At 53.4% G+C, this 57,671-nt stretch carries 55 protein-coding genes and 2 riboswitches (2 of these 57 running past the window's edge); of the genes, 7 read left to right on the forward strand and 48 right to left on the reverse strand.

Annotated features, from left to right (window positions below):
- The 35 genes from ACR9FF_RS28320 to ACR9FF_RS28490 form a co-directional block, all read right to left on the reverse strand.
- On the reverse strand, window positions 1–1,442 hold the 5' portion of the coding sequence (locus ACR9FF_RS28320) for a methyl-accepting chemotaxis protein (RefSeq protein WP_435167209.1). The gene continues 781 nt to the left of window position 1, outside the view; only the first 1,442 of its 2,223 coding nucleotides appear in the window; it begins with the start codon at window positions 1,440–1,442; its stop codon lies off the left edge, out of view.
- A 206-nt stretch (window positions 1,443–1,648) separates the two neighbouring features.
- Window positions 1,649–3,700 carry a Fe(3+)-hydroxamate ABC transporter permease FhuB gene (fhuB, locus tag ACR9FF_RS28325; RefSeq protein ID WP_435167212.1) on the reverse strand — a complete coding sequence of 684 codons (2,052 nt, stop codon included), beginning with the start codon at window positions 3,698–3,700 and terminating at the stop codon, window positions 1,649–1,651.
- Window positions 3,700–4,740, reverse strand: coding sequence for an ABC transporter substrate-binding protein (locus ACR9FF_RS28330; protein ID WP_435167215.1), 1,041 nt, complete (start codon window positions 4,738–4,740; stop codon window positions 3,700–3,702). Before ACR9FF_RS28330 ends, fhuB begins: the two co-directional genes overlap by 1 nt.
- A gap of 174 nt (window positions 4,741–4,914) precedes the next feature.
- Complete coding sequence (locus ACR9FF_RS28335; RefSeq protein ID WP_435167218.1) at window positions 4,915–5,703, reverse strand: tyrosine-protein phosphatase; 789 nt, start codon at window positions 5,701–5,703, stop codon at window positions 4,915–4,917.
- Between the two features lie 170 nt (window positions 5,704–5,873).
- Window positions 5,874–6,272 (reverse strand): F0F1 ATP synthase subunit epsilon, encoded by a 399-nt coding sequence (locus ACR9FF_RS28340; protein WP_127497889.1) that lies wholly within the window; start codon window positions 6,270–6,272, stop codon window positions 5,874–5,876.
- A 24-nt stretch (window positions 6,273–6,296) separates the two neighbouring features.
- Window positions 6,297–7,700 carry a F0F1 ATP synthase subunit beta gene (gene atpD / locus ACR9FF_RS28345; protein ID WP_127497891.1) on the reverse strand — a complete coding sequence of 468 codons (1,404 nt, stop codon included), beginning with the start codon at window positions 7,698–7,700 and terminating at the stop codon, window positions 6,297–6,299.
- A gap of 39 nt (window positions 7,701–7,739) precedes the next feature.
- Window positions 7,740–8,600, reverse strand: a complete 861-nt coding sequence (gene atpG, locus ACR9FF_RS28350) for an ATP synthase F1 subunit gamma (RefSeq protein ID WP_127497894.1) — start codon at window positions 8,598–8,600, stop codon at window positions 7,740–7,742.
- 295 nt (window positions 8,601–8,895) lie between these two features.
- The gene (atpA, locus tag ACR9FF_RS28355) at window positions 8,896–10,410 is read right to left on the reverse strand and encodes a F0F1 ATP synthase subunit alpha (RefSeq protein ID WP_127497896.1); all 1,515 of its coding nucleotides are present in this window, start codon (window positions 10,408–10,410) and stop codon (window positions 8,896–8,898) included.
- Between the two features lie 24 nt (window positions 10,411–10,434).
- Complete coding sequence (locus ACR9FF_RS28360) at window positions 10,435–10,974, reverse strand: F0F1 ATP synthase subunit delta (RefSeq protein ID WP_127497898.1); 540 nt, start codon at window positions 10,972–10,974, stop codon at window positions 10,435–10,437.
- Complete coding sequence (atpF, locus tag ACR9FF_RS28365) at window positions 10,971–11,453, reverse strand: F0F1 ATP synthase subunit B (RefSeq protein WP_015847363.1); 483 nt, start codon at window positions 11,451–11,453, stop codon at window positions 10,971–10,973. The genes ACR9FF_RS28360 and atpF overlap by 4 nt, the downstream gene beginning before the upstream one ends.
- 127 nt (window positions 11,454–11,580) lie before the next feature.
- Window positions 11,581–11,805: a F0F1 ATP synthase subunit C gene (atpE, locus tag ACR9FF_RS28370; protein ID WP_015847364.1), complete on the reverse strand. Its 225-nt coding sequence runs from the start codon at window positions 11,803–11,805 to the stop codon at window positions 11,581–11,583.
- A 74-nt stretch (window positions 11,806–11,879) separates the two neighbouring features.
- Window positions 11,880–12,644: a F0F1 ATP synthase subunit A gene (atpB, locus tag ACR9FF_RS28375; protein ID WP_127497900.1), complete on the reverse strand. Its 765-nt coding sequence runs from the start codon at window positions 12,642–12,644 to the stop codon at window positions 11,880–11,882.
- Window positions 12,644–13,054 (reverse strand): ATP synthase subunit I, encoded by a 411-nt coding sequence (locus ACR9FF_RS28380; protein WP_127497902.1) that lies wholly within the window; start codon window positions 13,052–13,054, stop codon window positions 12,644–12,646. The genes atpB and ACR9FF_RS28380 overlap by 1 nt, the downstream gene beginning before the upstream one ends.
- Window positions 13,054–13,329, reverse strand: coding sequence for an AtpZ/AtpI family protein (locus tag ACR9FF_RS28385; RefSeq protein WP_127497904.1), 276 nt, complete (start codon window positions 13,327–13,329; stop codon window positions 13,054–13,056). The genes ACR9FF_RS28380 and ACR9FF_RS28385 overlap by 1 nt, the downstream gene beginning before the upstream one ends.
- A 188-nt stretch (window positions 13,330–13,517) precedes the next feature.
- Window positions 13,518–14,666 (reverse strand): non-hydrolyzing UDP-N-acetylglucosamine 2-epimerase, encoded by a 1,149-nt coding sequence (gene wecB / locus ACR9FF_RS28390; protein WP_283094410.1) that lies wholly within the window; start codon window positions 14,664–14,666, stop codon window positions 13,518–13,520.
- A gap of 206 nt (window positions 14,667–14,872) precedes the next feature.
- Window positions 14,873–15,502, reverse strand: coding sequence for a uracil phosphoribosyltransferase (gene upp, locus ACR9FF_RS28395; protein WP_127497908.1), 630 nt, complete (start codon window positions 15,500–15,502; stop codon window positions 14,873–14,875).
- Between the two features lie 170 nt (window positions 15,503–15,672).
- Entirely contained in the window at window positions 15,673–16,635 is a 963-nt protein-coding gene (locus ACR9FF_RS28400; protein ID WP_127497911.1) for an ABC transporter ATP-binding protein, read from the reverse strand.
- A complete protein-coding gene (locus tag ACR9FF_RS28405; RefSeq protein WP_127497913.1) occupies window positions 16,632–17,639 on the reverse strand; it encodes an ABC transporter ATP-binding protein in 1,008 nt (335 codons plus the stop codon). Before ACR9FF_RS28405 ends, ACR9FF_RS28400 begins: the two co-directional genes overlap by 4 nt.
- Before the next feature lie 11 nt (window positions 17,640–17,650).
- Entirely contained in the window at window positions 17,651–18,589 is a 939-nt protein-coding gene (locus tag ACR9FF_RS28410) for an ABC transporter permease (RefSeq protein ID WP_435167230.1), read from the reverse strand.
- 3 nt (window positions 18,590–18,592) lie between these two features.
- Window positions 18,593–19,525 carry an ABC transporter permease gene (locus ACR9FF_RS28415; protein ID WP_201002468.1) on the reverse strand — a complete coding sequence of 311 codons (933 nt, stop codon included), beginning with the start codon at window positions 19,523–19,525 and terminating at the stop codon, window positions 18,593–18,595.
- A gap of 262 nt (window positions 19,526–19,787) precedes the next feature.
- Window positions 19,788–21,434, reverse strand: a complete 1,647-nt coding sequence (locus ACR9FF_RS28420; RefSeq protein ID WP_127497919.1) for a peptide ABC transporter substrate-binding protein — start codon at window positions 21,432–21,434, stop codon at window positions 19,788–19,790.
- Between the two features lie 508 nt (window positions 21,435–21,942).
- On the reverse strand, window positions 21,943–23,190 hold the full coding sequence (gene glyA, locus ACR9FF_RS28425; protein ID WP_127497921.1) for a serine hydroxymethyltransferase: 1,248 nt from the start codon (window positions 23,188–23,190) through the stop codon (window positions 21,943–21,945).
- Window positions 23,191–23,213: 23 nt separating this feature from the next.
- The gene (locus ACR9FF_RS28430; protein WP_127497923.1) at window positions 23,214–23,816 is read right to left on the reverse strand and encodes a TIGR01440 family protein; all 603 of its coding nucleotides are present in this window, start codon (window positions 23,814–23,816) and stop codon (window positions 23,214–23,216) included.
- Between the two features lie 115 nt (window positions 23,817–23,931).
- Complete coding sequence (rpiB, locus tag ACR9FF_RS28435) at window positions 23,932–24,390, reverse strand: ribose 5-phosphate isomerase B (protein WP_127497925.1); 459 nt, start codon at window positions 24,388–24,390, stop codon at window positions 23,932–23,934.
- Window positions 24,391–24,490: 100 nt separating this feature from the next.
- A riboswitch (ZMP/ZTP riboswitch) is annotated at window positions 24,491–24,571 on the reverse strand.
- 86 nt (window positions 24,572–24,657) lie between these two features.
- Window positions 24,658–25,236 (reverse strand): low molecular weight protein arginine phosphatase, encoded by a 579-nt coding sequence (locus ACR9FF_RS28440; protein WP_127497927.1) that lies wholly within the window; start codon window positions 25,234–25,236, stop codon window positions 24,658–24,660.
- 41 nt (window positions 25,237–25,277) lie between these two features.
- Window positions 25,278–25,790 carry a manganese efflux pump MntP gene (locus ACR9FF_RS28445; RefSeq protein WP_283094428.1) on the reverse strand — a complete coding sequence of 171 codons (513 nt, stop codon included), beginning with the start codon at window positions 25,788–25,790 and terminating at the stop codon, window positions 25,278–25,280.
- Window positions 25,791–25,905: 115 nt separating this feature from the next.
- Window positions 25,906–26,976 carry an L-threonylcarbamoyladenylate synthase gene (locus ACR9FF_RS28450; protein WP_435167237.1) on the reverse strand — a complete coding sequence of 357 codons (1,071 nt, stop codon included), beginning with the start codon at window positions 26,974–26,976 and terminating at the stop codon, window positions 25,906–25,908.
- Between the two features lie 144 nt (window positions 26,977–27,120).
- On the reverse strand, window positions 27,121–27,870 hold the full coding sequence (gene spoIIR, locus ACR9FF_RS28455; protein WP_435167240.1) for a stage II sporulation protein R: 750 nt from the start codon (window positions 27,868–27,870) through the stop codon (window positions 27,121–27,123).
- Between the two features lie 496 nt (window positions 27,871–28,366).
- Window positions 28,367–29,314, reverse strand: coding sequence for a peptide chain release factor N(5)-glutamine methyltransferase (gene prmC / locus ACR9FF_RS28460; protein ID WP_435167243.1), 948 nt, complete (start codon window positions 29,312–29,314; stop codon window positions 28,367–28,369).
- Window positions 29,315–29,357: 43 nt separating this feature from the next.
- Window positions 29,358–30,428, reverse strand: coding sequence for a peptide chain release factor 1 (prfA, locus tag ACR9FF_RS28465; protein WP_435167246.1), 1,071 nt, complete (start codon window positions 30,426–30,428; stop codon window positions 29,358–29,360).
- 142 nt (window positions 30,429–30,570) lie between these two features.
- On the reverse strand, window positions 30,571–31,221 hold the full coding sequence (locus ACR9FF_RS28470) for a YcnI family copper-binding membrane protein (RefSeq protein ID WP_435167249.1): 651 nt from the start codon (window positions 31,219–31,221) through the stop codon (window positions 30,571–30,573).
- A 118-nt stretch (window positions 31,222–31,339) separates the two neighbouring features.
- Window positions 31,340–32,959, reverse strand: a complete 1,620-nt coding sequence (locus tag ACR9FF_RS28475; protein WP_435167252.1) for a copper resistance CopC/CopD family protein — start codon at window positions 32,957–32,959, stop codon at window positions 31,340–31,342.
- A gap of 165 nt (window positions 32,960–33,124) precedes the next feature.
- Window positions 33,125–34,225: a redox-regulated ATPase YchF gene (gene ychF, locus ACR9FF_RS28480; RefSeq protein ID WP_127497942.1), complete on the reverse strand. Its 1,101-nt coding sequence runs from the start codon at window positions 34,223–34,225 to the stop codon at window positions 33,125–33,127.
- A 133-nt stretch (window positions 34,226–34,358) separates the two neighbouring features.
- Window positions 34,359–36,629 (reverse strand): methyltransferase domain-containing protein, encoded by a 2,271-nt coding sequence (locus ACR9FF_RS28485; protein WP_435167256.1) that lies wholly within the window; start codon window positions 36,627–36,629, stop codon window positions 34,359–34,361.
- Window positions 36,630–36,722: 93 nt separating this feature from the next.
- Window positions 36,723–37,133 carry a hypothetical protein gene (locus ACR9FF_RS28490; protein WP_435167259.1) on the reverse strand — a complete coding sequence of 137 codons (411 nt, stop codon included), beginning with the start codon at window positions 37,131–37,133 and terminating at the stop codon, window positions 36,723–36,725.
- A gap of 90 nt (window positions 37,134–37,223) precedes the next feature.
- Here ACR9FF_RS28490 and ACR9FF_RS28495 point away from each other — a divergent pair, with 90 nt between their 5' ends.
- Window positions 37,224–37,367 carry a hypothetical protein gene (locus tag ACR9FF_RS28495; RefSeq protein WP_201002494.1) on the forward strand — a complete coding sequence of 48 codons (144 nt, stop codon included), beginning with the start codon at window positions 37,224–37,226 and terminating at the stop codon, window positions 37,365–37,367.
- A 73-nt stretch (window positions 37,368–37,440) separates the two neighbouring features.
- Here the strand turns inward: ACR9FF_RS28495 and ACR9FF_RS28500 are convergent, their stop codons facing one another.
- From ACR9FF_RS28500 to ACR9FF_RS28515, 4 genes are all read right to left on the reverse strand, one after another.
- Window positions 37,441–39,801, reverse strand: a complete 2,361-nt coding sequence (locus ACR9FF_RS28500) for an S-layer homology domain-containing protein (protein WP_435167262.1) — start codon at window positions 39,799–39,801, stop codon at window positions 37,441–37,443.
- 205 nt (window positions 39,802–40,006) lie between these two features.
- Window positions 40,007–40,318 (reverse strand): thioredoxin, encoded by a 312-nt coding sequence (trxA, locus tag ACR9FF_RS28505; RefSeq protein WP_015847398.1) that lies wholly within the window; start codon window positions 40,316–40,318, stop codon window positions 40,007–40,009.
- A gap of 64 nt (window positions 40,319–40,382) precedes the next feature.
- Window positions 40,383–40,808 carry an RrF2 family transcriptional regulator gene (locus ACR9FF_RS28510; protein WP_015847399.1) on the reverse strand — a complete coding sequence of 142 codons (426 nt, stop codon included), beginning with the start codon at window positions 40,806–40,808 and terminating at the stop codon, window positions 40,383–40,385.
- A 132-nt stretch (window positions 40,809–40,940) separates the two neighbouring features.
- The gene (locus ACR9FF_RS28515) at window positions 40,941–41,720 is read right to left on the reverse strand and encodes an aldo/keto reductase (RefSeq protein ID WP_435172236.1); all 780 of its coding nucleotides are present in this window, start codon (window positions 41,718–41,720) and stop codon (window positions 40,941–40,943) included.
- A gap of 247 nt (window positions 41,721–41,967) precedes the next feature.
- Here ACR9FF_RS28515 and ACR9FF_RS28520 point away from each other — a divergent pair, with 247 nt between their 5' ends.
- From ACR9FF_RS28520 to ACR9FF_RS28530, 3 genes are all read left to right on the forward strand, one after another.
- On the forward strand, window positions 41,968–42,177 hold the full coding sequence (locus ACR9FF_RS28520; protein WP_127497951.1) for a hypothetical protein: 210 nt from the start codon (window positions 41,968–41,970) through the stop codon (window positions 42,175–42,177).
- Window positions 42,178–42,339: 162 nt separating this feature from the next.
- Window positions 42,340–42,442, forward strand: a riboswitch (guanidine-I (ykkC/yxkD leader).
- Window positions 42,443–42,521: 79 nt separating this feature from the next.
- Window positions 42,522–42,878 (forward strand): DMT family transporter, encoded by a 357-nt coding sequence (locus tag ACR9FF_RS28525; RefSeq protein WP_435167267.1) that lies wholly within the window; start codon window positions 42,522–42,524, stop codon window positions 42,876–42,878.
- The gene (locus ACR9FF_RS28530; protein ID WP_435167270.1) at window positions 42,875–43,189 is read left to right on the forward strand and encodes a DMT family transporter; all 315 of its coding nucleotides are present in this window, start codon (window positions 42,875–42,877) and stop codon (window positions 43,187–43,189) included. The genes ACR9FF_RS28525 and ACR9FF_RS28530 overlap by 4 nt, the downstream gene beginning before the upstream one ends.
- A 116-nt stretch (window positions 43,190–43,305) precedes the next feature.
- Here the strand turns inward: ACR9FF_RS28530 and ACR9FF_RS28535 are convergent, their stop codons facing one another.
- From ACR9FF_RS28535 to ACR9FF_RS28565, 7 genes are all read right to left on the reverse strand, one after another.
- The gene (locus ACR9FF_RS28535) at window positions 43,306–44,985 is read right to left on the reverse strand and encodes a ribonuclease J (protein ID WP_127497957.1); all 1,680 of its coding nucleotides are present in this window, start codon (window positions 44,983–44,985) and stop codon (window positions 43,306–43,308) included.
- Window positions 44,986–45,103: 118 nt separating this feature from the next.
- A complete protein-coding gene (locus ACR9FF_RS28540) occupies window positions 45,104–45,535 on the reverse strand; it encodes a hypothetical protein (RefSeq protein ID WP_435167273.1) in 432 nt (143 codons plus the stop codon).
- On the reverse strand, window positions 45,535–46,599 hold the full coding sequence (gene hisC, locus ACR9FF_RS28545) for a histidinol-phosphate transaminase (RefSeq protein ID WP_317978719.1): 1,065 nt from the start codon (window positions 46,597–46,599) through the stop codon (window positions 45,535–45,537). Before hisC ends, ACR9FF_RS28540 begins: the two co-directional genes overlap by 1 nt.
- Window positions 46,600–46,679: 80 nt before the next feature.
- Window positions 46,680–47,180: a GNAT family N-acetyltransferase gene (locus tag ACR9FF_RS28550; RefSeq protein WP_127497963.1), complete on the reverse strand. Its 501-nt coding sequence runs from the start codon at window positions 47,178–47,180 to the stop codon at window positions 46,680–46,682.
- A 307-nt stretch (window positions 47,181–47,487) separates the two neighbouring features.
- Window positions 47,488–47,895: an RDD family protein gene (locus ACR9FF_RS28555; RefSeq protein WP_201002504.1), complete on the reverse strand. Its 408-nt coding sequence runs from the start codon at window positions 47,893–47,895 to the stop codon at window positions 47,488–47,490.
- A 220-nt stretch (window positions 47,896–48,115) separates the two neighbouring features.
- A complete protein-coding gene (locus tag ACR9FF_RS28560) occupies window positions 48,116–49,777 on the reverse strand; it encodes a glutamine--tRNA ligase/YqeY domain fusion protein (protein ID WP_127497981.1) in 1,662 nt (553 codons plus the stop codon).
- Window positions 49,778–49,875: 98 nt separating this feature from the next.
- Window positions 49,876–51,249 carry a sodium-dependent transporter gene (locus ACR9FF_RS28565; RefSeq protein WP_435167278.1) on the reverse strand — a complete coding sequence of 458 codons (1,374 nt, stop codon included), beginning with the start codon at window positions 51,247–51,249 and terminating at the stop codon, window positions 49,876–49,878.
- A 152-nt stretch (window positions 51,250–51,401) separates the two neighbouring features.
- Between ACR9FF_RS28565 and ACR9FF_RS28570 the strand changes: the two genes are divergently transcribed.
- Genes ACR9FF_RS28570 through ACR9FF_RS28580 form a run of 3 tightly spaced genes read left to right on the forward strand, consistent with a single transcriptional unit; the run spans window position 51,402 to window position 54,522 of the window.
- The gene (locus ACR9FF_RS28570) at window positions 51,402–52,607 is read left to right on the forward strand and encodes a tetratricopeptide repeat protein (protein WP_201002508.1); all 1,206 of its coding nucleotides are present in this window, start codon (window positions 51,402–51,404) and stop codon (window positions 52,605–52,607) included.
- Between the two features lie 3 nt (window positions 52,608–52,610).
- Window positions 52,611–53,363: a glycosyltransferase gene (locus tag ACR9FF_RS28575; RefSeq protein ID WP_127497972.1), complete on the forward strand. Its 753-nt coding sequence runs from the start codon at window positions 52,611–52,613 to the stop codon at window positions 53,361–53,363.
- Complete coding sequence (locus ACR9FF_RS28580) at window positions 53,356–54,522, forward strand: glycosyltransferase family 4 protein (protein WP_435167282.1); 1,167 nt, start codon at window positions 53,356–53,358, stop codon at window positions 54,520–54,522. The genes ACR9FF_RS28575 and ACR9FF_RS28580 overlap by 8 nt, the downstream gene beginning before the upstream one ends.
- A 217-nt stretch (window positions 54,523–54,739) precedes the next feature.
- On the opposite strand, the gene ACR9FF_RS28585 is transcribed toward ACR9FF_RS28580, so the two are convergent.
- Window positions 54,740–56,602 carry a tetratricopeptide repeat-containing glycosyltransferase family 2 protein gene (locus tag ACR9FF_RS28585; protein ID WP_435167285.1) on the reverse strand — a complete coding sequence of 621 codons (1,863 nt, stop codon included), beginning with the start codon at window positions 56,600–56,602 and terminating at the stop codon, window positions 54,740–54,742.
- A gap of 12 nt (window positions 56,603–56,614) precedes the next feature.
- Window positions 56,615–57,671: the 3' portion of a tetratricopeptide repeat-containing glycosyltransferase family 2 protein gene (locus tag ACR9FF_RS28590; RefSeq protein ID WP_435167288.1), read on the reverse strand. The gene runs 452 nt beyond the window's last position; 1,057 of the gene's 1,509 nt are visible here — the last part of the coding sequence; its start codon lies off the right edge, out of view — the gene reads right to left on this strand; it ends in the stop codon at window positions 56,615–56,617.

Consider the following 57,671-nt stretch of genomic DNA (forward strand, 5'->3'; position numbering starts at 1 on the left):
TCCGTCGACTTCGCGGTAACGGCCGCCGATTCATTCATGACATTTTGGCTGGATAATACGTCCGATGCGGCCAGCTTCACCTTCAGCATGATCCCCTCAAGGGAATCAATCATGTTGTTAATCCACTTAGCAAGCTCTCTCGTCTCATCGTTGTCGAACTTGGCAGGCTCAAGACGCTGCGTCAAATCCCCTTTACCCTCCGCGTTAATACGGATGAACCGGTTGATTCGCCGCAAATTGCGGACAACCCGGCGGGATTCCTTCCGCTGCACGGCACCGGCGACAAATTGCCCGAATACCAAAGTCCATACGCCTGCAGCTGCCGCAGTTACCCATACCGGAGCTGCCGAGGCAAGAACCGCTACCAGCCCCGCTACCAACACGGCCTGAATGAGCGTCTGCAACAGCTGAAGCTTGCTGAAGCGCCAGCGGATACTGCGAATCCGGTACACCTCTTCCAGGTCGCCTTCGCACATCATCCCCCATACATCCGGGCAATGCGGCATCTGAAGCGTTACGCCCTTCCCGATAACCGGGATATGGCGGTAATCCGAATAACCGGGGAATTCCACAAACAGGTTGCTGCCGTTATCAATCGTGTTGCGGACGCCGGGATGAAGCTGGCCCGTAGCCGGATCGGTGAAAATAATCTCCAGCTCCGTATGCTCCTTGATCGAGACCATTCCCCAGTCCGTCGTAACTCCATCCTTCAAATTCTCGCCAAACGTAAACGTCCGGTCCTCGAAGCGGCTTCGCGACAATGCGGTTCCAAGCGCGATATGCTGATTCAGGTGCGGTTTTGCCATAAAAATATAGTTGTCGCCCGAGTCCGGATAGACGTGGCCGGATTCCCGCTGGATCAGATCCCCCAGCACATCGTTCGGAACCCGTCCGCATAACGTCCCTGCATATTCTCCATTCACAGTAAGGGGAAAGATGAAGAGCAGGGTCATTTTATCGTGAAAAGAGGAGGATCTTGCTCCAAGGCTTAACGTAACCGGATCGCCGTAAGGTCCATACAAGCACGGCCGCGGCTTGCCGCCGGCTCTAGCGTAGTTAAGACCCGGTTCAATCACGCTCCCGCTGCCGTAAAGCGTCCCTCTATGTTTCTCGTAGGTGGAGATGAGAACCTGTCCTTCCCGGTCAAGTAGGAACAGCTCTGTCCAGTCATTCCCTCTGGCATATGTACGTTCGAGCAGACGGGAAACGGCCAGCTTTTGTTCTTCCTGATGCAACGATTTGCCATCTATGGATACAGCCGCTACCTGCTCCGCCAGCCGCTCGATGTACCCCCAATATTCATGCGCCCAAGAAGTAAGCAGCTCTTTGCGCGTTTCCGCAATGCCTTCAAAGATCTGTTCAACGTCTTTCTTCATCCCATGATTCAAACGCCATGAGACCCAAAGCGGCAGTCCTTTTTTTGTACCCAGCCAGTCGAACATGTGCATCCCCCATATCCTGGTCATCTAGTATTTATGTCATATATACTAACATATGAATTGATAAATTTAGATAGATATGTAAGGTATTTTTCGTCATTTTGTATAATTTTTTAAACTTTTTTGTTACATAAGCACTAAATGCGTCGAAAAAGACCGCCCTTAGACTCATATGGCGAGCCTTAGGACAGCCTTTCTTCCATAACCTTCTATTTTTTGCCAGAACGATACATCAGATACATAAAATACGGCGCTCCGATAACTGCCGCTACCAGTCCGGACGGCAGCTCTTTGGGAGCAAGCAGCGATCGTCCCACCGTGTCGGCGAGGACCAGCAGCAAAGCCCCGAGCAAAGCCGTTAAAGGAACAAGCTTGCGGTATTTCGGTCCAACCAGCATGCGCGTCATATGAGGGGCGATGAGTCCGATAAAACCAATCGAGCCTACCGTCGCAACGGCTGCCGCGGCCATGGCAACGCCAACCCCGCCAATGACCAGACGTGTACGGTCAACGCGAAGGCCCAGATTCGTGACGGTCGCATCCGAGAATTGAAGAACATCCACTTTGCGTGCCAGGTACCAAGCAACCGGCAGCAGGATAATCGGCCAGAACACGAGCTGCCAGAAATCATCCCAGTTGCGCGCGTAAGTCGTTCCGGATAACCATACAAGCGCAGATGCCAGCGTCAGCTTCATACGGATAACGAGCACCTGAACGATTGCGCTGGCCATCGATGAGACGGCAAGACCAATCAGGGCGACGACCGAAGGATTAAAGGAGCTTTTTCGCCCGAGCAGGAACACGATTACCGCAGCGCCTACAGCGCCGATAAAAGCACCCGCAGGCAGCCATTGCACCGATACCTGCGTAAATACGGCGAGCATCAGCATAGCCCCAACGCTAGCCCCGCCTGTTACGCCGATAATGGACGGATCCGCCAGCGGGTTCCGGACAACTCCTTGCAGCAGCAAGCCGCTTACGGCTAGTGTTGCGCCAGCAAGCGCGGCCACCAGTGTACGAGGAATCCTCATCTCGACAATACGCTGCGTACTGTCCGCCCCGTGGCCGAACAAAGCGTTAACGACATCCGCTACCGGAATGCGCAAGCTTCCGAATGCAAGACTGACAATAAGACTTGCAACGAGCAGCAGCGAGAATATCGGCACCCACCAGCCAAACGGTACTTTCGTAGCCGAACGTCCAGGCGAAGTCCCTGTCTGCGGCGCCCCTTCCTTGCGGGCCTTTACCGTACGCAGGACAAGCCAAGCAAGCCATGGGCCTCCGATAAGCGCCGTTACGGCACCGGCAGGCAAAGGTCCAAGCGAATATTTGAAATGCATCGCGATCGCATCCGAGCCAATAACGATAATAGCTCCCCATAGGAAAGACAGCGGAAGCAGCACAGCATGCCGCTTAGCTCCTAACATCCGCATGAGATGCGGCGCTATCAGGCCCACGAAGCCGATTGGACCAACGACGCTGACGGCAGCTGCGGCGAGCAATACGGCGATGCCAAGACCCGTAAGGCGGATCCGTCCGACCTTTTGCCCCAGCGAGGTAACCGTATCCTCATCGAGCTCCATTAGATCCCATTTGCCCGCGAGCAGAAAAGCAAGCAGAAAGCAGCCGATAATCCAAGGCCATGCGTGCTGAACGCCGCCCCAGTCATTTTGCACAAGCGAACCGGAGCCCCACATGAACAACCCTTGCGTCTTTTGTTCATGAAATAATTGAAGCACGCCTGTAAAAGCAGCCGCGGTCATCGTAACGATCATCCCGGACAAAGCAAGCCGCACAGGAGACGCCTTTGTACCTCCCGCCATGACAAAAGCCGCCGCGGCAGCAGCAATTGCACCGATGAACGTAAGCAGCAGGGGGAAGCCCATTGCAAGCCCCGGGAACATAATCGTTCCTACCGTTAGGGCGAGAAAAGCCCCCGCGTTAATTCCCAGCGTGCCGGCGGACGCGAGCGGATTGCGGGTCACATTTTGAAATAACGCGCCGGCCACGGCCAACGCCCCGCCTGTCAGAATGCCGATCACCATGCGGGGCAGCCGGACTGTCCACAATATTTGATGCTCCAATACGGGAGTGGACTCAAAAATAGCCCGCCATACGGTCTTCACCGGTATAGCGGCTTCCCCAAGTGTCAGGTGATAAGAAGCTAAAGCAAGGAGCAGCAGAAGACCCGCCGCTGATAACAGCAGCGGGCTCCAGATGCCCTTACTTGTTTCCTTTGTAATTTGAAGGTTCGTATTCATTAGCCGAGCGCTTCAAGCGTGCGTTCTACAAGAAGCTTTGCAGACAATGGACCGCCAAACGGCCAGATGCCTTTCATGTCGTACACGCGATTTTCTTTTGCAAAGTTCAGGTTCTTGTATACTTCATTCTTGGGAAGCAGTTCGCTAAAGACGGTATCCGTCGCGCTTGTCGTGTACAATACGCTTGCGTCCGGCGTCTTGGTCAAGCCTTCGATATCCGTTTCCGAATAGCCGTATTGCTGGAACGTGCTGTCCTGATGCGCATTCTTCAAACCGATCTTCGCGAGAATCGCCATAGCCATCGAGTTGTCTGTGAACAGACGGAAGGTTGCTACGCCTTCATTGGTCCAAGCTTGCGTGAATACAACCTCTTGCCCCTCTTTGCCTGCGCTAGCCAGCTTCGCTTTGGACTCATCGTAGTAGCTATGCAGATCGGCCAGTACTTTCTCGCCTTCCGCTTTTTTGCCCAAAGCATCCGCAATGGCCGAGAAGGTTTGTTCCATTTCGCTGTATTGGTCAAGTCCGCCCTCTTCCGGATACGGGTTAAAAATAAGCGTTGGCGCAATCGCCGACAATTGATCGTAAATCGCTTCGTGGCGGAAGTTTACGCCGATAATCAAGTCCGGCTCAAGGCTGGTGATCGTCTCGATGCTTGGCTCTTGGCGCGTGCCTACATCAACAACCGTTGCATCCAGCTTTGGATCAATAGCTCCGTACCACTCCCCGTAGCCCTTCACATCCGCTACGCCGGCAGGCTGTACGCCAAGCGCGATCAGATCCTCCGCATAGGTCCACTCCAGAACAACGACCTTCTTAGGCGTTCCGGTAATTTTCGTTTCGCCAAGCGCATGCTTGATGGTGCGTTCCGCCGTCTCGTCAGCTGTTGTATTTGTGCTTGCATTTGCATTCGCGTTTGAGCTTGCTTGCTCGGACTCTTGCTTGTTATTCCCTGCATTGCCTGCGTTGTTGCCGCCTCCGCATGCAGCGAGGAATACCATCATTGCCGCAAGAATGAGACCTGTCCATTTCATTTGTTTCATTGCTAGACCCCCATAAAATGATTATCATTCTCAACAATTACTTTCTCAATGATAAGGATTATCATTATCTAAGTCAATAGAAATGAACCATCTTTTGGACAGAAAAAATAACCTGTCACCACATGATCATAAATTGTTCATGTCTGACAGGTCATTTATTTATCGCTAAGTCTTTTATTTGCCGAACAAGGATTTAATCTTGCCCCAGCCTCCCGATTTCGCGGCCTGCTGCACAAGATTCGGTTGATCGGATAACTCTCTGGCATTCCAGATCGCCTGCGCATTACGTTCGAAATACCTTCTCCATACCGGCCCAAGCTCGGATTCGATCCGTTCATAGGCCTCCTTCATCTTAAAGCTCCGCCACTCCAGATGATGAGCATCGGAAGATACCAAATGAATAAGACCACGCCTGCAGAGCGTCCAAGCCGATTTCTCAATCCCTCTTCCGAAGCCTCCCAGCAAGGAATGAGTCGTTACCTGCGCATAAGCGCCAAGCTCTACCAGCTCAGCCAGACGGTCCGGATTCTGAACCACCTCCGCATTCCGCTCCGGATGGGCTATGACGGCACGGACGCCTAGCAGGCGCAGTTCGTATACGACCTGCTCCATCGATTTGGGAATCTGGGAGGAGGGCATTTCTATGAGTACATAAGGAGATTCGCCCATCGTCAGCAGCTTTCCGCTTTGCCAGTTAGACAAAAACTCAGAATGGATCCGTATCTCCTGCCCCGACTGAATCTTCAGGGGGATAGCGAGCTCGCTTAATCTACTGTTCAATTCGGCAACCAGCTCTATTACCGTTTCTTTGTCATTGCTATATTTGCCGTCGTAATGATGGGGAGTCGCTATAATCCCCGTAATTCCTTCAGCAGCCGCTGCACGGGCCATCTGAATCGAGTGATCCCAATCCGCCGCACCATCGTCGATGCCAGGCAAAATATGTGTATGTATATCAATCATGCCAGTGCCCCCTGCTCTACCGTTCATCTTATTTCCTCCATTGTGAGAGATTCTTATATTGAAGTCAATGAGACGCAAGTCGGCATTATGACAAAATCGCGAGAAAACAATTGTCGAAATGAAAAAGCCGTTCAAATCTCTTTAGATGAGATTTGAACGGCTTTAAGTTCTTAACGTTCTGTAACGTTGATCCGGTTCGTTGCACGCTGCAGAGCAAGCTCTGCGCGCTTGAAGTCGACTTCGTCGCGCTTAGCAGCCAGGCGCTCTTCAGCGCGCTGTTTGGCAGCTTGTGCACGGTTAACGTCGATTTCGGAAGCCAGCTCAGCGCTTTCGGCCAGGATGACCACCTTGTCCTTACGGACTTCGATGAAACCTCCGCCTACAGCAAGAACATCAACTTTACCGTCGCGCTTAATGCTGACCGGCGCAATACGCAGCGGCGTTACCAGCGGAATGTGGTTCGGCAAAATGCCGAGCTCGCCCGCGATCCCTTTAACGCTGACCATATTAGCCGTCTCCGCATAAACCTTGCGCTCCGGAGTTACGATTTCAACCAGAAAAGTACTCATGTGGATTCCTCCCGCCTTTCGCTATTACAGCGTTTTGGCTTTCTCCACGGCCTCTTCAATCACACCTACATACCGGAAAGCTTCTTCCGGAAGGTCGTCATGTTTGCCCTCGAGAATTTCTTTGAAGCTGCGAACGGATTCTTTAACAGGTACGTATTTACCTTTGATACCTGTGAACGGCTCGGCAACGTGGAACGGTTGGGACAGGAACAATTGAATGCGGCGCGCGCGCGATACAGTCAGCTTGTCTTCCTCAGTCAACTCGTCCATACCAAGGATTGCGATGATATCTTGAAGCTCTTTATAGCGCTGAAGAATTTTCTTAACGCCTTGAGCTACGTTGTAATGCTCTTCGCCCAGAATGTCCGGGTTCAGGATACGGGACGACGAAGCAAGTGGATCTACCGCTGGGAAGATACCCATCTCGGAGATTTTACGCTCAAGGTTAGTTGTAGCGTCCAAGTGAGCAAACGTCGTTGCAGGAGCCGGGTCAGTATAGTCATCGGCAGGTACGTAGATCGCTTGGATCGAAGTAACCGAACCTTTTTTCGTCGATGTGATACGCTCTTGCAATTGACCCATTTCAGTTGCCAGCGTTGGCTGGTAACCTACCGCGGAAGGCATACGGCCGAGAAGGGCCGAAACCTCGGAACCTGCTTGCGTGAAGCGGAAGATGTTGTCGACGAACAGAAGTACGTCTTTGCCTTCAGCGTCACGGAAGTATTCAGCCATTGTCAGACCCGTCAGGGCTACACGTTGACGTGCGCCTGGCGGTTCGTTCATTTGTCCGAATACCATCGCTGTTTTTGGAAGTACGCCGGAATCTTTCATCTCGTGGTAAAGGTCATTACCTTCACGAGTACGCTCGCCTACGCCGGCGAATACGGAGATACCGCCATGCTCTTGCGCGATGTTGTTGATAAGTTCCTGGATTGTTACCGTCTTACCTACGCCGGCGCCGCCGAACAGACCGATTTTACCGCCCTTTGCGTACGGAGCAAGCAAGTCGATAACCTTGATGCCTGTTTCGAGAATTTCCGATTGCGTGGACAATTCGTCGAATGCAGGAGCTTGACGGTGAATCGGAAGGTTAATTTCCGAAGTTGCGTCGCCAGCTTGGTCGATTGGCTCGCCCAGTACGTTAAATACGCGGCCGAGTGTTGGCGCACCAACTGGAATTGTGATTGGCGCGCCTGTGTCTACAGCTTCCATGCCGCGGACCAGACCGTCAGTTGTGCTCATCGCAACAGCACGAACCAGGTTATCACCCAGGTGAACTGCTACTTCAAGCGTCAGATTAATATCGATGCCGCCTGCTGGGGCTTTTTGAACGATTTTGACGGCGTTCAAAATTTCCGGCAGGTTACCGCGTTCGAACTCCAAGTCAACGACTGGACCCATGACGGATACAACGCGTCCTTTTTTCATGGTTTTCCCTCCTGGTACTTTCTTTTACTTCTATATGCCTTATGCCTGCGCGTTCGCACCGGCAACGATCTCAGAGATCTCTTGCGTAATCGCCGCTTGACGAGCCCGGTTGTAGGTCAGCGTCAATTGGTTGATCATTTTGTTAGCATTCTTCGTCGCACTGCCCATGGCTGTCATGCGAGCGCCCTGCTCACTGGCTTTCCCGTCAAGCACCGCGCTGTAAATAAGCGTCTCCGCGTATTTAGGCAGCAGTACCTCCAGAACACCTTCCGGGGACGGCTCGTACTCGTACGAAGTTACCGGACCGTTGCCGCTTACTTCCTGCAGCGGAAGCAAACGAGTTTCTGTTGGGATCTGAGTAATGGCGTTTACGAATTGGTTGTAGCAGATGTACAGCTCATCGTATTTGCCCTCAGAGAACATTTTGACTGCGTTATAAGCGATCGATTTGATGTCTGCGAACGTTGGCGAATCGGAAAGACCGATAACCTCGTCGATGATCGGCATATTGCGGCGGCGGAAGTAATCCCGGCCTTTACGCCCGATTACGAACAATACGTACTCATCATTCGATTTGTGCTTCTCGCGAATCGTTTGCGTTACTTTACGAAGGACGTTCGCATTGTAGCCGCCTGCCAGACCACGGTCGGAGGTGATAACGAGGTAACCCGTTTTTTGCACCGGACGCGTCTCGAGCATCGGGTGTTTCACGCCTTTCGTGCCTGCTGCGATGCTTGCTACTACTTCCTTCAGCTTATCCGAATATGGACGGGCTTTCGTCGATGCCTCTTGCGCTCTTCTGAGCTTGGAAGCCGCAACCATCTCCATCGCTTTCGTGATTTGCTTCATGTTTTGTTTACTTTTGATTTCGCGCTTAATATCGCGCATGCCTTTTGCCATTGCATTGTCACCCGCCTTTGTTGCTTTGCAGATGCAGTGGGGAGAGGGCAAGCTGTAGTTTGTATTCCAGGAGTCTGCATTTCACCTTGTCCGCCATTGAACCTGTATCCTTTGAACAGTCCACCTCGCGGTGAGGATACAGGTTCAAAAGCGGCACGTAAACTCTGCGGCTTATGCAGCCCCTTCCATACAAACGGCTTGCCATACCTCAATGCATAAACAAAGCCTGGTGTTAAGCGCCTGCGCCCGTACGAAGACGGGCGCGAGACATTTATTTAGAGGCTTTTATAGGCGATTAAGCCGTTACAGAAAAGCCTTTTTTGAACTTCGCAATCGCGTCAACAAGAGCTTTCTCGTTGTCGGCAACGAGGTCTTTCGTTGTACGGATGGACTCGCCGATTTCCGGATGGTTGGAATCCAGGAATGCCAGGAATTCTTTCTCGAAGCGCAGAATGTCCGCAACCGGAATTTCGTCCAGGTGGCCTTTAACCGCGGAGTAGATCGAGATAACTTGCTTCTCAACCGGCATCGGCTGGTTAACGCCTTGCTTCAGGATTTCCATCGTACGAGCACCGCGGTTCAGACGGGCGAGTGTCGATTTATCGAGATCGGAGCCGAACTGCGAGAACGCTTGAAGCTCGCGGTAAGCCGCAAGGTCCAGACGGAGTGTGCCGGCAACCTTTTTCATTGCTTTGATTTGAGCGGAACCGCCTACGCGGGATACGGAGATACCTACGTTAACCGCCGGACGTTGGCCGGAGTAGAACAGGTCGGATTCCAGGAAGATTTGTCCGTCCGTGATCGAGATTACGTTCGTAGGAATGTAAGCCGATACGTCGGACGCTTGAGTCTCGATGAACGGAAGTGCCGTCAGCGAGCCGCCGCCAAGTGCGTCGCTAAGTTTAGCAGCGCGCTCGAGCAAACGGGAGTGCAGGTAGAATACGTCGCCTGGGTAAGCTTCCCGACCTGGCGGACGGCGGAGCAACAGGGACAATTCGCGGTATGCAGCCGCTTGTTTCGACAAGTCATCGTAGATAACGAGAACGTGCTCGCCTTTGTACATGAAGTACTCACCCATCGAGCAGCCTGCATAAGGAGCCAGGAAGAGCAATGGAGCTGGTTCGGATGCGCCAGCCGTTACGATGATTGTGTAATCAAGAGCACCGTGCTTGCGAAGGGTTTCAACAACGCCCGCAACAGTGGATTGTTTTTGACCTACGGCAACGTAGATACATTTCACGCCGTTGCCTTTTTGGTTGATGATTGCGTCAATCGCAATCGCCGTTTTACCTGTTTGACGGTCACCGATGATCAGCTCGCGTTGACCGCGGCCAACCGGTACCATCGCGTCGATTGCTTTAATGCCCGTTTGCATTGGCTCATGTACCGATTTACGGTCGATTACGCCAGGAGCCGGGGATTCAATCGCACGGAATTGAGTTGTGTTGATTGGGCCTTTGCCGTCAAGCGGCTGACCCAACGGGTTAACAACGCGGCCCAGAAGCTCTTCGCCTACCGGCACTTCCATGATGCGGCCCGTGCGTTTTACTTGGTCGCCTTCACGGATATCCGTGTAAGGACCGAGGATAACGACACCGACGTTGCTTTCTTCCAAGTTGAGCGCCATGCCTACAACGCCGTTGGAGAATTCGAGCAGTTCGCCCTGCATCGCATTTTCCAAACCGTGTACGCGGGCAATACCGTCACCGACATTGATTACGGTGCCGACGTCAACGACTTGAATTTCGGATTTATATTGTTCGATCTGTTGTTTAATCAGCGTGCTGATTTCATCAGGTCTGATACTCAATTCGTTCACCCCTATCTACCTGCATTAGATTTTAAACGATTTTTGTAAACGTTCCAGCTTGCCGGACAGGCTGCCGTCATACAGACGGTCGCCGATGCGTACTTGCACGCCGCCGAGCAAATCCGGTTTAACGATTTGTTCTGCAACAATTTTCTTACCGCTGAGCTTGCCGAAGCTAACTTCTACCTCAGCCAGTTCCGAAGCCGACAAGCTATGGGCTGTATACACAACCGCATGCGCTTGGCCAAGCGCTTCGCCGGCGATCTTTGTATACGCATCGTATACATCCGAGATCAGCTCTTGGCGCCCGCGAACAAGAATAAGTTCAAGCGTATGAAGGACAAGCGCGGATACATGATCGCCGAATGCGCCTTTCAGCACAGCGATTTTTTTCTCCGGCTCGATGCTAGGAAGCTCCAGGAATTTGCGCGCTTCGGCATCATTTTTCAGGCCTTGAACAATCAGTTTAAGCTGATCTTCCGTTTCCGACACGATGCCTTGCTCGTTAGCAAGCTCAAACAGTGCTTTAGCGTAGCGCTTCGCTACGACAGTATCCCGGCTCATTTGCTTCCAACTTCTTTCAGGTATTGGTTAACCAATTGCTCCTGGGATTTCTCGTCCACTTGCTTCTCGATAATTTTCGACGCGATTTTGACGGAAATACCGCCAACCTCTTCGCGAAGTGCAGCAACCGCTTTGTTTTTCTCGCTCTCGATATCTTTAACCGCTTCGTCCTTCAGACGAGTGGATTCGGATTTCGCAACTTGAATAATGTCATCGGCTTGTTTCGTGCTTGTAGCCTTAGCTTGCTCAATAATGTCATAAGCTTCTTTACGAGCTTCCTGAAGTGCTTGTTTTTGTTGCTCCAGCTGCTGTTCAGCTTCTTTCTTGCTTGTTTCCGCATTAGCGATTTGCTCTGCAACATACTGTCTGCGTTGTTCCATTACGCTCAGCAATGGGCCAAATGCGTAGCGTTTCAGCAAGTACAGAAGGATCAGGAACGCAACTAGCTGGATGACAAGACTCGACCATACGATATGCAAAAAACGTCACTCCCTTCTATAGCTTAAAACAATTTCATTCGGAATTGCCGCCCCGCTGTGCGGGGCTGAACAAAAAGGAAGGCGTGGAGGCAAAGCCACACTCCCCGCCATGTTTATGCTTGCGATATTAGGATTTACCCAAGAAGATGAACGCGAGTACCAGTGTGATAACTGGAAGTGCTTCGACGAGTGCGACACCGATAAACATTGTTGTTTGAAGAGTACCGCGAAGTTCTGGTTGACGGGAAATACCCTCAACTGTGCGACCTACGATCAGACCGTTACCAATACCTGCGCCAAGTGCGCCCAAACCGAATACAATTGCTGCTGCAACTAATGCCAATGCTCCCATTAGAAAAATCCTCCTCAATTTTCGTGAAAATAGTTTTTTATATTTACCGCCGGTATTCCGCCGGTTTGAAGCCTTTAATGCTGCTCGCCATGCTCTTCATGCACAATCGCTTGCGACATGTAAACCATCGTAAGCATACAGAATACGAATGCTTGTATTGCACCTACGAATACGCTGAAACCTTGCCACACGACAAGCGCCGGGATACCCCAAACACCCATTCCGAGGATTACGGCAATCATGACCTCGCCCGCGAAGATGTTACCGTATAGACGCAAAGCAAGCGACAACGGCTTCGATACTTCTTTGATCAGGGACAGAGGCAGGAAGAGCCAATGCGGTTCAACATAGTGCTTCAGGTAATGCTTCGTGTTGAGACGAAGACCCTCGATATGCGTCAGCAGGATAACGATCAGCGTCAGAGCGCCTGTTACTGCAACGTCAGCAGTCGGTGATTTCCACCAAGCGATATGCGCTTCTTCTTCCCCGCCCAAATCAAGGTTCATACCGAAGATTGACGCACCGTGATGCACTTCAGTAACGATACCCAGCGGCAGACCAAGCATGTCGCCGACAAAAATATACATAATCAGGGTGAGACCGAGGATAAGATATGGACGGCCTTTCTTGAGGTCCATAGACGTACCGATAATGTTCTGCACGAATTCGATAACCCACTCCAGGAAGTTCTGAAGCTTCGTCGGATTCGTAACCGAAATGTTTCTCACTGAGAGCTTCGCAAGTACAAAGACAATGATGCTAGTGATCAAAATCATCGCGATTACGGCCAAATCAAATTCGATTCCAGCTACATGAACGATAGGAGAAATATGATCCATTAGTTATTTTCACCCCTTTCATCGGTAGGATTCGACGCCATCAGCTTTCTTCTGGACAAAAATCCCAGTATGAGTGTTGCCAATTGTGCGACAAATAATCCGGCAACAGTCGCTGAAAGCTGAAACGTGTATGTTTGTGTCGCAATCACAACTGCCAACAACGCGACGCACGCCCGGGTGAAAAAGCCGATATTCATCCTTTTCGTACCTTGCGCGGCGGCATTCGCTCCGATCTTCGTAACCTTCCAGCCAAGTATTCTTGCGTTTACTAGACTGGCTGCTCCCCCGATCATCAGACCGCCCCACCAGCTCTCGTACTCGGGCAGCACTGCCCAAGCGATGCAGCATAGGGACATGAATAAGAAAGTAACTCTTGTAACGGCTTTCAAGTGGGCCGACAAATCGTCCATTATTTCGCTTTGCCTCCCGCAAACGTCCGAATCAGGAATATAACCGTAATGATGCCTATTGCAAGGCCCGCTACCAATCCGATGATGGAATAGTATTCGGTACCGTTTGCAAGATCGGCTTTATGACCGAGCCAGTAGCCAAGCCCCAGACATGCGGCTAGATCGGCCCCAATAGTGCCGACCAATCCCATTGCTCTCCAAGGGTCGTCTCCGAAACTGCCATGATCCGACTTATTCTGATTATCTTTGGACGGTTGTTCTTTGGATGGATCCATGCGGAATCACTCCAAAACTCTCATTTATTTTATCGAAGCTGTTAAACTTTTGTCAATTCATTTAAATTCAAACATTTAGTGAACAGCGGCCCGAAAATCCTTATAAATAAAGGATTTCCCGAGCTTCAAACCGTACAGTACCACTGTATGCTGTACATTGCTTATCTAGCAGCTGTCCGCTTCAAAAACTATGAACGTTGTGTGAACGGTTCTGGCCGCTCGCCAGTTCTTCCAAAATGATGCAAAATCGCCTGAACAATACGCGCGGAAGCTTGTCCGTCGCCGTAAGGATTGGCAGATTTGCTCATTTTTTCGTACAAGGCCGCGTCGTTCAGAAGAGCTCGCGCACGGTTGTATACCGTGTCTTCATCCGTTCCGACCAGTTCAAGCGTTCCGGCTTCGATTCCTTCCGGACGTTCCGTAGTGTCCCGCAGCACCAGAGTAGGCACGCCGAACGACGGCGCTTCTTCCTGCAGGCCGCCGGAATCGGTCATAATCATATAAGCATGAGGATAGAAATTATGGAATTCGAAAACATCAAGCGGTTCGATTAATTGAATACGCGGATGATTGCCAAGAATTTCGTTAGCCGGCTCTCTTACCGCCGGGTTTGGGTGAACGGCATAAACGATTGCCACGTCTTCATGCTCGTCTGCAATCCGTTTAACCGCGCGGAAAATGTTGCGGTGCGGCTCGCCAAGCGCTTCGCGGCGGTGCGCCGTCATCAGAATCATGCGCTTGCCCTTCGCCCACTCGATGACCGGATGGGAGAACGACGGGTCAACCGTATATTGGAAGACATCCGTTGCGGTATTGCCCGTTACGTAAATCGACGCTTCCGACTTGTTCTCCTTGCGCAGGTTGCCTGCCGACCATTCCGTAGGCGCGAAATGCACATCCGACAGAACGCCCGCCAGCTGGCGGTTCATTTCTTCCGGATACGGGGACAGCTTGTTCCACGTACGAAGACCGGCTTCGACGTGGCCGACCTGAATTTGCTTCAGGAAGGACGCATAGCTCGCGAGGAACGTCGTCTGCGTATCGCCATGCACAAGCACGATATCCGGCTTCGCTTCCGCGAGAATAGGGTCCAGGCCCTCCAGAACGCGTACGGTTGTCTCGGTCAGCGTCTGGCGGTCCTTCATGACATTCAGGTCGTAGTTCGGCTGAATCTCGAAGAAATCAAGCACCTGGTCGAGCATTTGGCGGTGCTGCGCCGTAACGCAGACGATCGATTCGATCTGATCGGCATGCTTGTTCAATTCCAGTACAAGCGGAGCCATCTTTACGGCTTCCGGACGGGTACCAAAAATCGTCATTACTTTCAGTTTAGACAAAACGACTCACTCCTAAAATGAATGGTGACTTAAAGAGCTCAATTAGAGCGATTTGCGACATTCATTCTTCGTAAGCATACGCTTTAAATGAATGGTGACTTAAAGAGCTCAATTAGAGCGATTTGCGACATTCATCCTTCGTAAGCATACGCTTTAAATGAATGGTGACTTAAAGAGCTCAATTAGAGCGATTTGCGACATTCTTATTAATTCGTACCGAACAGACGGTCGCCGGCATCGCCGAGACCCGGCACGATGTAGCCCTTCTCGTTCAAAGCATCGTCGAGGGCGGCAAGGTAAATATCGATTTCCGGATGCGCATCCTGTACCGCCTTGACTCCTTCAGGAGCAGCGATCAGGCACATCAGCTTGATCTGGTCGCAGCCGCGCTTCTTCAGCGAGTTGATCGCCGCAATCGCCGAACCGCCTGTAGCCAACATCGGATCGATAACGATCAGCTGACGGTTAGCCGCATCCGTAGGCAGGTTAATGTAGTATTCGGTTGGCTGGAGTGTTTCGTGGTCGCGGACAAGTCCGATATGACCAACTTTTGCGGCCGGAATCAGCTTAAGCATCCCTTCAACCATACCAAGTCCCGCACGCAGAATCGGGATAAGCCCTAGCATGCGTCCGGACACCACTTTCGCTTCCGTCGTTGCGACTGGCGTCTCCACCGTAATGGTATCAAGAGGTACGTCTCTTGTAATTTCGTAAGCCATCAGAGTGGCTACCTCGTCAACCAGTTCTCGAAAGTCCTTCGTATTGGTATCTTTGTTTCTAATAAAGGTCAGCTTATGCTGAATCAATGGATGGTCGCATATAACCACTTTGCTCATGGAGCGTAATTCCTCCTGTGTGAATAAGTTATCCCTATAGTCTTGGACACAATCCCGTTTATTATATCATTCCGCCCCCTGCGATGCATCCAGAGTTTTATGGCTATATAACGACGGTTTGTCTACAAAAAAGGACGAAACAGATGTAATCTCTGCTTCGTCCTGTAAAATTATACCGATGCGTAGTGACAAGAAGCAAAATGCCCCTTTTTCACTTCGACTAGCTTAGGTTCAACGGTTTTGCATTTATCCGTCGCCATCGGGCAGCGAGTGTGGAACTGGCAGCCTGCAGGCGGATTAATCGGGCTCGGCAGATCGCCGGCGAGTACGATACGCTCGCGGGTAGCTTCAATTTCCGGATCCGGAATCGGATTGGCGGACAGAAGAGCACGCGTGTACGGATGCGCAGGGCTGCTATACAGCTCGCTGCTTTCCGCAAGCTCGACGATTTTGCCGAGATACATAACCGCAACGCGGTCGCTGATATGCTTAACCATCGACAGATCATGGGCAATAAACAGATAAGTCAGGCCCATTTTCCGCTGCAAATCCTGCATCAGGTTCACGACCTGTGCCTGGATCGACACGTCGAGCGCGGAGATTGGCTCGTCCGCGATAATAAACTTCGGATCCACCGCAAGAGCGCGGGCGATACCGATCCGCTGGCGTTGGCCGCCGGAGAACTCGTGCGGGTAACGGGTAGCATGGTCCGGATTCAGACCAACCAGATCCAGCAGATCCTCAACCTTCCGCTTGCGCTCGGCGCGGCTTCCCGCCAGCCCGTGGATATCAAGCGCTTCGCCGATAACGTCGGTAATGGTCATCCGCGGATTCAGCGACGCATAAGGATCCTGGAAGATCATCTGCATATCGCGGCGCATTTGCTTCAGCTTGGCGCCTTTCATCTTGTAGATGTCCTCGCCGTTAAACGTAACGTTGCCGCTCGTAGGCTCGTACAGACGCAGAATCGTGCGGCCGGCCGTGGACTTGCCGCAGCCGGATTCGCCAACGACGCCAACGGTCTCGCCTTTGGCAATGGAGAAGTCGATTTCGTTGACCGCCTTCAGAATATTCCCTCCGCCCAAGTTGAAGAACTTGCGCAGATTGCTAACTTTTACTAACGGCTCACTCATACGGACACCTCCCGTTTAGCAGGCTTCGCGTAAGGATGCGCCATCCAGCATGCCGATTTATGCGATTCATTGCCGTCAACCGGCAGAAGCTCCGGATCATTGTCGACGCAGACGCGCATCGCTTCGTCGCAGCGCGCGCAGAAGCTGCAGCCTACCGGCGGCTTGATGAGATCCGGCGGAGTACCGAAGATCGGAATCAGCGGCTCGTCTTTTTTCTGGTCCAGACGAGGCACGGAACGAAGCAGGCCTTTAGTATAAGGATGCTTCGGATTTTTGAAAATCTCCCACTTTGTTCCGGTTTCTACCACTTTACCTGCATACATAACGATAACGCGGTCGCAAATATCCGCAACGACGCCAAGGTCATGCGTAATCAGGATAATGGAAGTCCCCATGCGCTCCTGAAGGTCCTTCATCACGCGCAGAATCTGCGCCTGGATCGTTACGTCGAGCGCCGTAGTCGGCTCGTCGGCAATAAGAAGCGAAGGATTGCAAGCGAGCGCGATAGCGATCATCGCACGCTGGCGCATACCGCCGGAGAACTCGTGCGGGTATTGGTTAAACCGTGCCGCCGGGTTCGGAATGCCTACGAGACTCAGCATCTCTACCGCACGGGCGCGGGCAGCCGAAGAACTCATGCCCTGGTGCTTGATCAGACCTTCCGTAATTTGACGGCCGATGGTCAGCGTCGGGTTAAGCGAGGTCATCGGATCCTGGAAGATCATGCCCATCTCTTTGCCGCGGATGCTTTCCATTTCTTTCGGTGTCTTGGACAAGATCTCTTGTCCTTTGAACATAATCGAACCGCTGGTCATCGCAGGCGGGCTTGGAATAAGGCGCATCAGCGTTTGCGCCGTTACGGACTTACCGCAGCCGGACTCACCAACGATCGCCACGGCTTCGCCTTTATTTATATGAAAGTTAACGCCTCGTACCGCTTGTACGGTACCACCGCGAACTTTGAAATTAACACGAAGATCATTCACTTCGAGCAAACGTTCCATAGTTGCACCTCCTACTTTTTCATCTTCGGATCAAGTGCGTCACGCAGACCATCACCGAAAATATTAAAGCAAAGCATGGTCAAGCTGAGCAAAATTGCCGGGTACAGCATACGCCATGGATATACAGTCATCGCCTTGATGGCGTCATTAATCAAAGTACCGAGTGACGCGGCCGGCGATTGAACGCCAAGACCAAGGAAGCTGAGGAATGCTTCTGCGAAGATCGCATTCGGAACCGTCATCGTGATGGTAACGATAATCGGGCCCATCGCATTCGGGATAAGATGTTTGAACATGATTCGAACAGGGTTTGCACCGAGTGCACGCGCGGCAAGAACATACTCTTGATTTTTGAGCTGCATGATTTGACCGCGAACGATCCAGGCCATGTTGATCCAGCCCGTAATACTTAAAGCGACGATAATGGTGAACATGCTTGGTTCCATAACGACAATAAGCAGGATAACGACAAGCAAGCTCGGGATCGAATATAAAATTTCGCAAATACGGTTAAGAATTTCGTCGACTTTGCCGCCGAAGTAACCCATGATACTGCCCATAATAACGCCAACGATCAAATCGACAATCGCTGCGTAAATACCTACCTGAAGCGAAATGCCCGCACCCATCCATGTTCTTGCGAACATATCGCGGCCAAGGCCGTCCGTACCGAACCAGTGATCGCCGGATGGCGCCTGGTTGGTTGCCTTCAGATCGTTTGTAGAGAAATCATTACCTGTAAACTGATGAGTAATAGCTTGACCGAAAATCGCCATCAGGACGATAAGGGCTAATATCCAAAGGCTGATCATTGCCATACGGTTAGATTTCAGACGAAACCAGGCGTCTTTCCAAGCGGAAATGCTTTCGCGGACAACCGTCTCCGGCTGCTTCTCGTCATGGCTCAGCTTTTCGAAATCGTTAGGCTGCAGCACAGCTTGTTCCTTCATCGATTAGCCCCCCTTCCTGCTGGTCATTTTAATACGCGGATCCACGAATCCGTAAGCAATATCGGTAAGGAAACGCGCCAGCATCAGAATGACGGCATAGAACAGCGTGAGTCCCATAATAAGCGTATAGTCACGGTTGGTAATACTGTTGACGAAGAACTTGCCAAGACCGCCGATACCGAAAATTTGTTCAATGACAACGGAACCGGTAATGATGTTTGCCGTCATTGGACCGATGTAGGTAACAACCGGCAAAATGGCATTGCGCAGAGCGTGGCGAACGAGAATCACGCGGCCGGACAAGCCTTTGGCGCGTGCGGTTTTCATATAGTCGGCGCTAAGCACTTCCAGCATGCTGGAGCGAACAAGTCGCGCAATAAACGCGGCCGGCAGGAAAGACAAAGCAATGACAGGCATAATAAAGTCCGTCGGGTCATTCAATCCGGCTACGTCGAACCAGCGCAATTTGACGCCAAATACATACTGCAAGAATGGAGCGACAACGAAACTCGGTATCGATACACCAAGTACTGCCAGCAAAATCGTAAAACCGTCAAGAAACTTGCGGTGGTTAAGCGCAGCAATCAGACCGAACAAAACGCCGGCTGCAATCGCCAAAATAATGGCGAAGATACCGATTTGGAGCGAGTAGATAAAACCAGTCTTAATAATATCAACTACAGTAACGTACTGTTGTTTCATGGACATCCCGAGATTAAAGTGAACCAGGTTGTTCAAATAATGCAAATATTGAACACCCAGAGGATCATTAAGTCCATACGCTTCATTCAAACGCTCTTGAATGGCGGGAGGAATGTTCTTCTCACTTTGGAACGGGTTGCCTGGAATGGCCTTCATCAGAAAAAAAGTGGCCGAGGCCAGTACAAAGATCGATACGATCATGAACAACAGCTTCTGAAGCACATAGCGGACCAAACGTCATGGCACCTCCTGAAAAGAATGATCACACAAAATGCCATTACCATGGTTATTTGTGATGATTCTTACATCGTAAGCATGGACTTTAAATGAACGATCACCCGAATAGCCATTATCAGAGCCATTATGATGATTCATTACTTAGAAAGCATAAGCTTTCGAAAATTAAAAGGTTTAAACTTCCGAAAGTTAAAAGTGAAAGGGGATATATGCAGCTATCATAGGCCGCATATATCCCTCAATCCGTGCCGAGCTTTAATTACTTCGCTTCGTAGTATCCGCGGTTGTAATCAATGTCGCCTTTGTAGTCGATAAAGATGCCTTTGAATCCAGGCTTAATCATATAAACTGTGCTGTAGTAGTAGATCGGCATAATCGCGCGAGTACCAACTACAAGCGATTCAGCTTTGGACATTGCTTCCATACGTTTAGCTTGATCGTCAGTGCTGTAAGCTTCTTTGATCAGAGCATCGTACTCTTTGTTAGCAAAGCCAGTGTTGTTGTTGCCGGATTTCGACGAGAACAGGTCGATAAACGTCATTGGATCATCGTAGTCAGCACCCCAACCGCCGCGCGCCACATCGTAGTTCAGGTGGTTACGGTTGTCGAGGAATACGCCCCATTCTTGCTTGCTAACTTCGGTTTTGATGCCGAGGTTTTTGCTCCACATTTCAGCAATTGCTTCAGCAACCGCTTGGTGCAGTTCGTTTGTGTTGTAAGTCACTTTAACCGTAGGCATCGCCGTCAGGCCTTCTTCTTTCAGACCTTCAGCAAGCAGTTTTTTCGCTTCTTCAACGTCTTCTTTGAAGTAGTTGTCCGGATGCTCCGTACGGTAGTCTTCTTTCTCGCCTTTGATACCTGGAGGAACGATACCGTAAGCAGGCTTTTGCTCACCTTTTGTTACGTTGTCAACGATATCTTGACGGCTGATTGCCATCGAGAGCGCTTGACGGATTTTTTCGTTATCGTAAGGCTTTTGCGTTGTATTGAACAGGTAGTAGTAGATCGATGCGCTGCCTTGGATTTTGAACTCATCCGGATTGTTTTGCTTCAATGTCGGGAATTGTTCGTTAGGGATCAAGCCAGTAGGCATACCCGCATAATCCAGTTCGCCTGTTTGGTACATGCTCAGCTCTGTATTCGAGTCGTTAACTTCAGAGAAGACAACCTTGGAGAGCTTGATATCGTCTTTTGCATAGTAGTTGTCGTTCTTAGCGATCGTAATGGAGTTGTTCTTTTTCCACTCGCTCATTTTGAACGGACCGTTGGATACCAGAGTCGAAACGTCAGTTGCCCATTGCTCGTTTTCTTTAACCGATTTGTGAACCGGATAGAAAACAGTGAAGGACATCAGACCAAGGAAATAAGGAGTTGGCGAGTTCAGCTCTACTTGCAGCGTGTGGTCGTCAACCGCTTTAACACCTACATCGTCAGCCGTTACGCCGTCAGCGGCAGTGTTGTAAGCTTCCGCATTCTTAATGTAGTACAGCTGGTAAGCATAAGCAGATGCTGCTGGCTTCAGGTTAGGATCGAGGGCACGCTTCCATGCGTATTCGAAGTCACCTGCAGTTACCGGGTCACCGTTGCTCCATTTCGCGTCATCGCGAATGGTGAACGTGTAAGTCTTGCCGTCGTCGGAGATTTTCCACTCTTTAGCGACAGCTGGTTCAACTTCGCCCTTCTCGTTCTTACGAGTCAGACCTTCAAACAAACCGTTTACAACAGTTGCGGACACTTGGTCTTGTACCTGAGCCGGGTCAAGGGACGGCGGTTCAGTTGCAAGGTTCATGCGGAACACAGAGCCTTCGCTGCTTCCGGACTCTTGCTTAGGTGTACAGCCGACAGCTACGAGAGCCAGTGCAAGCAGTACGGAAATCATGGTAAAGCCATACTTCTTCTTCGACATTTTACTTCCTCCCCTGGATCTTCTCCTCTTGCTTGCTATTGTAATAATTTGACATTACATAATTAAACAATGCGAGAAATAATACGAAACATTGAATAATTATCAATGAACATATGTTCAATCGCCCTGTTTTACAAATGTTCAGACCAAATTAGTACAAAAGTAATGTTAATTAATATACCATAAACAAATATACATAATTTATATTGATTTGTCACGCCCCAGAAATTACATTTCTGAAATTGTCGAATTTTGACGAGATATGTAGTTTCGTGGAACCCGCTTATATATCATGCTGCATTCGCTTTAACTTAATTCATAACACCAAGGCGAAACGGCTATCGCGCTCCGAATGCTCCCCTTTCAAATCATAGAGAACGATTAAACAACGAACAATTCCATTACTTCTATATCTGAGTAGCGAATTGACTATATCTAAATAAAAAAGAGGCCGTTCCCAAGCGGTCGATTGGACCTTTGGGAACAGCCTCTTTTGCAAAGATAGCTATTAGTATTTCATGTTCGGGTAAAGCGGGAATTGAGCAGTCAGGTCGCGGACCATGCCGGTTGCTTTCGCCAATACCGCTTCGTCTTTCGGGCTCTTCAGCGTCATTGCGATAATTTCGCCGATTGTTTTCATGGCTTTCTCGTCCATGCCGCGGGAAGTGGCAGCCGGAGTGCCAAGACGGATACCGCTTGTTACAAACGGGCTTGTTGGATCGAATGGAATCGCATTTTTATTCGCCGTAATGCCGATCGAGTCAAGAACGTGCTCAGCGTCGCGGCCCGTGATGTTCAGGCTGCGCGTGTCAATCAGCATCAAGTGGTTGTCAGTACCGCCGGAAACGATGTTGATGCCTTCCGCAATCAGCGTCTCGGACAATACTTTTGCGTTGTTGACTACTTTTTGCGCGTATTCTTTGAAGGATGGTTGAAGCGCTTCGCCGAATGCTACCGCTTTTGCTGCGATAATGTGCATCAGAGGACCGCCTTGCGAACCAGGGAATACCGCTTTATCGATTGCCGCTGCCCAAGGTTGACGGCAAAGAATCATGCCGCCGCGAGGACCGCGGAGCGTTTTGTGAGTTGTTGTTGTAACAAAGTGCGCATGAGGCACTGGGTTCGGATGCAGACCTGCCGCAACAAGACCCGCGATATGAGCCATATCCACCATGAACAATGCGCCTACGTCTTGAGCGATTTGGCCAAGCTTCTCGAAATCGATGGTGCGCGGGTATGCGCTCGCGCCGGCAACGATCAGACGAGGACGGTGTTTGAAGGCCGCTTTGCGAACTTCTTCATAGTTGATTGTAAACGTATCTTCTTCTACGCCGTAAGCAACGAAGTTGTACAGAAGACCGGATGCGTTAACCGGGCTGCCGTGCGTCAAGTGACCGCCGTGTGCCAGGTTCATGCCAAGAACCGTGTCGCCTGGTTTGAGGACGGCAAGGTATACCGCCATGTTCGCTTGCGCGCCGGAGTGAGGCTGAACGTTCGCATGCTCGGCGCCAAAAATTTCTTTCGCGCGTTCGCGTGCGATGTCTTCCACAATGTCCACATGCTCGCAGCCGCCGTAGAAACGTTTGCCAGGGTAGCCTTCTGCATATTTATTCGTCAGGACCGAACCCATAGCTTCCAGAACCGCTTCGCTTACGATGTTCTCGGATGCGATCAGTTCGATGTTGTCGCGTTGGCGCTGCAGCTCAAGGCCCATTGCCTTTAATACTTCAGGATCTTGGTTACGTAAGTTTTCCATTGTGAAAAGCCTCCTAAATATAATTAGTCGCAAGTTCCTGACGTCTGCTCTGACGCCAGGCCGCTGTCTTCCAAGGTGTATACCGCGCGTGCTCCGCCAATCAGCTTAGGCCGCGAAAAAGCCATCGTAACATGGGCTGCGCCAATCGACCGGATGGACGGTCTGACCGGAACGGCAACCCGGCGCAGGTGCATGCCGATAAAGGTATCGCCGATATCGATGCCCGCATGCGCCTGAACCGTCTCAACCAGACAAGCGTTAGGCAGATGCCGGAAAGCGTAAGCGGCCATTGAACCGCCTGCCTTCGGAACGGGTACGGCCGCAACCTCGTCCAGCCCGTATTTGTCCGCCGCCTCGCGGGGGAGGACAAGCGCCCGGTTCAAATGCTCGCAGCATTGATATACCGGATAAAAGCCCACGTCCTTCCGGACCGCTTCAATGCCTGCATAGATCTGGGCGGCCGTCTCGACCGTTCCCGAAGTTCCGATCTTATGGCCAAGCACCTCGCTTGTGCTGGTGCCGACAACCAGCAGCTGGCCGGCTCTCAGTCCTCCTGCTACAACAAGTTCCCTTACAATAGTCTCCACATCGGCTGCAATAGTAATGGTTTCCTTTTGATTGTTCATTGTACATACCTCCTATGAATACAAAGAATGATCACACGAATCGCTTAAGGATTAATTACACCGATGGCCAGTTAATTAAGCGGTTAATGATAATTCTTGCTTCGAAAGCATGGACCTAAGGATGAACCGTATACTGCTGCTCGATTTCCTTCACTTTCCGGACACGCCCAACGTGGCGATCGCCGCCAGAGAACGGCGTTTCCAACCAGATGCGGACAATTTCCTGCGCAAGACCAGGGCCGATAATACGCTCGCCCATCGCAAGCACGTTTGTATCGTTATGCTCGCGGGTGGCTTGTGCCGAAAACATATCATGCACCAGCGCGCAGCGGATACCCGGAACTTTGTTCGCCGCGATTGACATGCCGATACCCGTGCCGCAAATCAGAATGCCGCGGTCAGCCTGACCGCCGGCCACTCTGTCTGCCACAGGCAGCGCATAATCGGGATAATCCACCGACTGGCTGCAGTCGCAGCCCAAGTCTTCAATTTCATGACCAAGCGATAAAAGAAACGGAACAATTTCATCTTTCAGACGGTAACCCGCATGATCTGCACCAATTGCAATTTTCAACGCAAAACCCTCCTGCTAGTTGTCGAATCATACGGACTTATTATACCTAAAATCCTCAAAAAGACGAAAAAAGAGCATGACATGCTATCACTAGCATGCTGCTCTTTGCCCAGGCGACCGGCCGTATGTTCCGATGCTCCACCGTGGTTACCCACTTCCGTCGCCAGTTACATCGGAAACCGTCTTTGTTACCTTCATGATAGCTTATTCAACCGTGAAAATCAATCAAATATACGCATAAATCGGGCCTAATTCCGGCATGGAATATCATCCCTTTTGAAGCATTTGAAGGAGGGACTTCAGGCTCTCTTCGATTTCCTTGGCGCAGCTTTCGTACATGCCAAGCGTTCCGCCGAACGGATCGGCAATATCGAAGCTTGGGATCCGGCGCTCCAGCTCCAGAAGACGGGAACGTTCCGCAGTCGACAGCTGCTGGCCCAGCGCCTGCTTCATATGCATCTCCGTATACAGGCGTTCGAGCTCTTCAATGTCTGCCTGAACGGCCGTATCCTGGTTAACGTATTCCTTGAGCGTATAAGCTTTATCCACGGCTTCAGGGAAATAGTTGAGCAAGCCGCGTTTGTGTCCGGCTGTCATCGTCAGAATGAGATCCGCCCATGCAACGGCTTCTCCGCTTAACGCGCGCGACGAGCCGCGGTGCTCGACCGATTTGCCCCGCAGCGTTGTTGCCGCATGCGACGAGATCGGCAGTCCGTCAATGGTAGATACTCCGGCGGAACGAACCTCCAGCGATATCCCCTTCTGCTCCGCCATCGTCCTCAGCATGGCTTCCGCCATCGGCGAGCGGCAGGTATTGCCGGTACAAACAAACAAGATGCGCGTCATGCTGCATTCCCCTTTCTGGTATGGCTGATTCCATTGATGTATTAAAATATAAATAAAAGACCGAAAATGAGCAAGATCGTCCCGCCAAGCGCCTCCCCGTAGCCGCCCAGATTTTCGCTGACCCGGCGCCCAAGCAGCAGTCCCAGTACGGACATTAACCCGCCGAAAAACCCAAACAATAACACCGTCAGCAAAATATCGGCCTCGAACATGCCGAGTGTCACGCCAACGGAGAAGGAGTCGATACTGACGCTGAACGCAAACAAAAACGTTCCGATCGAGGAACGGTAGTCCATCGTCTGGACCGATTCCCCTTTGAGCGAGCTGTAAATCATGTGCCCGCCAAGCAAAAGCAGCAGCACGCCCGCAGCCATCGTGGCAACATGGCCAAGCAGTCCGCTGACAAAATGTCCGGCATATATGCCGCCAAGAGGCATCAGCACATGGAATAACGCGATAATGCTGCTTAACCGGAGCACGTCGCGCAGGCGAATCCCCTTCAGCCCGATTCCGATTCCTAACGAAAAAGCATCCATGCCAAGCGCAACCGCCATAATGATCAGTGTCGCGAATTGTCCGGCATGCAAAGTTGCATCAGTCACGCTATCGCCCCCATGTCCACATCCATTCTTAACCAAGATATGCGGACAAGGGGACAAACATACTACTCTATACGCGGACGATTTGATGCCCCGCCGCTTTCGCCAGACGATTCATCAGAGCAAGTCCGATCCCTTCCTCGGAGCAGCCTTCCGCCCATATGCGCTGCACGCCTTCCGAGTCGAATTGGCGGAGTGCCGCATACAGGTTATGCGCCGCCTGCTCCGGATGCAGCTCGCTGCCGTAACTGAGGATCAGGTCGGCATCATACGCGGCTGCTCTTTCGTCGAAAGTGAGAACACCGGTCTTCACGGGCGTTGTTTTGGCATGATTGAGTTGCTCCTGAATATAACGGACCGCATTCGCCGGTTCGCCCAACACGATCCGAAGATCGCCTTTCGGCGCATAATGCGTATATTTCATGCCCGGCGAGCGCGGCGCCTCCGTCACATCCGGATTCGCTGCCGCTGGAGCATCGATTACCGCCTCCGGAACAGCGCTCTGCAGCTGCTCGGCCGTAATCCCTCCGGGACGGAGAATACGGATGGTATTCGAATCCGGCAGCTCAATAACGGTTGATTCCAGTCCGACGCCCGTCGCGCCTCCGTCTACGATGCCGCTGATTTTTCCTTCCAGATCCTCCAGCACATGCGCTGCAAGCGTTGGGCTGGGCCGGCCGGAGCGGTTCGCGCTGGGAGCGGCTACCGGACAGCCGGATTGCCGAATGAGGGCCAGCGCGGCCGGATGATCCGGCATCCGGATGCCGACGGTCGCGAGCCCTGCCGTAACAAGCGGAGATACCGCGCCTGTGCGTACCGGCAGCACGATCGTAAGCGGGCCAGGCCAGAACTCTTTCATTAGCCGGGTCGCAAGCTCCGGATAAGGAAGCGCAAGCTCCGCCAGCTGATTTTCATCCGCGATATGCACGATAAGAGGATTATCCGACGGTCGGCCTTTTGCCTTGAATATGCCTTCAACCGCCTTTGTGTTCCGGGCATCCGCACCTAGGCCGTATACCGTTTCGGTCGGAAAGGCAACCAGCTCTCCTTCCCGCAGCAGCGCCGCCGCTTCCTCCAATTGTCCGGCCATCGCATCGGCAGGAGCAGCCTCCGCAACCCGCCAAACCTTCGTTGTTGTCATCTCTATCCTTCAATCCCTGCTATTCGAAAGTAATCGTTCGTCGTCTAACTGCCCCCATTATAGCATATACGACCTGAATTGCGGAGCGGCGGCCCTTTGCCGGGCGACTATGCGCCTTGAAAGAACCGCCGCGGGCAGCTTGCATTAGAACAGGCTTTTCAGCCAGTTGATGAATTGCTCAATGATTTCCAGCAGGAAAAACTTCGCTTTTGGCGCTTCGCCTTGCTTGTTCTCGTCTTGCGATTTTTGAACGGAAGCTTCGGATTTGCCTTCTTTGCCGTCAGAAGCTTTTTCGACTTTATCTTTATGATCGGCGGAAGCCGTTTTTACCGTCTCCGCTTTCGCGGCGTCAGCATCCGGGTCGGCTGCGGCGGCTTCGCCGGTTGCCGCATCGATGAAGCACAGCGGCGGGAACAGCACGCACCACCAGTTTTGGCCTTTGCCTTCGCCAAGCGTAATCAGGAGAGCTTCATAGTTGCCTGCGGGATACACTTCGTTGCTGTACATTTTTGTCGGGAACGGAACCTGGCCCAGCTCTGCATGATAGCTGTAATCGAACCCGCGGCTTGTCAGCACGTCAGCTACGATACCATTGATTTCGTCCATATGATCAAGCACCGTTTGGCGCGCTTCTTCAATCGTTTGCGGACCCGTTACCCAAGTATCCATGGCTTTCACCACTGCATCGCGGACAACACGCTTTACGGCCTGGTCGGCAGGGGAGTCCGAATTAGCCAAGATGCGCAGGCGGATGGAATCTTGCGGAATAATCGTATCGACCACAGCCGCATCCGTACGCTGCTGCTCCCAGCTCATCACAAGAACAAACAAAACGATCACCAACAAAGCATATGATTTACGGAAATAAAAAAGGGAATTAGTGCGGTTGATCATAACACAAGCTCCTCTCGATCGCACCCGTCGGTGCATCAGCTTGCGTTCCGGAACGTATCTATCCGTCATTATGTCCGCGTTCCCGGCTCTATAAACCTAGCAGAAACAATGAAAATGATAGAGTTGTTTTCATAACACACGAGGCTGGCGATGGGGAGGGAGTGGGAGCGGGGAATGGCACAGGGCGAGGTGCGGGCAGGGGACTGTAACACGGTTTTTCCGTGTTGCAGCCGGGAATGGCACATGGCACGGGGCGTGGGGCGGGCGTGCGAGCAGGGGACTGTAACGCGGTTTTTCCGTGTTGCAGCCGGGAATGGCGCGAGGCTTGGGGCGGGCAGGAGGCTGTAACGCGGTTTTTCCGTGTTACAGCCGGGAATGGCGCGGGGCGTGGGGCGGGTAAGGGGCTGTAACGCGGTTTTTCCGTGTTGCAGCGGAGTTAACAAAAAACACGCTGCCGGCATCGTATGATGCGCCAGCAGCGTGTTTAATAAAGTTACTATTTTGTGCGGACGGCGATGACATGGCGCTCGATGCCGCCATAGTCGGTAATGATGCGGATGTCGTCCCATTCGCCGACGTTCCGCAGCAGCGCGGCAACGTCCTGGGCTTGGCCCATGCCAAGCTCGAAGGCGACAATACGCGGCAGCTGCGCAAGCGATGGCAGCTGCTCCACCATGCGGCGGTACGGATCCAGTCCGTCCGCCCCGCCGTCCAGCGCGAGGCGCGGCTCGTAATCGCGCACCTCGCGCTGGAGGCCCGCAAGATCATCCGCCGGAATATACGGCGGATTGGACACAAGCACATCGATGCGGATGTCCTCCGCATCGGGTGCCGCCCCTGCGGCGCCGCGCTTCGCAAACGGCGCCAGCAGGTCGCCCTGCACGAACGCCATGCGCCCCGCCGCCTCATGGCGGGCCGCGTTCGCGCGGGCGACCGCAAGCGCGTCCGGCGAAAGATCGGACGCGCATACGCGCCATCCGGGACGCTGCGAAGCAAGCGTCACGCCGATGGCGCCGGTGCCGGTGCCGACGTCAACCACCATCGGCGCTTCAGCCCCGTCCGGCGGCCACAGCTTGTCGGCCGCCTCAAGCACGGCCTCGACGAGCAGCTCCGTCTCCGGCCGCGGAATAAGCGTAGCCGGCGTAACCGTAAACGGCCGGCCGTAGAACCATTCCTCGCCGATGATATACTGCACCGGCTCGCCCGCCGCCTTGCGGCGGATCAGCCGAGCCCATTCCGCGGCATGCTCCGCCGGAAAGGGCTCGCCGAAGTCGCGAAGCATCGCTGACCGCTCGATGCCCAGCACGTGCAGCAGCAGCCGCTCTACATTGGAGCGCGGCTCCATAACGCCAAGCCCCTCCAAAAACGAAGAAGCCTGCATGCAGGCTTCCCTAATGGTAAACGACGGTGCAAAAAACACCCGTTCGTCTGTATGATCGTTCATCTCTCTAGCTTCCCTTCCTCGGGAGTCTTTGGACTCGAAGGTTTTAGTTAAGCTCTCTCTCCAGCAATTCCGCCTGCTCCGCAATGGTCAAGGACGATACGATCTCTTCCATGTCGCCGTTCATAACCGAATCAAGCTTGTGCAGCGTCAGACCGATACGATGGTCCGTTACGCGGCTTTGCGGGAAGTTATACGTGCGGATGCGTTCGCTTCGGTCGCCCGTGCCAACCTTCAGCTTACGCTCGCCTGCGTATTTCGCTTCCTCTTCCTGCCGGCGGATATCGTAGATGCGGGCCCGCAATACTTGCAGCGCCTTCGCTTTGTTCTCGTTCTGCGATTTGCCGTCTTGGCAGGTCGCCATAATGCCGGTAGGCACATGGAGCACGCGTACCGCCGATTTCGTCGTATTAACGGACTGACCGCCTGCACCGCTGGAGCAGAACGTATCGATACGGATATCTTTATCGAGAATTTCGACCTCGACCTCTTCAACCTCCGGCATAACCGATACCGTCGAAGTAGAGGTATGAATACGGCCGCCCGATTCCGTTACCGGAATACGCTGAACGCGGTGAGCGCCGCTCTCGTATTTCATTTTGCTGTAGGCGCCTTTTCCGTTGATCATGAAGATAACCTCTTTGAATCCGCCCAGATCATTCTCGGAAAGGTCCATGAGCTCTACGCGCCAGCCCTGAGTATCCGCGTATTTCGTATACATGCGGTACAGATCGGAAGCGAACAGCGCAGCTTCGTCCCCGCCTGCCGCACCGCGGATCTCGACGATAACGTTCTTCTCGTCGTTAGGGTCCTTCGGCAGCAGGACGATGCGAATTTTTTCGTCCAATGCAGTCTTGCGCTCGGACAGCTCTTCAATCTCCATCTTGACCATCTCGCGCATTTCGTCGTCAAGCTTCTCGCCTTGCATAAGCTTGGCATCGTCAAGCTGTTCCGACACTTGCTTATATTCTGTGAAGGCTTCATAAGCCTCTTGTAAATCCGATTGCTCCTTGGAATATTCCCGCAGGCGCTTCGGATCACTGGCTACATCCGGATCGCACAACAGTTCACTTAACTTCTCGTAACGGTCTGCGAGCGCTTGTAAACGGTCCAACACAATGATTCACCTCTATGATTTTCCTTAATGGTATCACTCATTATAGCACAAAGGACCCGCGTTTTCGACTGGTGTATTTGCCTAAGTCGCACGAAAGGAGCTCCGCGTCTTCCCTAAGGAAAACGGAGCCCCTTCATTCTGTTTATTTCTTGTTTTTTCTAGCCGAAAGCGCGACCGCAGCCAAACCAAGCACAACCGCGATAATCGATAACGTAAGCGGAAGCGCCGAGTTGGAACCCGAGTCCTTCGAATCGCCTGCATCCGCCGCTGCGCCGGTATCATGGCCGTGTCCGTCGCCTTCCGCCACAGCCGCCGTTACCGTTGTTACGGAAGCCGGCTTATCCGAGCCGTCTGCCCCAACCCATTCGACAACCTTTTTGTCGCTGTAGGTCTGGTAAGCTTTCCATACGAGCTGGGTAGCGTCCTCGTTTACTTTGCCGCTCATGCGGAACTCGGTGAATTCCGTTTCGCTGAGACCGCCGCCTTCCGCTGCCGTCCAGGTAATGGTTGTTACAACGCCGTTAGCATCCTTTTCAAGCTCGCTGGTCCAGCCCGGCTTGGGCTCAACGCGGGAAATGACCGCTCCGTCCGCCACCTTAACCTGTATCTTGACGGTGTTAACGCCCTTCTCCTCGCTAGGCACGCGAACCGCGAATACCTGGTACGAATTCGCCGGAACGGATGGCGGCTGAACTGTTACATGGGCACTTGCCACGCCTGCGAACATCATCATGCATACGGCCATCGTAGCCGCTATTACCCATTTTTTCATCTGTTTCTTCACCTGTCGCATCTCCCTTTCTGATCATAAGCCTGTCGTGCGCTTCTCTGAGAAGAGTATATAACCGCGCATACTGCCTGACATGACTCGAAAGGGCTACCCGGATATGACTATTATGTGTCTTCCCGTTCTAATAATTCCGGAACGCGGTTTCCCGCACAAGCTCATTATCGTCCTGGTCCATCACGCGGATCTCGGCCGTCCATGTGGAGGCGTAAGGCAGGAATGGACCCGTCGCCTCATAGGATGCGCTGATGTAGCCCGGGAAAGCATCGTTAGGCTCGCTGTCGTCCTTCACCAGCGGAATATCGATGGGAGCATCCTTCCTGCTGTCCGAATGCAGGCGCAGAATAACCGACTTAGGCGCCCCCGACGCCTCCGGCAGCCAGACGTGGAGGGAAACCGTATTGTCTCCGCCCGGTACGTTAGGTGATACGTTAAATGTTACGTGCATATCCTCGCCCATCTGGTGGAAATTATACGGCTCGTTGGGAGGCAGCGGGCTCATATAAGTAAACACGGCTGCAATCGCCACGATACAGGCCATCATAATGGCATCCGCCTTCAGCAGGCTTCCGGCCGGAAAGCCGCTCTTTTTCATCCGGAGACGCAATAGCGTACCCGTCACAAGCACCGCGACGACAAGAACAACCTTTACGGTAAGCAGTCCGCCCCATGTGGTCAGCCACAAATACGACAGCTTCGGCAGGAACAGCAGCGTCATTGTTACCCCGCTGATGACAAGCACGGCAAGGGAGATCAAAGCGCCCTGCGAGAAGCTTGCGCCAAAGCGCCCCGCCTCCTTCCGGTCCGCGTACCAGACGTACAGGAGCACGGCCAGACCGCCAGCCCAGACCGCGGAAGCAATCAAGTGGATAAAGTCAAAAGCAATCGTCAGCACCTTCTGGTCATTTGCCGCCGGATGGCCGATCAGGCTTTCAACGCCAAGCAGCAGTACCACCCACAGCAGACGGACAAACCTCTCTTTGAACCGCTGGGCTGCAAAACCAAGCAACACCAGGATAATGAGCTCGAGCCATGCCCGTCCGGTAGTCGTATTCGTAAACAACGACCCCCAGGAGGAAATCGGCTGGCCTTTCATCAATTCGTTAACCTGCAGGAAAATATGAACCAGTACCGTAAGCAAAAGCGCCCGCATGCCAATCAGAGACAAACGCTTAAAGGCTGATTGCAGCGATTCGCTTGGCCTCCGGATAAAGACCGACCATAAAGCGATGCCCGTCGCCAGCAGCAGCGCGGCATAATAAAGCACCCGCACGGCATACAGCAGGTTTTGCTGCATCCCCTTTGAATTGCTTGCTTGCGTAGCAAACGTCTCCCCGTCCTTCCAGTCGGGCGGATTGCCGACAACAAAAGCATAAGAGCCGCTGATCGGATGGCCGTCCTCCGAAATGATATGGTAAGAGACCGAATAAACACCGTCCCCAAGCACGGGAAGACCTGCCTTAAGGGTTGTTCCGCCGTTCTCCAGAACCGGCTCTTCCGTCTTTATTTTGTTTGACTTCGAATCCACGACTTCCAAGGATCCGGCACTCGGCTCAACCGCCTCGTTAAACGTTAGCTCCACAAAAGGCGGCGACTCGGCAAGCTTCACGTTTGCGGCAGGAACGGTCTTCTCCAGCGTCGCATGCGCGAAAGCCTGCGGCGCAAGCGTTAATGCCAATACGACAAGCAGCATAACCGCTGCCAGCATTCGTTTCGATAACGTCGGTAACGTATGTAAAGTCATAACACCATACTCCTATTCTTTAGCTTCCTTCCCATTGTACGACTGCCAACCGCTTTCCGCATGACTCGTTCGAGCTACGCTTGGATAAAAGCGTTTTCCGCAAGAACAGAGCAAAGCGGTATTGCTCTCCCAAATGAGAACAATACCGCTTTCGTCCCGCTGCTATTAAACGTTGAAACGGAAGTGCATAACGTCGCCGTCCTGCACCACGTATTCTTTGCCTTCGAGGCGCAGCTGGCCTCTTTCTTTTGCCGCGTTCATCGTACCGGCGGCAGCCAGGTCCTCGAACGACACAACCTCTGCGCGAATAAAGCCGCGCTCGAAGTCGGTATGGATAACGCCGGCCGCTTGCGGAGCCTTCATGCCTTTACGGATTGTCCAGGCACGAACCTCCTGCACGCCAGCCGTAAAGTACGTATACAGGCCAAGAAGCTTGTAAGCCGCGTTGATCAGACGGTTCAGGCCGGATTCCTGCAGGCCCAGCTCCTCGAGGAACATCGCTTTGTCTTCGCCTTCCAGCTCAGCGATTTCTTCTTCCACCTTCGCGCTGATTGGCACCACTTGCGCGCCTTCGGCAGCCGCGAATTCGCGCACCGCTTGCACGAACTTGTTATTATCCGTATCCGCAACCTCCGACTCGGCTACGTTTGCGGCATACAGCACCGGCTTCATGGTGAGCAGGTGAAGATCGCGGATAATCAGCTTCTCGTCATCCGACAGCTCTACGCTGCGCGCGGGCTGGTCGTTGTAGAGAGCTTCTTTGACGCGTTCCAGCACTTCCACTTCCAGGGCGATTTTTTTGTCGCCGCCTTTCAGGTTTTTGCGGGAACGCTCGATTTTTTTCTCAACGGACTCGATGTCCGCCAGAATCAGCTCAAGGTTGATCGTCTGGATATCGCCGAGCGGATCCACTTTGCCGTTTACGTGCGTGATGTTCTCATCCTCGAAGCAGCGTACAACGTGAACGATCGCGTCTACCTCGCGGATATGGGCGAGGAACTTGTTGCCAAGGCCTTCGCCTTTGCTTGCGCCTGCCACAAGACCGGCAATATCAACGAATTCGAAGGCAGTCGGAACCGTCTTGTTCGGCTGCACGAGCTCTGTCAGTTTGTCCAGACGGTAGTCCGGCACCTCTACCACGCCAACGTTCGGGTCAATCGTACAGAAAGGATAGTTTGCGGATTCCGCGCCTGCTTGCGTTATTGCATTAAATAAAGTGGACTTGCCGACGTTCGGCAATCCCACGACACCTGCTTTCAAAGCCATGAAATAAGACACCCCATTTTCCGAAGTAACAATCTCACGTCATTATACCCGATGGCCGCTTACAATAAAAGCCCTAGTACAAGGTAGACAGTTCTTCCAAAAATGGGGCGTTGCCGCCTTTATCCCGCTTTCGTCAGGTTCGCTTTTTCCGGCATACCGCAATAACGTACATCGGGTCGCAGCTCTTGAACCTCGCAAGCGGCAGCGGTTCATGCCCTTCGGCCCTAAGCAGGCGCTCCTCGGCTCTTCCCAGCGGCAGACCCACCTTTTCCCGCATCCAATTCATGGAGAGCAGCCTTGAATCGTCAACCGGGTTCTGCCCGAACATCTCTTCAATGTCGTAACAGGCCAGCAGCTCGCCCACCAGCTCCGAGGTCCGGTATTCGAAGCGGTGATATTCGTTAAAAGGCTGCTCTTCGTAATATAGCGGAGGGTTCGTTACCGAGCGGTTAGGCGTGGACACGATAAATAACCCACCGGGCTTCAGCACGCGGGCCGATTCCCGGATCCACGCCGCTCCTTCGCTTACGTGCTCAATCGTCTCGAAGGAAATAACCGCGTCAAAGGATTCGCCTGCAAAAGGAAGCTTCAGTACGTCGCCCGTTTCAAATCGTATCCCTTCTCCGCCGTAATCCCGTTCCGCAAGCCGGGCGGAAACGGCGTCGATATCGATGCCCGTAACCTCCGAAGCCCCCGCATGCTTCAATAATGCTGAACCGTATCCCGCTCCGCAGGCGGCATCCAGCACCTTCAGGCCCCTGACGTAACGGCACGCCAATTCGTAACGGTACAGATGCTCCTCGTATACATCGGCATACCGCTCCTTCACCTGCCGGTTGACCACAAGCCGTTCGCCGCTGAACACGACATCGTTTTGTTCCTTGAGCGGCTGTTCGGGCACTACCTGCACTGCTTCCGCAACCGGAGGCAGCGGCAACGGTAGCTCTTCCGTAACCGCCGCCACGGCCGTGAACTCCTCAGACTCAAGCTCGGTTACCGGGGCTTGCGTCAACTCCGGCTTGTCGCTTATGCCAAGCGTAATAATGCTGCCCGAGGTCAGCCTCCCCTTCACCGGGTGCTTGCCGTTTGCCATCCGCTTCAGCAGGCTGAAGTCTTCGGCGCTGATATCCGAACCGGGGCGCCCATCCTTCCCGTCATCGATAAGCAGGGTCGAAACGGCAGCAAACCCGGCATCCGCATAAAGCTTCCTCACCTGCTCAATGGAATACAGATAAGCGGACTGCTGCTGGGCATCGTCATTATCCGGCTGCAAATAACGCAGCATAAACGGATAGTAATGACGGTTCAGGAACGTTCCGATCAGCCAGCCGGCAGGCTTCAGCAGCCCCTTCAGCTTCCGCATCGCCTCGGGCGTCCCGCAGATGTGGGCATCCCCGATAAGGATGCCGTCTAACGAGCCAGTCTCCAGGCCCCATTGCTCCGGATCCTCCGAGCCGAACACCCGGATGCCGGCCGCTTCCGCCACCTTGGCCGCTTGACCGTTTTTTTCGACTCCATACAGCAAAGCACCGGGAAACCGGTGCCGCAAGCTGAGCAGCGTCGCTCCGCAGCCGCAGCCGATATTCAGAAATCTTGGACTTCCGCTCCCGCCGCCGGCAGCGGATACTTCCCGGTCCAGCAGCCCAAGCATATCGGAATGAATGATCAGCGCCTCCGAAGAAGCGAATCCCCATTTCTCGCGAAAAAGCTGATTGTTGCGGGCGAACAGCTGCAAATACATGGCCGAATCCGCCCGGAAGCTGACGCTGCCGTAATGATGGATAAAGGTATCGCGGCAAAGCATAAGTTTATACCCGAGAAGCTTTAACCGCAGCGACAAATCATCGTCTTCGTAATTGCCGATGCCAAACCGCTCATCCATCCCGCCGGCCCTCTCGTAGGCCTCCCGCCGAAGCAGCATGCAGAAGCCGATCAGCTTCAGCCGCTCCTCCATGGGATGGCTTCCCGCAGACCGTCTCACCGATTCGGAGAAACGGTCGAGCTCCTCGATCGTCGAATAATGGCTCGGAATCTGCGTATAGTAATAAGCCGAGTTCGTGACCGGCCCCACCGCACCGATCGAAGGATCGCTAAGCAAGCTGCGCTTCAGACCGTCCAGCCAATCCGGCGTCACCAGAGTATCGTTATTCAGCAGGAGCAGCAGCTCGCCGGATGCGGCCGATGCCCCTTGATTGCAGCCTTTCGGGAATCCGGCGTTACCGTGATTCGCGATCAGAAGGATATCCGGCTCGGCTCTCGCCCAGTCGGCCGTCCCGTCCTCCGATCCGTTATCGACAAGGATCAGCTCGTAGCTGCCCGCCGCCGTATGTCGCCTGATGCTTTCCACGCAGGATTTTGTATAATCAAGCCCGTTTCTGGTCACCAGGATTATGCTCGTCAGCACCAATCGCTTCACCGCCCGGCACATAGGTTCATGCCAACAGCATATGTAGAAGGAGCCCGGATGCAAAGGCTGTTCGCCTACTGCCCCGCGGCGTTATTTTTTATAGAAAGATAAACCGAACAAATAACCGGCCAGCACGTTAAAAATCGCTTCGTTCTTGTCATCGAGAATGATCCGGCTCAGCGTCCCGTATGTGCCTTCGGCGCCGGTGTACAGCTTGCCGTAATTGACGGCCGCCACATAATTCAGGACTACGATTACGATCGACAGCATTAACGTGAACTGCATTTCCTTTATACGGAAGCCGAACTCGCCTTTGCCGATCAGATGAAGGCTTGCTCCAAAGCCGAATGTAATGCCGAAAAGAACAAACAGGAACTTGGCCGTCACATCCGGATCGCCGTTGCGAATTAGAAATTCGTTGCTTGCGTAAACAACAAGCATGGTGAACAAAAGAAAGAGGACAAACACCACATACTTAAATAACGCTGACTTCTTAACCATTTTCTGCACCCCTTATGTTGTCGAACACGATTGCATGCCAAACCCTCCCCCCGCCCATACTAACAGGGAGCAGGAGGTGAAAACTACACGATGGAAAATCAAACCCACAAAGGCAATTATAAAGGGACAACGGCCATGAAGGCAAAGAACCAAGATATGGCATTTGTAAACGATACGATTGAGGATGCGAAATCCGTTACCAACTTCTCCTCCAAGAACAAAAAAACGGACTAATCCCAACATAAAGCCCCCGCCTGGAAGCTGCCACGGCAGCGAACCAAACGGGGGCTTCTTTATTAAACCGACCTCAATTGCGCAGCGGCGCCTCCTGAAGCTCCGCCCTTGTCTGCAGGAAGCGGAAGAAGGCTACGGAGGCTTCGGCTCTCGACACCTGCTTAGCCGGCTGGAAGTTGCCGCCCGATAGCGTCATAATCTTCAGTCCGACAACAATAGCCGCCTGGCCCTTCTTCTCCATTTTGTCCGCGTCCTTGAAGCTGATATTGAACAAATCATCATAATTGGCGAGGGAGTTGTACCCAAGCGCGCGCACAATCAACTCCGCCATCTCCTCGCGGTCCACCTTGCCGTCCGGATTAAACGAACCGTCGCCGATGTCGATCAGATTTTGCTGGAGCGCGCTTTCCACGTATGCATAATATTGATTTTTCGTGCCGACATCAGCAAATGAAGCGGATGCCGTTGAATCCGCCGACCCTTCGTACAATACCGGCGGACGACCGCTGTTCATCGCCAGCACAAGCATCTTGATCAGCTCGCCGCGGGTTACGATTTCATTCGGACGGACCTTGCCGTCCTTCACGTCAAGCGCTTTGTAAGCCACCATCAGCTCTAACTGGCGCTGCGCCCAATGACCGTCAATATCGGCAGCCTTCGGTTTCTCCAGCTGGGTAACCTCTCCGGTGTCACGGCTTCTCCAGCTGCCCGATTCCGCATCCAGAAAGATGGACTCATCCAGCTGGCGCGGCACTAACCGGTAGATGAGCTGAGCGTTAGCGTTGGATTCCACATCCGACGGCTGAATCACCCCGGCAGCCAGCAGCGTCTTATATTTCTCGACGGGAATCGGCTGGCCCTGGTACACGTAATTTTGCGTCAAATAATAAGTCAGCTCCGTCCGGTAATAAGTCATCCACTTCTCAATGGCTTGCGCCGGCGTAATAACCTTAGGCGCTGTCTCCGGGTATTTATACGGATGGATGCTGGCATCGTAGCTGCGCACCGCGCCCGTATTCGAGTCAATGGATACGTTCACGTTGTCGTAATCGGCCGTTGCGCCGTTAATCTTGTGAACGAAGCTGAAATAATACGTATCGATATACGATACTTTTTCCGGGTCGTACTGCGACTTATCGCGCTTCACAACGTACAGCTCATCCGCCGCCCAAGGAAGCTGCTTCTTCACCGTTTCAATGGCTTTGGCTTCGGCTTGGTCATAAGACAAGGCAGGCTTCGCGCTCGCATTCTGGTTGTTCTGATAGGAATAGAAGCTGTTGATAAATCCCGTCCGGCTATTGATTAATGCCGATGCGGAGCCGACCGTGTCTTTTCCGTTCTTCAGCTCCCACTCGAGCCGCCAGCTCGCAACCGTCGCACCGGCACCATCATCCGTGTTCTCGTAATAGCTGGCGCCGGCATACACCGCGTTTGAAGGAATAGAGAAGGCTGACAGCACGGCTTGCTTCGCCTGTTCCTCGGTCAGATTCACCGCTCCGGGAGCTTCGCCCAGCGGTTTATCCGCTATCGGCGTCCCCGATACCTGGTTGGGATCGATGTATCCGCTTTGCACTTCTTTGCCGGTAACCGCATCAATCGCAAAAGCTCCCATATCGTAGCTCAGCACCGGCTTGCTTGGCCCTTCCGGATTATTAGGGATAATGTAACGCAGCTCCGGCTTTGCCTGCTCGATAAGCTTTTTCTTCGCTTCATCGGCCGTCAGCTTGGCATCCGCCTTCGGAAATTGAATCGTATCATCCCACTGCAGGGTGTAGCGCAAGACATGCCCTTCACTGTCGACATCAAGCTCGATATAGTTATCCACGTAAGGAATATCATTGACAACCCGGTCAAACCTGAGCGTGTGGCGCACCTCTCCCGTCAGAGGAGGAAGCTGCTGCGCGCCGTATTCCGGATTAAATTTCACTTGATCCTTGTAAGTTGGCGCAACCTCCGACAAGAAGGAATAAGCAATCTTCTGCGCGGCCTCCCGCTCAACCTTCAGCGGATAAGTAGGCTTGGCGCTTGGATTATCGAGGTAGGTGCTGTAATCAAGAAGCTGGCCGGTATCCGCATTTAACCGTACATAGATGCTGCCCTTGTTTTTGCCGTTTACCTTGTACACGAAATCAAGACCCCATACGCTGCGTTTGCCGCCAGCCAACGTATCGGACGAGAGCGAAGCCCCTTGCAGCACGTATTCCTTCGGGACGCTTACCATCTGCCTTGCGAGAGATTCCGCCTTTTCCTTCGTCACCTTTGCATTAACGGGAGCAACCGCGCTTCCGTCCGATCCGGCAGCATCTCCTGATACAGATACGGCCGAAGCAGCCGGTTTGTCAGCGCTTTCGGCAAAGGCCGCGGCAGGAAGACTGCTCGTCAGCATAACCGCGGTTGCCAGCACGGCCAGCTTCTTGCGATGATTCATCATCATAACGAACCTCCTATGCTTTTCCATTCTTGTTAATCAGCTAAATAGACGCGGCAGCCGCGCCAGAAGTTGCGTCGTGTCCCAATATTTTCATATTATCATTTTTCACACGTCACGCGCCTTCCTCCAGAGGTGCTTTGCTGCACTAAAAAAGCCAGGGACCCGCGTTATACGCAGGTCCCTGGCTTTCATGCTTTGCAGCCAAATCTTACAGTTGGCCGGAGATTTTTGCTTTCAGAGCGTCTTTGCTTTGTACGCCGACCATTTTGTCAACGGGTTGACCGTCTTTGAACAGGATCAGTGTAGGGATGCTCATTACGCCGAATTGGGAAGCCAGTTCCGGCTCTTCGTCAACGTTGATTTTTGCGATTGTAGCTTGGCCTTCCAGTTCAGTTGCAAGCTCTTCTACGATAGGGAGCTGCATTTTGCAAGGTCCGCACCAAGGTGCCCAGAAGTCTACCAGAGAAACGCCGTTTTCCACGCTAGTTGCAAAGTTATCTTTTGTCAATGCTACTGCCATTGTCAATCATCCTCTCCAAAATAATATGATAAGGGAATTCCGCCACGTACCGTTTTATTGTAGCCTAATCGCAACCACAAGCGTGAATTTGCTTCAGTACATCGGAAATCGTGATGCCGCTGAAGTAGCCTTCCAGCTGCTTCTCGGCTGTACAGAAGATCCCGAACATCACTTGGTTCATATTCGAGCCAACGACGCAATCCATGCCCGGATCACCCGAGCACCAGCTCGGAATAAACGAGCCTTGCGCCATGACGCGATATACATCGCCAAGCGTAACGACATCTGGATCAATTGTAAGCCTGTAGCCGCCTCCTGCGCCTTCTCGTGTATCGACAAAGCCGCTTTTGCGCAATCCGCTCATAACTTTGCGGACGCGCGCGGAGTGCGTGCCTACGTTGTCGGCGATCATCTCACTGCTTGCCATCCGCTCGGGCAGATAGGCTAAATAAACGAGACTGTGTACGGCAATCGTAAATTCGCTGTTCAATGTGAACGGCCTCCCTGTTTAGTACTGTAATAATATCAATTACAGTTAACAATGTCAATAGCAAGGCCGCCCGATTTCCGCCACAGTCATAGGGTGCGACGGCGGCACCCCCCTTATTCCCAAAGCATGCTGCTAAAAATTGAAATTCATGGGGTCGGAACCAAAGCGGCGGCCGACATTAAGGCCATTGATCTTCTCCACCTCTTCGGCAGTAAGTTCAAAGTCGAAAATATCCGCGTTTTCGATAATCCGGCTCTTCGTAACGGACTTCGGAATGGTGACGACTCCGCATTGCAAGTCCCAGCGCAAAATAACCTGCGCAGCCGATTTGCCGTGAGCATGTCCGATTTCCTGGAGCAGAGGCACATCGAGATTACCCTGAAGCAGCGGACTCCAAGCCTCAAGCTGGATGCCGCGCTCTTTGCAATAGCTCTGCAGTTCAGGCTGAGTCAGGTAGGGCTGGAATTCCACCTGATTCACCGCGGGCACCACTTCGCAGCTGCCAAGCAGATCGTCCAGATGAGGTATCAGGAAGTTGCTGACGCCAATTGCCCGCACATGCCCTTCCTTGTACAGCTTCTCCAAAGCACGATAAGTATCCTTGTATTTGCCGGCCACCGGCCAGTGAACGAGATACAAATCGATAACGTCCAGCTTCAGCTTGCGGCGGCTTTCCTCGAAAGCCTTCAGCGTGCTCTCGAAGCCCTGGTTGCTGTTCCATACCTTTGTCGTAACGAACAGCTCCTCGCGCTTCAGACCGCTTGCGGCAATCGCGTTGCCTACGCCTTCTTCATTACCGTAGATCGCCGCCGTATCGATGCTGCGGTAGCCTGCCTCCAGGGCATCCGCAACCGCTTGCTCGACCTCTTCGCCTTCCTTTGTTTTGAATACGCCAAAGCCAAGCCAAGGCATCCGAATTCCGTTGTTCAATTCCGTGGTTTGCGTAATGGATGTAAATTTGCTCACAACTCTTCTCCTCCCTCATTCTAAAAATGCTGCTTCTCAGCTCCCCTATTTTACCATTGATTTTCCCCTATGAACAATTAAGCCGCTATCGAATAATTAGCGGGATGTTCCCAACAAACCTGTCATGATGGTGGGAGAGGCGAATACATATGTACGGAATGGCGAATCAGCAGGCGAAGGAGGTGTGTTGGGGATGGTGCTGTGGTGGAACCGATGGACTGCCTTCCGGACTGAGGCCGGATCCCGGGCTGATGAAATCGACAGACTGCATGCGTATTTCAAATCTAACGGGTTAAAATCAAAGGTAACCTTGGATGGCTCCTTAAAACGGCTTCATGTACGCAGCAACGATGAAGCACGCGCCAAGGAGCTTGCGGCTTCATTCGATGCCGAGCATTCCTGATAAGCTTTTGATTCAGCCGCAATCCGCTGTTTTTCGTAGGCGGCACCCGTACCGAAGCAAGCCCCAGTCCCCTTGAGACTGCGGCTCCTCTATCCGGGTGCCGCCATTTTTTATCCTTTTTTCAGAGCCTTGATCTTCGGGGGGAAGTGTGTATAATACAGGTTAGTGGTTTTCTAGGGTTCCGCTAAGCGAGAGGCTTAGGTCTGGTCCGAGGGAAAACTCACAGCGATAGCTGTGATCACGGAAGGATAAAAACCTGGGAGTCGCCTGCGCCAGCAGTGTACTCCCGGGTTTTATTTTTGTCTTTTTAAATATTACATCACGTGTAAGGGGGAAGAATTTTCATGAAAAAGCAATGGTTGCAAGTTTATGCTGCTGCAATTTTCGAAGTCATCTGGGTCACCGGCCTCAAGCATGCGGACCATGTCTGGAGCTGGGCGGGGACGTTTATCGCGATTGTGCTCAGCTTTGTCCTGCTTATCAAAGCTAGCGGAGAGCTTCCCGTCGGCACGGTATATGCCGTATTTGTAGGACTTGGCACGACCGGTACGGTTATATCGGAATCGGTCTTTTTCGGGCATCCGCTGCATGCGGCTAAATTGTTGTTTATCGCCCTTCTTTTGATTGGCATTATCGGTCTTAAGCTTATTACGCCGGAGCACGGAAGTGCGGGCGAGAAGAAAGGAGCATCCTCCAAATGAACTGGTTAGCTTTGATCTGCGCGGGTCTATTCGAAATGCTGGGCGTCGTTATGATGAATAAGGTCAATGAGAAGAAAAGCGTGAAAAACATCGCACTTCTGCTAATGGGCTTTGGCATGAGCTTTGTCTGCTTGTCCTACGCGATGCAAACGCTCGAGATGAGTATCGCTTATGCCATCTGGACGGGGATTGGCGCTACAGGCGGTGCAATTCTTGGCATGGTTCTGTACGGAGAGCCGAAAAACATGCTCCGGATCCTCTTTATCACCCTCATTATCGGGGCCGTAGTTGGCCTCAAGCTGGTGGCCTAATTGCTGTTGGAACGAAAGCAAGGGGCTGTCCCGCAGCTTTATCAGCTAACGGGACAGCCCCTTGCGTGTATATATCGGCTCACTAAACAAAAAGAAGTGGACTGGTTAGGTGCCGATTACACTTCCATGATGATAGGAAGGATCATCGGCTTTCTTTTCGTTTGTTCATATAAGAATCGTCCTAGCGCGTCTTTTACGTTTGATTTAAGTGTTGTCCATTGGTTTACGTTATCGCTGATGGATTTCGTAATCGTTCTTGTCACAATTCTGCCTGCTTCCTCAAGCAGCCCCTCCGACTCCCGTACATAGACGAAGCCGCGGGAGATAATATCTGGTCCCGATTTAATCGTCTTGTCCTGCTTGCTGATGGTTACTACTACAACAAGAATGCCGTCCTGGGACAGGTGCTTGCGGTCACGAAGTACGATATTGCCCACGTCTCCGATACCAAGTCCATCGATATACGTATTGCCAGCCGGCACTTTGCCGGATTTGCGTGCATCGCCGTTTACGATTTCCACGATTTCACCGTTATCCACGATGAAGGTATTGCCTTGCTCGACGCCAACGGCTTCAGCCAGCTTCTTGTGATGGAGCTGCATCCGGTATTCTCCGTGAATCGGAATGAAATACTTGGGAGCCATCAATTGAAGCATCAGCTTCAGCTCTTCCTGGCTGCCGTGGCCGGATACGTGCATGCCGGTTTGCGTGCCGGAGCCGTAAATGACATTCGCGCCGAGGCGGAACAGCTCGTCCACCGTACGTCCGATGCTGCGTTCGTTACCCGGAATTGGCGTTGCCGAGATAATAACCGTATCGCCTTCCAGAATCTCCACCTGACGGTGATTCGAACGGGCCATCCGCGTAAGAGCGGACATGGGCTCGCCTTGACTGCCTGTGCAAAGAATAACGACTTGATTATCCGCATAGCGGTTCACTTCGTTCGTCTCGATCAGCATGCCATCCGGGATATCGAGATAACCCAGCTCCGAAGCAATCGTAATCATGTTGACCATACTGCGCCCGATAATTGCCAGCTTCCGTCCCGATGCTGCCGCTGCATCCACAACCTGCTGCAGACGGTGCACGTTCGAGGCGAAGGTAGAGACGATCACACGGCGTTCCGCCTTGCGGAAAGCATCAATAAAGTTCGCGCCGACGATCCGTTCCGATGGCGTAAAGCCTGGACGTTCGGCGTTTGTGCTCTCCGACAGCAAAGCGAGGACACCTTTTTTCCCAATCTCGGCCATCCGGTGAATATCCGCGTGATAGTCGCCTACCGGTGTTTGGTCGAACTTGAAGTCGCCCGTATGGACAACGACGCCTTCCGGTGTATCCAGCACGACGCCGAGGGAATCCGGAATACTGTGGTTCGTCTTGAAGAACGACGCCTTCATCGAACCCAGCTTGAGTTCGGAATCGGAATGAATCAAATGCCGCTCTGTCGATCCGAGCAGTCCGGCTTCCTTCAGTTTTCCTTCGATCAATCCCATCGTCAGACGGCTTGCATAGACGGGCATGCTAAGCTGCTTCAGAATATACGGCAGGCCGCCGATGTGATCCTCATGGCCGTGCGTGATGAGCAATGCTCTAACCTTGTCCTTGTTCTCGATGAGGTACGTGATGTCCGGCACGATAATGTCGATGCCGAGAAGCTCCTCATCCGGGAATTTGGAACCGCAATCAATTACAATAATGTCGTTCGCGTATTGTACCGCGTACATGTTCTTGCCAATTTCGCCTACGCCGCCCAAGGCAAAAATGGATAGTTTCTTTTCAGTTTTATGGTTATTCAAAAATAATCCTCCTATTTATAAGACTGACGACGATTGTTATACTTCAAACTTAAAAATCCGAACCAGTCACTTGCCACCATTATAGCACGAAAAAATAACAAAATGGAAATAGGCTTATTTAGCCTTTTTGTACCCTGCTGAACTTCCTCCAAGCCGCAATCGCCGCGTTCACGGTTAATCCAAGTGCCACGCCGAGAATTACCGCTGCCAAATTCAATCCGTGTATGAACAATAGCAGCATGCCTGCGCCATAATCATCCTCCGGAAGCGGAAAAACCGCACCCATCAGATAACCGGTAATCATCAGCATCGGCACCCAAATAACAGGGATAAACAAAGCAAAATACCAATACTTTCGGCGAAAACACAATATAACGGGCAACGCGTATACTGCCGATGTTATTGTAAAAACGATGTACGCCTCATCTATAGCGGCACTATAGCGATAGGCCAGTTGAAAAAAAGTATTCCCGATTACCGCATAAATAACGCTTAAGAGAACAACGAAAAATGCAGCCCGTTGATAGCCGGGTCTTACCTGCTTCTTCATTATCGCTTAATGATCTCCTTGAGCGCCTCCGCAAATGCGGCCATCTCTTCGTCCGTGCCAACCGTTACGCGCAAATATTGGTCAATGCGGGGCTGTTTGAAATACCGGACAAGCACGCCGCGTTCGCGCAGCTGCTGGAACAGAACCTCTGCCGCATGCTCCGGATGGGAGATGAAGACAAAGTTCGCCGCCGAGTCGGTTACGATAAAGCCCAGCTCTTTCAATTCCTTCGTCACCGCTTCGCGCGTCGCGATTACCTTCGCCGTGGTCTCCAGGAAATAAGCCTCGTCCTCAAACGCCGCTACCGCGCCCGCAAGCGCAAGGCGGTCAAGCGTATAGGAGTTGAACGAATTTTTAACGCGGTTCAGCCCGTCGATCAGCTCTTCGCTGCCCAGCGCCCAGCCTACCCGCAGACCCGCAAGCGAGCGGGACTTCGATAGCGTCTGAACGACGAGCAAATTCGGATATTCGTTCACCAGCTTTGCCGCCGACTCGCCGCCGAAATCGATATACGCCTCGTCAATCAGAACAACCTGATCGGGGTTTTGCGCAAGCAACGTACGGATATCGTCAAGCGAGATCAGCATAGCCGTTGGCGCATTCGGGTTCGGAATAACAATGCCTCCGGTATCCCGGCCGCTGAATTCGTCAACCGGCAGCTTGAACTGCTCACCAAGCGGAATAATGTCCGCCTTCAGCTGGTAGAACTCCGCATACACCTTATAGAAGCTGTATGTAATATCCGCGAACGCGACCGGTTTGGCCGGATTAAAGAAAGCCGCGAAAGCAAAAGCGAGCACTTCGTCGGAACCGTTGCCTACAAATACTTGATTCGGAGCAACATCGAAATATCCGGCGATTTTGCGGACAAGCGCATCGCAGGTTGGATCGGGATAAAGCCTCAAATCATCGTTTGTTACCGACCGGATGGCCTCCAGCACTTGAGGCGAAGGCGGGTACGGGTTTTCGTTGGTGTTCAGCTTAATGTATTTTTTGTCCTTCGGCTGCTCCCCGGGAACATAAGGGACTAAAGAAGCCGTAAGCGGACTCCAAAACTTGCTCAATGTTCATTCTCCCCTGTCGTCTTTTCATCCTATTGCTTCCAGCATAAATCATTTGGCATGAATCACCAAATTAGCCGGCATTAAATCTTGCGTCCGACAATAATCAAATCCCGCTCTACCCCGTCAAGCTCGGCTACCTTCGGCAGGTTCGCCCACTCTTCGAAGCCAAATTTCCGCAGCAGGGCAAGGCTAGGCTCATTGTGGCCAAATACAAATCCGAGCAGCGTGCGAAGACCAAGTCCCGGGCTTGCTTCAAGCGCCTTCTGAATCAGGAACGAGCCGATACCGCGCGCGCGGTATTCCTGATCGATATAAATGCTGATCTCGGCCGTTGCGTTGTAAGCCGGGCGTCCATAGAACGATTGGAAGCTCAGCCATGCCAGCATTTTGCCGTCTTCCTCCAGCACCCATAACGGGCGAAAATCCGGTGAATGCTCGTCATACCATCTCATTCTGCTCTCCACCGATACGGGCTCCAGATCAGCCGTTACCTGGCGGGATGCGATAGTAGAGTTGTATATTTCGACGATGCGGGGCAGATCCTCTACCCCGGCATCTCGGATCGTAAAATCATTGTTCATAAGTAGTTCTCTCCTTGACCTCATGTTTCCTTTATTTGATTGTACAGCCTGAACGATTTTTGCGCACGTGTAAATAATTTAACCTTTCCTACCCTCTAAAAACCAGCCTAGAACTCTCTCGCTCTTCCGCTAGTTTCACAGTTTAAGGTCTCGCAGAAACCTTAAGAGTAGACCGATCTTCTCAAAATTCAACAATAAATTCTTTCTGCCGCGCGGTTAAGGCCCTTTAGGGACCTTATCGGCCACTACGAAGGCAAAAACAAAGCCCTTAAGGCCCCCGGAGGGCCTTAAGGGCTTGCATAACGATTTACTCGTCCCCGTCGTGAACAACAACCGTGCCCGCGATAAAATCGTGAATGGCGCGTTTGTCCTCGCGCATGCCGACCATAAACGCGCTGACAACCGCGGCGATGCCAATGGTTACGGCATAGACGAGTCCGCCCACGACATTGCGCAGCAGCATTGTACCGATGCCCGGCGGCCTGCCGTCCAGGCGGCGGATCTGAATGCCGCAAATCTTTTTCCCGATCGTGTAGCCGTTCCACAGAACCGGAATCAGCAAGGAATACAGGAAGGAAATAATGTTCGTAAACGAATTCTCCCTCTCGCCCGAAATAATAAAGGCCAGAATGGTAAGCGGAATGCCGATAATAAGGCCGTCCAAAATATTGGCGCCCAAACGTCTCCAGAATCCTGCGCGGTAATAAGTATCCATGTTGTTCCTCCCTATTTTTTCTCTATTGGCTTATAGGCTTTCTTTAGCCTATTACCACCTATACGGGCTTATGACTCCCGCTTAAAGCCCGGACCAGACGGTTCACAAGAAAGTTCGCCATCATTCTACATTTTCCTTCTATTTACCATTTTTATAAATTCAAAGAAAAGCCGGACTATCCCGTAAGGACAGCCCGGCTTGCTCAGCCTATGGCGATTATTTAAGCTTTGGACGGATCAAACGAGCTCTTCAGCGAGACAATCCGGTTGAATACCAGCTTCTCTCCCGTCGAATCCTTCGGATCCACATTGAAGTAGCCGTGGCGGAAGAACTGGAACTTGTCATGGCTCTTCGCGTCCTTCATGTTCGGCTCAACAAAGCCTTGCAGCACTTGCTGATTGTTCGGATTGATGCATTCGAGGAACGGCTTGCCTTCCTCTTCGGCTTCGCTAGTAATAAGCGGCTCGTACAGACGGAAGTCCGCCGGCACGGCTTGCGAGGCTTCGACCCAATGGATCGTGCCTTTTACTTTGCGGGCATTAAAGCCCGAACCGCTCTTGGTAGCCGGATCATACGTACAGCGCAGCTCGATCACGTTGCCGTCCGCATCCTTGATGACTTCCTGGCACGTAATGAAGTAAGCATGCTTCAGACGCACTTCGTTGCCAGGGAACAGACGGAAGTATTTCGCGGGAGGATTCTCCATGAAATCGTCCTGTTCGATATAGATTTCGCGGGAGAACGGAATTTGGCGCGTGCCCATTTCCTCGTTCTCGGCATTGTTCTCCGCTTCAAGCATCTCGACTTGGCCTTCCGGATAGTTCGTAATAACAACCTTCAGAGGCTGCAATACGGCCATCGTGCGAAGCGCCTTCAGCTTCAGGTCTTCCCGGATAAAATGCTCCAGCATCCGCTCGTCGACCGTGCTGTTCGCTTTCGCTACGCCAATCTCGCGGCAGAACGCGCGGATCGCTTCCGGCGTATAGCCCTTGCGGCGCAGACCGCTGATCGTCGGCATGCGAGGGTCGTCCCAGCCGGTAACGACGCCTTCGTCCACGAGCGCTTTCAGCTTTCTTTTGCTCATCACGGTATTCGTAATGTTCAGACGGGCGAACTCGTATTGCTTCGGCACGTCAACCATTTCGCATTCCGCGATGGTCCAGTCGTACAGTGGACGATGGTCCGCGAACTCCAGCGTACAGATCGAATGCGTAATGCCTTCAATCGCGTCGCTGATCGGATGCGCGTAGTCGTACATCGGGTAGATGCACCACGCGTCTCCCGTGCGGTGATGATGCGCATGGGCAATCCGGTACAGAACCGGGTCGCGGAAGTTGATATTCGGCGAAGCCATGTCGATCTTCGCGCGCAGCACCTTCTCGCCGTCCTTGAATTCGCCTGCCCGCATTCTAGCGAACAGATCAAGATTCTCCTCGACCGTGCGGCCGCGGTAAGGGCTGTCTTGCCCGGGCTGCGTCAGCGTGCCGCGCGTCTCGCGGATTTGCTCGGCAGTCAGGTCGCACACGTAGGCTTTCCCTTTGCGGATCAACAGAACGGCGCGGTTGTACAATTCTTCGAAGTAGTCGGATGCAAAACGAAGATCATCCCAGTCAAAGCCGAGCCAGCGCACATCTTCCTTAATCGACTCTACGTATTCCGTATCTTCCTTTACCGGATTCGTATCGTCGAAACGAAGATTTGTCCGTCCTTTGAATTCATCGGCAAGCTCGAAGTTCAAGCAGATCGACTTGGCATGTCCGATGTGCAAATATCCGTTAGGCTCCGGCGGAAAGCGGGTCACGATTTCCTGCACGTGGCCTTCTTTCAAATCTTCGACGACGATGTTTTTGATAAAGTTAGAGGATGATACCTTATTCTCCACTGTGTTTTCCACGGCGACCAACCTTTCCCGTAATTAATGATCTTCCTATCATACACAAAATTACGAGAAAATACACTGTCTACTGCTAGGCGGAGACACTATCCTTTAAATAAGAAGTCCAGTGCGCCGGCGGAGTAGAGCAGAATCAGGGCGACGAGAATCGGGGCAATATAACGCACCATAAACAACCAGATCCAAAACCACGCCGCCGTAAGTCCCGCTTCTTCGGCTGCGTTTTTCCAAACCCAGCCCACAAAGATGGTCACGATCAGGCCGCCAAGAGGCAGCATGATGTTCGAGCAGACGAAATCCATCCAGTCGAAAAACGTCTTGCCCCCGAAATCCAGTCCGCTTACCGCCCCGCCTACAGACACGGCGGAAGGGATGCCAACCAGGAAGAGAAGCACCGTGATCACCGTTACCGCAAGCCCGCGGCTCCAGCCATACCGCTCGCGAATAAAGGCAACCGGCACTTCCAGGAGACCAACTGTCGAAGTTAACGAGGCAACCGCAAGAAGGATAAAGAATAATCCGCCAAAAAGACTGCCGAGCGGCATCGCTGCAAAAGCAGCCGGCAACGCCACAAACACAAGACCCGGCCCTTGGCCTGGCTCGATCCCGAATGCAAAGGACGTCGGGAAAATAATCAAGCCTGCCAGGAAGGCATACAACAGATCGCCTAGGCCAATCGCCATCGTGCCCGCGCCAAGCGACTGTCTCTTGTCCACATAAGCACCGTACGTAATCATCGTTCCCATGCCAAGGGAAAGGGAGAAGAACGCATGTCCTAGCGCAACCAGGGCCGATTCGGCCGTCAGCTTGCTGAAATCCGGACTAAGGAAGAACGATACGCCCTCCCCCGCCCCGTCGAGCGTCAAAGCGCGGACAACGAGGACCAGCAATAAAATAACGAGTCCCGGAATAAGGATCTTGTTAAACTTCTCAATCCCGGCCGACACGCCTTTAATAATAACTGCCGCCGTAAGCACCAGCGCCAGAAGCATCCACCATACCGGCTGCCAGCTGCCGATGAAGGCATTGAACTGGCCGGAGTAATCCGTCGTCTTAAACAGCTGACCCGAGAATGACCGGACCGCATAATACATCGTCCAGCCTGCGACAACGGAATAGAACGATAAAATCAAAAATGGCGCTGCGATCATGAGGAATCCAAGCGCTCCCCAGCCCTTTTGCTTGGTCAGCCGGTTAAAGGAGGTCGATACGCTGCCGCGGCCGCCGCGGCCGATCGCAAGCTCGGCCATCAGGACCGGCAGGCCAACAGCGAGAAGGCAGACAATAAACATGAGGAAAAATGCCGCGCCGCCGTATTTGCCGGTGATATAAGGGAATTTCCACATGTTGCCGAGACCAACCGCACTGCCGATCGCCGCGAAAATGAATCCTGATTTCGAGAACCGCTCTTCCCCATCCGCAAGCGATGCAGCAGCCGTACTCTTGTTTTGATCAACCATCTTACAAACCTACCTCTTTCCTTGTGTCTTCACCTGATGTCGTTAAAACCTATTATTTGCTCCCAGTTCGAGAAAAAACCGGAATGGTTATCGTACTATTTTTCATACGTTCATACAAGAACCAAAAGAGTGGAACGGATGGTGATCGCGCCATGGCAGCACAACCGATTGTCGTCTTTCCTCCCGGCGGCTGGCGCGGAATTCCGTCAGGCGTTCGGGGCTGGCTGGAGGAGCTCGCCGCAAAAAGAAAGCTGATGGCATTTGCCGACGATGCTCCAAACGGAATCGAGTCTCTCGGCTTGGAGCAGCTGAATAACGTGGAATGGGGCAGCGTCGCCGCTATTGTTATGCACCCCGCCTGGGTGCATATTGCCGTGCCGCTGAAGCCGCAGTGCCTTATTGCCATGCTGCCCGGACCGGAATCTAATGAAGAAGAGCTGTGGAGCAAATGCCGCGCCTGGCTATGCGCGTATGCCACGCTTGTCGTGGCCGGTACGGAGGCCTTCTATCTGGATCAGTGCTTCCGCCGCGGAAGTGTCTTTCTAATGGACGGGATGGACGAAACCTCCGATCTGTTCGCCCGGCAGGCGGTGGAATGGCATAGCGACGGCTTCGAGTCCGACATGCTTATCCGCCTCCAGCAGCGTCATAGGGCCAACTGGCGGAATGAGCTGCTTCGGAAGCAGGAGCAGGAGCAGGCGGCGGGCAGCAAGCCAAGCGGCTTTGCAGACGGTCTCTTTTTCCATTCGGTCTACCGGTATTTGACCGGCGAACCCGAATACGCGCGACAGCATCTGCTTGCCTCCTTCGAGCAAATGCTGCACGAAGGCCGCAGGGATACGCTTCAGAACGTCTACCGGTTCCTGTCTGCCATCGAGCTGGAGCAGGGACATGTTCAGGACGCCGTACGGACCTACGGCTACACCGCCCAAGGAGAAACGGAATGGCGCAATGCCGAACAATTATCCGAATGGCTGGCTGCCGGGAAGCGGGAGCTCGCCAAAGCCCAGCTATACCGGCTGAATGACGATTACCGCAAAGCGGCAGCTCTGCTGGAGCCGCTTGCGGATGATCCGGAAGCCCGCGCGCTGCTTGCTGCTACTTACATTACGATGGGCCGGTTAGACAGCGCTCTCTTGCTCGGCAACGACGGGCTCCGCAAGTCGGCGGGCGACCGCCGGCAGTGGCTGCGTCTGCAAGGAACGGCTCTTCTGCTTAAAGGCAAGCGGCATGAGGCCATCCACTGCTTTCTGGCGGCAGGAGAGCACAGGCAGGAGGAATTAAACGGCATGATTGACCTGGCGGTTATGGATGGCGTTGCGCGGGAGCTGACACGGGGAGATAAGGAGGCTGACTAAAGAATGGCCAGCGGTCTCGGAAAAGGCGGAAGAAAAATAACGGGCAATAAATTGACCGCCATCATGCAGGTCCGCAACGAAGCCGGACGTTATCTGGAAGCGGCCCTTGCGGATTTGTCCGGCTTTGTAGACGAGATTGTTATCGTGGATGACGGAAGCACGGACGATACGCCGGAGCTCGCCGCATCGTTCGGGAAGGTTGTGAAGCTGGTACGGAATAAGGATTCGTTGTTCCATAAAGAATGGCTGCTGCGCGAGCAGCTGTGGCGGGCGGCGGAGGAAACCTCGCCGGATTGGCTGCTGGCCGTGGACGCGGATGAATTTTACGAGGACTGCGCAAAGGCGGCCATGAGGGAGCTTATTAACCAGGATGACTACGATACCGTTTCCTTCCGGATGTACGATTTCTGGGATTCGGTCACCCACTACCGGGAGGACGACTGGTGGAATCTCCATCAGCGGCCTATGATGACGCTTGTCCGCTACTTGCCCGGCTTTCATTATGCGTATCCGAAACGGGCGCATCACGCCACCCGCCTTCCTTTTACCTATAACGCATTGCCAGGCCTCGATACCGACCTTCGGATCAAGCATTACGGGTGGGCGGGAAGCGCCGAGGAGCGGCGGGCGAAATACGACCGTTATATGAAGCTCGACCCGCAGGGACAATGGGGCAATCTCGGCCACTACGCTTCGATCCTCGATCCGAATCCAAGGCTGATCCGATGGCAGGAGAGGGAGCGCCGCGATGGGTAAGACGATGGCAAAGCCGTATGCCGTAAAGACGGTGACGATATTGACCCACAGCTATTTGAACGCTTACGGACAGGATTATTCCCGGTTGTTCGGAGGCGGGCTGGAGCGGTATGTCGATTTGTTATGCCGGGCGATCAAGGAGCTTGGACTCACTCCGGTTGTTTATCAGATGACGTATTACGAGGCTTTTGACACCGTCCACGAAGGCATCCGGGTACGGGGCTGGCCTTTTGAAGCCGATAAGATTACGGAGGCTTTCGAGCGGATGGCGGAATCCGCGGAAGGCCTTCTTATCTATGCCAGCTGCATCTGGCATCCGATCCGGTACCGCCCGGGAAGCATCGGCATCTGCCACGGCATCAATTGGGACACTCCTTCCATTGCGGCCGAGACGAAAGCATCGATCGCCCGGCATATTAATCAGGCGCTTCGGCAATTGGACCTCGTGGTGTCGGTCGATTCGCATTTTCAGACATATTGCAGGGCGGTATGCGAGTATGAGGATCCGGCCGTAATTACCCTGCTTCCCAATCCCGTGGATACCACGCGGTTTGTTCCCCGGAGAGGTGGCGCTTCTCTTTCCGCGGAAGGGCTGCGGGTGCTTTTCCCGAGAAGGCTAAGCTTTGAGCGGGGGCTTGTTACGATGATGCTGTCGGCGGATGAGCTGCTGAGCCGGTACCCGGCGCTGACCGTGGAATTCGCCGGCGAGTTGATTGACGGGTCTATGATGGCGGCGGCCTTTTATTTATGGAAGGAGGCTCATCCTCACCGCGACCGCATCCTCCACCGGACATATACGTTCGAGACGATCCGGGAGGCTTATCGTCAAGCGGATATTGCGGTCATCCCAACGTTGTTCTCGGAAGGGACCTCCCTCTCCTGCCTCGAGGCGATGAGCTGCGGCTTGCCCGTTGTCGCGACCAATGTTGGCGGGTTGAACGATCTTATCGTCAACGGCGTAAACGGCCGCCTGATCCCAACTTCAGCAGAAGCCGTCACTGCGGCCGTCAGCGAGCTGATCGAGCAGCCTCGATTGCGCCGCCGGTTGGGCGCAGCCGCTCGGCGGGCGGCGCTCGCATTCGATCAGGCGCGCTGGCTCGCCGAATGGAAGGCGATTATTACTGCGCAGCTTGCGAAAAGAGAGGCGGAGAGGCGCTGATGGCTCAGCGCTTCCGCCTGCCTGCTACGTTGCACGTTGTACAGGATAACCGCCGATCAAGGCTGCGAATGGAGGTAGGTTTAAACACAATATTCTGCAGAACGCGCAGGATATACCTGTAAGTGGACCCGCTAATTCGAATTACACTGTATTTCGTGCAATGGAAGAGGTCATATAAGCTAGAGTTCGCAAGCTGTATAGCACGGAACAAAAGAGCTTACAGGCTGTATAGTACCGAGGTTACACGCAGCATCAGCTCCCGCTCGCAGAGCAGCGGCGCTGCGAGCGCTGGGACCTGCGCGGTGCCACGGGCGCGCGCAGCCAGCGCTGCCGCGAGCCCCGCCGCTGCGGCTCGCGAGACCCATGGCTGCGCGGCCGCTTCGCGCGCAGCCGCAAACTGCGCCGCCGCCGCGGGCATGTCGCCCGCGGCGAAGTGCAAAGCGCCCGCGGCAAGCCGCGCGGGCGCTCCCTGCTGCGCTGCCGCGCGCAGCCTCTGTGCCGCGGCCAGCGCGGGCACAGGCGGCGCAGCGCCTAGCAGCGCGCACCATTGCAGCGGCGCCGCGGGAACCGGCGCCGCCATAGGCGCTGGCGCGGCTGGGCAAAGCCGCAGCCACGCGGGCCAGGCACGCACGCGGAGCAGCGCGTGCGCAAGCCCGGCGGGCGGCGGCTCAGCCCGCCCGCCATCCACCCAGGCAAGGGCGGCGAGATACTCGCCCTTGCCTGGGTAAGCATCCGGCAGCCGCGCCCAGCGCTGCCGGGCAGCGGACGGATCGCCCTGCTGCGCGGCGAGAAGGCCGCTCCAAAAAGCTCCCCCCACCGCCAGCCCTTCGATCAGCCGGCCGCTTGCCTCTGGCTCAAGCTGCAGACCGGCGTCAGCCAGCAGCTCCAGCATGAAGCGGCAAAGCCTATGATCGCCGGTGGCCGCCGCGCGATTGGCAGCAGCCATCCAATGCCTTCTATATTCAGCGTCAAGCGTACCGAGCACAACCAGCCTTTCCCATGCCGGCCGATAGCCGGGATTAGCCTCAAGCGCTGCCGTATAGGCTTCGGCTGCCCGATCCCAGTTATAGCTGCGTTCCGCTGCGTAACCGGCGGCGAGCATCGTCCGGTAGCTTCCGGAGCCGGCGGCGGAAGAGTAACGCGCGGAAGGGTTGCCAGCCAAGCATGCCCGCTCGAGCACCAACCCGGCCTCGCCCGGCCGATCCATCTCCATCAACACCGCCGCGTAAGCTTCATGCAAATCCGGAAAATCGCCATACCTGGTTAACCCGCTACGGGCATACCGCTCCGCTTCCTCCAGCCTGCCAAGCGCCCGCAGCGCATGGACCAGCTTCAGCCATATGTCGGATAAATAGCCGGCGTCTTCAGCCGCTTCTTCCCCGTTCACCATAGGCTCCAGCCACTCGGCCGCCCGCTCCCAGTCCCCGTAAGTAAAATACTCCGTCCCCATCGCATACCGCAGTACCGGATTTTCCGGTTCACGGTTCAGGGCAGAGAGCAGGATCCTTTTATTTCGCTCTTTCTTCCCGCGTCTCACCATAACGGCCTGCCGGTACCCCTCATGAAGCACTTCAACCGGGGCAAAACGCAGGGCTTCTTCTCCGCAGGCCGAGACGGCCGTTGCCGCTTCCTCGTGAATAGCGCCGGAGAACCGGATCCTCGGATCGTTTCGGAAAAGCCGGCAGACCGCGTCCGAGACCTCTTCCTCCCCTACCATGCCTTCAACCCTGCTTCTGATCTCTATTAAATAACCGTAGCATTGCTCTTCCGACAGCAGCAGCCGTCTCCAATCCTCCATGGGAAGCGGGAGAAGCCGTTCATCCGCATCCAGCACCAGAATCCACGGCTGAGAGGCCTGCTCGATTGCCGCATTGCGGGCCAATGCAAAATCATCCTGCCAGGCAATCCGCAGCACTTTTGCACCGTAAGCTTCCGCTATGTCTGCTGTCCGGTCTGCCGAACCCGTATCCGCCACTATGATCTCCGAGCAATAAGGAGCCGCCGCGGCCAGACAATCCGGCAGGAATAATTCCTCGTCCCGGACAATCATGCACAGCGATATCGGAAGCTTCTCTTCCATCCTGGCCCCTCCTTACCACCCTTCAAATCCGGGCAGCAGCAGGCGGATGCTTTGAAGGGCTTGCCTTTCGGCAGAGCGCTCCTTCGACTGCTGTACCCGTTCCAAATACTGCTCCGCACGTTCCCTCCAGTATGCCGCGGATGACAGCGTATCTTCCGCCTCGTCCTTGCCAAGCCAGCCCGCAAAAGGCAGCCCGCCGTAATCCCCGTCGCGCAAAGCATTCGCCTGCACGGAAAGAGAGTGCCGGAGCCCGGGCTCCTTATACAGTTCCGCTTGCCATTCCAAATACGCAACCGCGCTGTCCGGGCAGCCGCTGGCAACCATCACCCCGGCCAGCTTCAGCATAGCCGCTTCATCCGGGCAGGAGATCCGCCTTGCCATCCATGCGGCAAGCTGGCCTTCGCGGCCGGCGGTCCGCATGTATTTGCAAAGCCGGAAAAGTGGCGGCAGCAAGCTGGGCTTAAACCGCAGCGCCTTCATGTAAGCTTGCTCCACACCCTGCTCATCATGCAACGCTTCATAGATTCGTCCTTGCAGATAAGCCGTCCGGAACGTTCCCATTCCGCCCTCCGTATGGTAGCGGGCGGGCGCCGCTCCTAGCTCCAGCGCTTTTTCGGCGGCTTCCATCGCATTCTTGAACCGCCCGGTGCTTGCTGAGCAAAGCGCGATATAATGCCACAAATCCGTATAGTCGGGAAAAATAGCCGTGCCTTCCTTCGCCGCAGCCGCGGCTTCCTCCCATCTGCCAAGCAGCTGGAGGCTTAGCGATTCGTATTTCAGCACCAGATGCGCGTAAGAGAGCTGCTCGAAGCCGGCGGAACGCTTGGCAATCCGGAACGCATCGAGCGCTTCCGCCGCCCGGTTATTCCGTAAATATTCAACCCCGATATTATAGCGGTGGAACGTATTGCCCGGGTCCTCCGCAAGCGCAAGCTCGAGCAGCTCCATATTGCGCTGCAGCTTGTTTTTCTCCGCCACCACCTGAGTCCGATAGCCATAATGATGGATAACGACATCGGTGAGATGAAAACGGGCCGATGGGTTTTTCCTTAAAATCGAAAACGAAATC

It is taken from the genome of Paenibacillus glycanilyticus (genome assembly GCF_051200795.1).
Lineage (GTDB): Bacteria > Bacillota > Bacilli > Paenibacillales > Paenibacillaceae > Pristimantibacillus > Pristimantibacillus glycanilyticus.

What these genes read in the sequence shown, in the direction of transcription:
- fhuB (WP_435167212.1), bottom strand. Translation starts at nt 3,700, where the DNA reads ATGAATACGAACCTTCAAATTACAAAGGAAACAAGTAAGGGCATCTGG.
- ACR9FF_RS28330 (WP_435167215.1), bottom strand. Translation starts at nt 4,740, where the DNA reads ATGAAACAAATGAAATGGACAGGTCTCATTCTTGCGGCAATGATGGTA.
- ACR9FF_RS28335 (WP_435167218.1), bottom strand. Translation starts at nt 5,703, where the DNA reads ATGATTGATATACATACACATATTTTGCCTGGCATCGACGATGGTGCG.
- ACR9FF_RS28340 (WP_127497889.1), bottom strand. Translation starts at nt 6,272, where the DNA reads ATGAGTACTTTTCTGGTTGAAATCGTAACTCCGGAGCGCAAGGTTTAT.
- atpD (WP_127497891.1), bottom strand. Translation starts at nt 7,700, where the DNA reads ATGAAAAAAGGACGCGTTGTATCCGTCATGGGTCCAGTCGTTGACTTG.
- atpG (WP_127497894.1), bottom strand. Translation starts at nt 8,600, where the DNA reads ATGGCAAAAGGCATGCGCGATATTAAGCGCGAAATCAAAAGTAAACAA.
- ACR9FF_RS28360 (WP_127497898.1), bottom strand. Translation starts at nt 10,974, where the DNA reads ATGAGCCGGGATACTGTCGTAGCGAAGCGCTACGCTAAAGCACTGTTT.
- atpE (WP_015847364.1), bottom strand. Translation starts at nt 11,805, where the DNA reads ATGGGAGCATTGGCATTAGTTGCAGCAGCAATTGTATTCGGTTTGGGC.
- atpB (WP_127497900.1), bottom strand. Translation starts at nt 12,644, where the DNA reads ATGGATCATATTTCTCCTATCGTTCATGTAGCTGGAATCGAATTTGAT.
- ACR9FF_RS28380 (WP_127497902.1), bottom strand. Translation starts at nt 13,054, where the DNA reads ATGGACGATTTGTCGGCCCACTTGAAAGCCGTTACAAGAGTTACTTTC.
- ACR9FF_RS28385 (WP_127497904.1), bottom strand. Translation starts at nt 13,329, where the DNA reads ATGGATCCATCCAAAGAACAACCGTCCAAAGATAATCAGAATAAGTCG.
- upp (WP_127497908.1), bottom strand. Translation starts at nt 15,502, where the DNA reads ATGAGCAAAGTGGTTATATGCGACCATCCATTGATTCAGCATAAGCTG.
- ACR9FF_RS28400 (WP_127497911.1), bottom strand. Translation starts at nt 16,635, where the DNA reads ATGAGTGAGCCGTTAGTAAAAGTTAGCAATCTGCGCAAGTTCTTCAAC.
- ACR9FF_RS28405 (WP_127497913.1), bottom strand. Translation starts at nt 17,639, where the DNA reads ATGGAACGTTTGCTCGAAGTGAATGATCTTCGTGTTAATTTCAAAGTT.
- ACR9FF_RS28410 (WP_435167230.1), bottom strand. Translation starts at nt 18,589, where the DNA reads ATGAAGGAACAAGCTGTGCTGCAGCCTAACGATTTCGAAAAGCTGAGC.
- ACR9FF_RS28420 (WP_127497919.1), bottom strand. Translation starts at nt 21,434, where the DNA reads ATGTCGAAGAAGAAGTATGGCTTTACCATGATTTCCGTACTGCTTGCA.
- glyA (WP_127497921.1), bottom strand. Translation starts at nt 23,190, where the DNA reads ATGGAAAACTTACGTAACCAAGATCCTGAAGTATTAAAGGCAATGGGC.
- ACR9FF_RS28430 (WP_127497923.1), bottom strand. Translation starts at nt 23,816, where the DNA reads ATGAACAATCAAAAGGAAACCATTACTATTGCAGCCGATGTGGAGACT.
- ACR9FF_RS28440 (WP_127497927.1), bottom strand. Translation starts at nt 25,236, where the DNA reads ATGACGCGCATCTTGTTTGTTTGTACCGGCAATACCTGCCGCTCGCCG.
- ACR9FF_RS28445 (WP_283094428.1), bottom strand. Translation starts at nt 25,790, where the DNA reads ATGGCGGTTGCGCTTGGCATGGATGCTTTTTCGTTAGGAATCGGAATC.
- ACR9FF_RS28450 (WP_435167237.1), bottom strand. Translation starts at nt 26,976, where the DNA reads ATGACAACAACGAAGGTTTGGCGGGTTGCGGAGGCTGCTCCTGCCGAT.
- spoIIR (WP_435167240.1), bottom strand. Translation starts at nt 27,870, where the DNA reads ATGATCAACCGCACTAATTCCCTTTTTTATTTCCGTAAATCATATGCT.
- prmC (WP_435167243.1), bottom strand. Translation starts at nt 29,314, where the DNA reads ATGAACGATCATACAGACGAACGGGTGTTTTTTGCACCGTCGTTTACC.
- ACR9FF_RS28470 (WP_435167249.1), bottom strand. Translation starts at nt 31,221, where the DNA reads ATGCGACAGGTGAAGAAACAGATGAAAAAATGGGTAATAGCGGCTACG.
- ACR9FF_RS28475 (WP_435167252.1), bottom strand. Translation starts at nt 32,959, where the DNA reads ATGACTTTACATACGTTACCGACGTTATCGAAACGAATGCTGGCAGCG.
- ychF (WP_127497942.1), bottom strand. Translation starts at nt 34,225, where the DNA reads ATGGCTTTGAAAGCAGGTGTCGTGGGATTGCCGAACGTCGGCAAGTCC.
- ACR9FF_RS28490 (WP_435167259.1), bottom strand. Translation starts at nt 37,133, where the DNA reads ATGGTTAAGAAGTCAGCGTTATTTAAGTATGTGGTGTTTGTCCTCTTT.
- ACR9FF_RS28495 (WP_201002494.1), top strand. Translation starts at nt 37,224, where the DNA reads ATGGAAAATCAAACCCACAAAGGCAATTATAAAGGGACAACGGCCATG.
- ACR9FF_RS28500 (WP_435167262.1), bottom strand. Translation starts at nt 39,801, where the DNA reads ATGATGATGAATCATCGCAAGAAGCTGGCCGTGCTGGCAACCGCGGTT.
- trxA (WP_015847398.1), bottom strand. Translation starts at nt 40,318, where the DNA reads ATGGCAGTAGCATTGACAAAAGATAACTTTGCAACTAGCGTGGAAAAC.
- ACR9FF_RS28515 (WP_435172236.1), bottom strand. Translation starts at nt 41,720, where the DNA reads ATGCCTTGGCTTGGCTTTGGCGTATTCAAAACAAAGGAAGGCGAAGAG.
- ACR9FF_RS28520 (WP_127497951.1), top strand. Translation starts at nt 41,968, where the DNA reads ATGGTGCTGTGGTGGAACCGATGGACTGCCTTCCGGACTGAGGCCGGA.
- ACR9FF_RS28525 (WP_435167267.1), top strand. Translation starts at nt 42,522, where the DNA reads ATGAAAAAGCAATGGTTGCAAGTTTATGCTGCTGCAATTTTCGAAGTC.
- ACR9FF_RS28530 (WP_435167270.1), top strand. Translation starts at nt 42,875, where the DNA reads ATGAACTGGTTAGCTTTGATCTGCGCGGGTCTATTCGAAATGCTGGGC.
- ACR9FF_RS28540 (WP_435167273.1), bottom strand. Translation starts at nt 45,535, where the DNA reads ATGAAGAAGCAGGTAAGACCCGGCTATCAACGGGCTGCATTTTTCGTT.
- ACR9FF_RS28550 (WP_127497963.1), bottom strand. Translation starts at nt 47,180, where the DNA reads ATGAACAATGATTTTACGATCCGAGATGCCGGGGTAGAGGATCTGCCC.
- ACR9FF_RS28555 (WP_201002504.1), bottom strand. Translation starts at nt 47,895, where the DNA reads ATGGATACTTATTACCGCGCAGGATTCTGGAGACGTTTGGGCGCCAAT.
- ACR9FF_RS28565 (WP_435167278.1), bottom strand. Translation starts at nt 51,249, where the DNA reads ATGGTTGATCAAAACAAGAGTACGGCTGCTGCATCGCTTGCGGATGGG.
- ACR9FF_RS28570 (WP_201002508.1), top strand. Translation starts at nt 51,402, where the DNA reads ATGGCAGCACAACCGATTGTCGTCTTTCCTCCCGGCGGCTGGCGCGGA.
- ACR9FF_RS28575 (WP_127497972.1), top strand. Translation starts at nt 52,611, where the DNA reads ATGGCCAGCGGTCTCGGAAAAGGCGGAAGAAAAATAACGGGCAATAAA.
- ACR9FF_RS28580 (WP_435167282.1), top strand. Translation starts at nt 53,356, where the DNA reads ATGGGTAAGACGATGGCAAAGCCGTATGCCGTAAAGACGGTGACGATA.
- ACR9FF_RS28585 (WP_435167285.1), bottom strand. Translation starts at nt 56,602, where the DNA reads ATGGAAGAGAAGCTTCCGATATCGCTGTGCATGATTGTCCGGGACGAG.